This window comes from Paenibacillus sp. FSL R5-0527 (assembly GCF_038008055.1).
GTDB lineage: Bacteria > Bacillota > Bacilli > Paenibacillales > Paenibacillaceae > Fontibacillus > Fontibacillus macerans.
Genome location: NZ_JBBOYI010000001.1, coordinates 7283770 through 7341279, shown reverse-complemented (window position 1 = coordinate 7341279; position 57510 = coordinate 7283770). Strand labels below are relative to the sequence as shown.

At 54.3% G+C, this 57510-nt stretch carries 55 protein-coding genes and 1 riboswitch (1 of these 56 only partly in view); of the genes, 48 read left to right on the top strand and 7 right to left on the bottom strand.

From position 1 onward, the window contains the following. Nucleotides 1-43: 43 nt before the first annotated feature. Both NYE69_RS33085 and NYE69_RS33080 read left to right on the top strand, forming a co-directional pair. Nucleotides 44-388, top strand: coding sequence for a TM2 domain-containing protein (locus NYE69_RS33085; protein ID WP_036619190.1), 345 nt, complete (start codon nt 44-46; stop codon nt 386-388). Then, the gene (locus NYE69_RS33080; protein WP_051985214.1) at nt 388-852 is read left to right on the top strand and encodes a TM2 domain-containing protein; all 465 of its coding nucleotides are present in this window, start codon (nt 388-390) and stop codon (nt 850-852) included. The genes NYE69_RS33085 and NYE69_RS33080 overlap by 1 nt, the downstream gene beginning before the upstream one ends. A 94-nt stretch (nt 853-946) precedes the next feature. Here the strand turns inward: NYE69_RS33080 and NYE69_RS33075 are convergent, their stop codons facing one another. Then, nucleotides 947-1828, bottom strand: a complete 882-nt coding sequence (locus tag NYE69_RS33075; protein WP_036619191.1) for a helix-turn-helix domain-containing protein — start codon at nt 1826-1828, stop codon at nt 947-949. Nucleotides 1829-1993: 165 nt separating this feature from the next. Here NYE69_RS33075 and yiaY point away from each other — a divergent pair, with 165 nt between their 5' ends. The 21 genes from yiaY (at nt 1994) to NYE69_RS32970 (ending at nt 26182) form a co-directional block, all read left to right on the top strand. Then, the gene (gene yiaY / locus NYE69_RS33070; protein WP_036627409.1) at nt 1994-3127 is read left to right on the top strand and encodes an L-threonine dehydrogenase; all 1134 of its coding nucleotides are present in this window, start codon (nt 1994-1996) and stop codon (nt 3125-3127) included. 388 nt (nt 3128-3515) lie between these two features. After that, nucleotides 3516-4583, top strand: coding sequence for a peptide chain release factor 1 (prfA, locus tag NYE69_RS33065; protein WP_036619192.1), 1068 nt, complete (start codon nt 3516-3518; stop codon nt 4581-4583). 4 nt (nt 4584-4587) lie between these two features. Continuing rightward, on the top strand, nt 4588-5469 hold the full coding sequence (gene prmC / locus NYE69_RS33060; protein WP_036619193.1) for a peptide chain release factor N(5)-glutamine methyltransferase: 882 nt from the start codon (nt 4588-4590) through the stop codon (nt 5467-5469). A 140-nt stretch (nt 5470-5609) separates the two neighbouring features. Continuing rightward, on the top strand, nt 5610-5885 hold the full coding sequence (locus NYE69_RS33055; protein ID WP_051985215.1) for a hypothetical protein: 276 nt from the start codon (nt 5610-5612) through the stop codon (nt 5883-5885). A gap of 226 nt (nt 5886-6111) precedes the next feature. Further along, nucleotides 6112-7311, top strand: a complete 1200-nt coding sequence (locus NYE69_RS33050) for an FtsW/RodA/SpoVE family cell cycle protein (protein ID WP_036627411.1) — start codon at nt 6112-6114, stop codon at nt 7309-7311. 562 nt (nt 7312-7873) lie between these two features. After that, nucleotides 7874-8602 carry a stage II sporulation protein R gene (gene spoIIR / locus NYE69_RS33045; RefSeq protein ID WP_036619195.1) on the top strand — a complete coding sequence of 243 codons (729 nt, stop codon included), beginning with the start codon at nt 7874-7876 and terminating at the stop codon, nt 8600-8602. A 315-nt stretch (nt 8603-8917) separates the two neighbouring features. Then, nucleotides 8918-10216 (top strand): L-threonylcarbamoyladenylate synthase, encoded by a 1299-nt coding sequence (locus NYE69_RS33040; RefSeq protein ID WP_371861048.1) that lies wholly within the window; start codon nt 8918-8920, stop codon nt 10214-10216. A gap of 90 nt (nt 10217-10306) precedes the next feature. Continuing rightward, on the top strand, nt 10307-11161 hold the full coding sequence (locus NYE69_RS33035; RefSeq protein ID WP_155621131.1) for a DUF72 domain-containing protein: 855 nt from the start codon (nt 10307-10309) through the stop codon (nt 11159-11161). Between the two features lie 285 nt (nt 11162-11446). Beyond that, a complete protein-coding gene (locus NYE69_RS33030) occupies nt 11447-12007 on the top strand; it encodes a manganese efflux pump MntP (RefSeq protein WP_036627415.1) in 561 nt (186 codons plus the stop codon). 49 nt (nt 12008-12056) lie between these two features. Then, nucleotides 12057-12644, top strand: a complete 588-nt coding sequence (locus NYE69_RS33025; RefSeq protein ID WP_240752163.1) for a low molecular weight protein arginine phosphatase — start codon at nt 12057-12059, stop codon at nt 12642-12644. Between the two features lie 61 nt (nt 12645-12705). Further along, nucleotides 12706-12788: riboswitch (ZMP/ZTP riboswitch) on the top strand. A 156-nt stretch (nt 12789-12944) separates the two neighbouring features. Beyond that, nucleotides 12945-13535, top strand: a complete 591-nt coding sequence (locus tag NYE69_RS33020; protein ID WP_036619200.1) for a TIGR01440 family protein — start codon at nt 12945-12947, stop codon at nt 13533-13535. Nucleotides 13536-13624: 89 nt separating this feature from the next. Further along, on the top strand, nt 13625-14875 hold the full coding sequence (glyA, locus tag NYE69_RS33015) for a serine hydroxymethyltransferase (protein ID WP_036619201.1): 1251 nt from the start codon (nt 13625-13627) through the stop codon (nt 14873-14875). 233 nt (nt 14876-15108) lie between these two features. After that, nucleotides 15109-17217 carry a BglG family transcription antiterminator gene (locus NYE69_RS33010; protein ID WP_340930207.1) on the top strand — a complete coding sequence of 703 codons (2109 nt, stop codon included), beginning with the start codon at nt 15109-15111 and terminating at the stop codon, nt 17215-17217. Further along, nucleotides 17214-17507: a PTS sugar transporter subunit IIB gene (locus NYE69_RS33005; protein WP_124333292.1), complete on the top strand. Its 294-nt coding sequence runs from the start codon at nt 17214-17216 to the stop codon at nt 17505-17507. The genes NYE69_RS33010 and NYE69_RS33005 overlap by 4 nt, the downstream gene beginning before the upstream one ends. Before the next feature lie 43 nt (nt 17508-17550). Then, on the top strand, nt 17551-18819 hold the full coding sequence (locus NYE69_RS33000) for a PTS ascorbate transporter subunit IIC (protein WP_124333293.1): 1269 nt from the start codon (nt 17551-17553) through the stop codon (nt 18817-18819). 164 nt (nt 18820-18983) lie between these two features. After that, nucleotides 18984-20051, top strand: a complete 1068-nt coding sequence (locus NYE69_RS32995; protein ID WP_036619205.1) for an ABC transporter substrate-binding protein — start codon at nt 18984-18986, stop codon at nt 20049-20051. A 19-nt stretch (nt 20052-20070) separates the two neighbouring features. Further along, the gene (locus NYE69_RS32990) at nt 20071-21726 is read left to right on the top strand and encodes an ABC transporter permease (protein WP_036619206.1); all 1656 of its coding nucleotides are present in this window, start codon (nt 20071-20073) and stop codon (nt 21724-21726) included. Nucleotides 21727-21757: 31 nt separating this feature from the next. After that, nucleotides 21758-22819 (top strand): ABC transporter ATP-binding protein, encoded by a 1062-nt coding sequence (locus NYE69_RS32985; protein WP_036619208.1) that lies wholly within the window; start codon nt 21758-21760, stop codon nt 22817-22819. A 49-nt stretch (nt 22820-22868) separates the two neighbouring features. After that, a complete protein-coding gene (locus tag NYE69_RS32980) occupies nt 22869-23891 on the top strand; it encodes an ABC transporter substrate-binding protein (protein ID WP_036619209.1) in 1023 nt (340 codons plus the stop codon). Nucleotides 23892-23999: 108 nt separating this feature from the next. Further along, the gene (locus tag NYE69_RS32975) at nt 24000-24887 is read left to right on the top strand and encodes an ROK family protein (RefSeq protein WP_051985216.1); all 888 of its coding nucleotides are present in this window, start codon (nt 24000-24002) and stop codon (nt 24885-24887) included. Nucleotides 24888-25186: 299 nt separating this feature from the next. After that, nucleotides 25187-26182: an Rpn family recombination-promoting nuclease/putative transposase gene (locus tag NYE69_RS32970; RefSeq protein WP_340930202.1), complete on the top strand. Its 996-nt coding sequence runs from the start codon at nt 25187-25189 to the stop codon at nt 26180-26182. 117 nt (nt 26183-26299) lie between these two features. Here the strand turns inward: NYE69_RS32970 and gtfA are convergent, their stop codons facing one another. The 5 genes from gtfA to NYE69_RS32945 all read right to left on the bottom strand — a co-directional run bounded on the left by gtfA (nt 26300) and on the right by NYE69_RS32945 (nt 32626). After that, entirely contained in the window at nt 26300-27742 is a 1443-nt protein-coding gene (gene gtfA, locus NYE69_RS32965) for a sucrose phosphorylase (protein ID WP_036619212.1), read from the bottom strand. 35 nt (nt 27743-27777) lie between these two features. Continuing rightward, nucleotides 27778-29460, bottom strand: coding sequence for a glycoside hydrolase family 13 protein (locus NYE69_RS32960; RefSeq protein WP_340930200.1), 1683 nt, complete (start codon nt 29458-29460; stop codon nt 27778-27780). A gap of 41 nt (nt 29461-29501) precedes the next feature. Next, on the bottom strand, nt 29502-30335 hold the full coding sequence (locus tag NYE69_RS32955; protein ID WP_371861047.1) for a carbohydrate ABC transporter permease: 834 nt from the start codon (nt 30333-30335) through the stop codon (nt 29502-29504). Further along, nucleotides 30332-31216 (bottom strand): carbohydrate ABC transporter permease, encoded by an 885-nt coding sequence (locus tag NYE69_RS32950; protein WP_036619215.1) that lies wholly within the window; start codon nt 31214-31216, stop codon nt 30332-30334. Before NYE69_RS32950 ends, NYE69_RS32955 begins: the two co-directional genes overlap by 4 nt. 90 nt (nt 31217-31306) lie before the next feature. Beyond that, nucleotides 31307-32626 (bottom strand): ABC transporter substrate-binding protein, encoded by a 1320-nt coding sequence (locus NYE69_RS32945; protein ID WP_036619217.1) that lies wholly within the window; start codon nt 32624-32626, stop codon nt 31307-31309. A 244-nt stretch (nt 32627-32870) separates the two neighbouring features. Between NYE69_RS32945 and NYE69_RS32940 the strand changes: the two genes are divergently transcribed. From NYE69_RS32940 to murA, 15 genes are all read left to right on the top strand, one after another. After that, nucleotides 32871-33863, top strand: coding sequence for a LacI family DNA-binding transcriptional regulator (locus NYE69_RS32940; RefSeq protein WP_036619218.1), 993 nt, complete (start codon nt 32871-32873; stop codon nt 33861-33863). Nucleotides 33864-34333: 470 nt separating this feature from the next. Beyond that, nucleotides 34334-34963 (top strand): uracil phosphoribosyltransferase, encoded by a 630-nt coding sequence (gene upp / locus NYE69_RS32935; RefSeq protein ID WP_036619220.1) that lies wholly within the window; start codon nt 34334-34336, stop codon nt 34961-34963. Nucleotides 34964-35196: 233 nt separating this feature from the next. Next, the gene (gene wecB, locus NYE69_RS32930; protein ID WP_036619221.1) at nt 35197-36351 is read left to right on the top strand and encodes a non-hydrolyzing UDP-N-acetylglucosamine 2-epimerase; all 1155 of its coding nucleotides are present in this window, start codon (nt 35197-35199) and stop codon (nt 36349-36351) included. A 182-nt stretch (nt 36352-36533) separates the two neighbouring features. Further along, the gene (locus NYE69_RS32925; RefSeq protein ID WP_036619222.1) at nt 36534-36770 is read left to right on the top strand and encodes an AtpZ/AtpI family protein; all 237 of its coding nucleotides are present in this window, start codon (nt 36534-36536) and stop codon (nt 36768-36770) included. Continuing rightward, a complete protein-coding gene (locus NYE69_RS32920) occupies nt 36770-37144 on the top strand; it encodes an ATP synthase subunit I (RefSeq protein ID WP_036619223.1) in 375 nt (124 codons plus the stop codon). The genes NYE69_RS32925 and NYE69_RS32920 overlap by 1 nt, the downstream gene beginning before the upstream one ends. Nucleotides 37145-37178: 34 nt before the next feature. Continuing rightward, on the top strand, nt 37179-38000 hold the full coding sequence (gene atpB / locus NYE69_RS32915; protein ID WP_124333300.1) for a F0F1 ATP synthase subunit A: 822 nt from the start codon (nt 37179-37181) through the stop codon (nt 37998-38000). 116 nt (nt 38001-38116) lie between these two features. Then, on the top strand, nt 38117-38344 hold the full coding sequence (atpE, locus tag NYE69_RS32910; protein WP_036619226.1) for a F0F1 ATP synthase subunit C: 228 nt from the start codon (nt 38117-38119) through the stop codon (nt 38342-38344). A 116-nt stretch (nt 38345-38460) separates the two neighbouring features. Beyond that, on the top strand, nt 38461-38949 hold the full coding sequence (gene atpF / locus NYE69_RS32905) for a F0F1 ATP synthase subunit B (RefSeq protein WP_036619228.1): 489 nt from the start codon (nt 38461-38463) through the stop codon (nt 38947-38949). Next, nucleotides 38946-39494, top strand: a complete 549-nt coding sequence (locus tag NYE69_RS32900; RefSeq protein WP_036619230.1) for a F0F1 ATP synthase subunit delta — start codon at nt 38946-38948, stop codon at nt 39492-39494. The genes atpF and NYE69_RS32900 overlap by 4 nt, the downstream gene beginning before the upstream one ends. A gap of 15 nt (nt 39495-39509) precedes the next feature. Next, the gene (gene atpA, locus NYE69_RS32895; RefSeq protein ID WP_036619232.1) at nt 39510-41024 is read left to right on the top strand and encodes a F0F1 ATP synthase subunit alpha; all 1515 of its coding nucleotides are present in this window, start codon (nt 39510-39512) and stop codon (nt 41022-41024) included. Nucleotides 41025-41206: 182 nt separating this feature from the next. Next, nucleotides 41207-42067, top strand: a complete 861-nt coding sequence (atpG, locus tag NYE69_RS32890) for an ATP synthase F1 subunit gamma (RefSeq protein WP_036619234.1) — start codon at nt 41207-41209, stop codon at nt 42065-42067. 35 nt (nt 42068-42102) lie between these two features. After that, nucleotides 42103-43494 carry a F0F1 ATP synthase subunit beta gene (gene atpD, locus NYE69_RS32885; protein ID WP_036619236.1) on the top strand — a complete coding sequence of 464 codons (1392 nt, stop codon included), beginning with the start codon at nt 42103-42105 and terminating at the stop codon, nt 43492-43494. Between the two features lie 62 nt (nt 43495-43556). Next, a complete protein-coding gene (locus NYE69_RS32880; RefSeq protein ID WP_036619238.1) occupies nt 43557-43970 on the top strand; it encodes a F0F1 ATP synthase subunit epsilon in 414 nt (137 codons plus the stop codon). A 369-nt stretch (nt 43971-44339) separates the two neighbouring features. Beyond that, nucleotides 44340-44591 (top strand): DUF1146 family protein, encoded by a 252-nt coding sequence (locus NYE69_RS32875; protein WP_036619240.1) that lies wholly within the window; start codon nt 44340-44342, stop codon nt 44589-44591. Nucleotides 44592-44843: 252 nt separating this feature from the next. After that, on the top strand, nt 44844-46193 hold the full coding sequence (gene murA, locus NYE69_RS32870; protein WP_036619242.1) for a UDP-N-acetylglucosamine 1-carboxyvinyltransferase: 1350 nt from the start codon (nt 44844-44846) through the stop codon (nt 46191-46193). A 351-nt stretch (nt 46194-46544) separates the two neighbouring features. Here the strand turns inward: murA and NYE69_RS32865 are convergent, their stop codons facing one another. Beyond that, nucleotides 46545-47579: a zinc-binding alcohol dehydrogenase family protein gene (locus tag NYE69_RS32865; protein WP_124333301.1), complete on the bottom strand. Its 1035-nt coding sequence runs from the start codon at nt 47577-47579 to the stop codon at nt 46545-46547. A 311-nt stretch (nt 47580-47890) separates the two neighbouring features. Between NYE69_RS32865 and NYE69_RS32860 the strand changes: the two genes are divergently transcribed. The 10 genes from NYE69_RS32860 to NYE69_RS32815 form a co-directional block, all read left to right on the top strand. Further along, a complete protein-coding gene (locus NYE69_RS32860) occupies nt 47891-48265 on the top strand; it encodes a winged helix-turn-helix transcriptional regulator (protein WP_036619246.1) in 375 nt (124 codons plus the stop codon). A gap of 903 nt (nt 48266-49168) precedes the next feature. Next, complete coding sequence (spoIID, locus tag NYE69_RS32855) at nt 49169-50983, top strand: stage II sporulation protein D (protein WP_340930193.1); 1815 nt, start codon at nt 49169-49171, stop codon at nt 50981-50983. A 105-nt stretch (nt 50984-51088) separates the two neighbouring features. Continuing rightward, complete coding sequence (locus NYE69_RS32850; protein ID WP_036619250.1) at nt 51089-51838, top strand: M23 family metallopeptidase; 750 nt, start codon at nt 51089-51091, stop codon at nt 51836-51838. Between the two features lie 303 nt (nt 51839-52141). Beyond that, nucleotides 52142-52426 carry a sporulation transcriptional regulator SpoIIID gene (spoIIID, locus tag NYE69_RS32845; protein WP_124333302.1) on the top strand — a complete coding sequence of 95 codons (285 nt, stop codon included), beginning with the start codon at nt 52142-52144 and terminating at the stop codon, nt 52424-52426. A 240-nt stretch (nt 52427-52666) separates the two neighbouring features. Next, nucleotides 52667-53665 carry a rod shape-determining protein gene (locus NYE69_RS32840; protein ID WP_036619254.1) on the top strand — a complete coding sequence of 333 codons (999 nt, stop codon included), beginning with the start codon at nt 52667-52669 and terminating at the stop codon, nt 53663-53665. Between the two features lie 78 nt (nt 53666-53743). Continuing rightward, nucleotides 53744-54646, top strand: coding sequence for a flagellar hook-basal body protein (locus NYE69_RS32835; RefSeq protein ID WP_036619256.1), 903 nt, complete (start codon nt 53744-53746; stop codon nt 54644-54646). A 28-nt stretch (nt 54647-54674) separates the two neighbouring features. After that, complete coding sequence (locus tag NYE69_RS32830) at nt 54675-55499, top strand: flagellar hook-basal body protein (protein WP_036619258.1); 825 nt, start codon at nt 54675-54677, stop codon at nt 55497-55499. A gap of 12 nt (nt 55500-55511) precedes the next feature. Then, the gene (locus tag NYE69_RS32825; protein WP_036619260.1) at nt 55512-55712 is read left to right on the top strand and encodes a DNA-directed RNA polymerase subunit beta; all 201 of its coding nucleotides are present in this window, start codon (nt 55512-55514) and stop codon (nt 55710-55712) included. Between the two features lie 496 nt (nt 55713-56208). Continuing rightward, nucleotides 56209-56631 (top strand): 3-hydroxyacyl-ACP dehydratase FabZ, encoded by a 423-nt coding sequence (gene fabZ / locus NYE69_RS32820; RefSeq protein WP_036619262.1) that lies wholly within the window; start codon nt 56209-56211, stop codon nt 56629-56631. Between the two features lie 26 nt (nt 56632-56657). Beyond that, nucleotides 56658-57510, top strand: partial view of a phospho-sugar mutase gene (locus NYE69_RS32815; RefSeq protein ID WP_340930189.1) — the start only. Its footprint extends 866 nt past the window's final position; the window shows 853 of its 1719 coding nt (coding positions 1-853); it begins with the start codon at nt 56658-56660; the stop codon falls past the right edge of the window.

Genomic DNA, 57510 nt, shown 5'->3' with positions numbered 1-57510 from the left:
AGCTTTGGCTTTATTTATCGATTAGGAGGAGTTTTTTGTGAGTATGGATTACTTGATGTCCAGAAAAAGCCAGTTGGACACCCGGGAGCTGCTGCTTCTTGAATCGGAAGTGAAAGCCCAGGGGAAAAACATGGTTGTGGCTTATGTCCTGTGGTATTTTCTGGGAATTTTTGGAGGTCATCGTTTCTATATGGGACGGACCGGTTCGGCGGTAGCCCAGTTGATTTTGTCGCTTACGCTTATCGGGATGTTCGTTACGTCCATCTGGTGGATCGTTGACGCGTTCCTCGTGCACACTTGGGTAAAACAACACAATGCGGAAGTGGAAAACCGTTTGATCGACAAAATTTTTTATGACCGCGGCAGATCTCCGGAGTACCCTATCTAATGGCGCTGACGAAAAACGATCTGTCCACGAATGAATTGCTTGTGCTGAACCTGGAAATGAACAAGCGGGAAAAGTCTTTGGTGCTTGCGTATCTCATGCTGCTGGTAGGCCATCTGGGCGTTCACCGTTTTTATCTGAAAAAAATCGCTACGGGAATCGTCCAGCTCTGCCTGTCTGTTCTTGCGTTTGTGTTTTACTTTGTGTTTGCGATCGCGGCGGGCATCGAAAGCGTGGAGTCGCCCGACAGCATGGGATCGCTGGTGTTCCTGATTCCCGTTGTTCTTTTTGGTCTGGCCCTCACCGTATGGGTTATCGTAGACGCTTGCCTGCTTCCGGGGATGGTCCGGGAGTGGAATGCGCGGCTTGAGAACCAGCTGATCGCTCAAATCGCCGCGGCCCGGTCCGCTGGCCGGCCCGGTGATGCGGAACAGCCGCAGCCGAACGGAATTGACCTGACAAAGTGATGGAGCGTAAGCTTGAATCTTATATTGAATAAGCTTGAAGAAGGACGCCGGATGGCGTCTTTCTTTTTTTGTACAAATTTTCCTGCGGCTTTCGTCAGGAAGAACTCGGACCGTGTCCTGTACGCGTTTGCCGATTCAACTGGTACTGCTTCGGGGTGATGCCGTACTTTTTTTTGAACAGGGCGATAAAGTGGGAGATGTTTTCGTAGTTCAAATTGTACGCCACTTCCGTAACCGTTTGCGTTTGCAGCAGCGAGCGCGCCAAAATCATTTTCTGATTGGTGATATATTCATGGGGTGTAAGCCCGGTGATCCGCTTGAACATATGCGTAAAATGGGTGTGCGACATATTGTAATTATCGGCGAGATCTTTGACATGCCGGATGGCCGGCAGATGCTCGCGAATATCCCGGATGGCGCGAAAAACGGGGTGCTTGCTGTCACTGCGCAGGCACTTGGCGCAGATTTGGCGGCGCAGCAAATGATAAGCCATCTCCTGGGCGGCCAGATCGATCAGGAACCGGTTGTCTTCCCGGCCGGATCTTAGATACCGGCGCATCCGGGCGACGGTTTCCGCAACCAAGGCGGCCTCCCCCGGCCGGCACAACACGACCTCTTCCGGCCCGGAATCCTCCGTAAGGTCGAACTCTTCCGCGACCGTATCCTTTACCCGCTCGATCAACACCCCGCTCAGCTCGAAGACCAGCGCTTTGGTCGGGGCTTGAATCGTCATCTCTACGGACGAGCCCGGCGGCAGCAGGATCATCTCTTCGGACCCGTATGCGAACCGGTCGGCCCCGTTGATGCCGACTTCCTTCTTTCCTTCGAGAATCGTGCAAAGCTTCGAGCATTCGTAGGAAGTGTACTTTTCCTCATAAGCCTCGGGCAAGTCATAATATAGAATCCGAATGAACTCGGTTTCAAAGCCGTAATGCAGTTCGTCATAACGATCAAAACGATGCAGGCATTTTTCCATCCCGATCACCCTTTAGCTTAAAATTCCGATTATTTTCCCGCAGAAAGCGTTAGTTTTCATCCGCCGCAGCGCGGTATTTTTAGTTTGACAAGCCTAAGCTGCTTACATTATTGACAAAAATCAAAATCTGACGAGGTGGTTGTTGTGGCCAACAAAACGAAGTTCATGATGCCCCCGATGAGCCTGATGGGCTCAGGCGCCCTTGAGGATCTGGGGAAGGAAATTCACAGATTGGGCTTTGAAAAAGCGCTGATCGTGACCGACGGGCCTTTGGTCAAAATCGGCATGGTTGAGAAAGTAACGCAAATTCTTGAACCGCTCGGGATACAACATGCGGTTTTCAGCGGGACTCAGCCCAACCCGACCGTTTCCAACGTCAAAGACGGCCTTGCCCTGCTTGAACGAGAAAATTGCGATTTCGTCGTTTCGCTTGGCGGCGGATCGCCCCATGATTGCGCCAAAGCGATCGCGCTGGTCGCCGCCAACGGCGGCGAAATCGGGGATTATGAGGGCGTGGATAAATCCGAACGTCCGGCGCTGCCGCTGATTGCGGTCAACACGACGGCGGGAACGGCCAGCGAAATGACGATGTTTTGCATTATTACGGACGAGAAACGCCAGATCAAAATGGCGATCGTCGACAAACATACGACCCCGCTCATTGCCGTCAACGATCCCGACCTGATGATGGCCATGCCGAAATCGCTCACCGCGGCCACCGGCATGGATGCGCTGACCCACGCGATTGAAGCTTACGTATCGAACAGCGCGACGCCGATCACGGATGCTTGCGCTCTGCAGGCCATCGCGCTGATCCGCGACTATCTGCCGCGCGCCTATGACGATGGAAACGATGCGGAAGCGCGCGACCGGATGGCTTATGCCGAATTCCTCGCCGGGATGGCGTTCAACAACGCCGGACTCGGCTATGTGCACGCCATGGCGCACCAGCTTGGCGGCTTCTACGATTTGCCGCACGGCGTGTGCAACGCGGTGCTGCTGCCGCATGTGGAGCGGTTTAACGCCAAGGTATGCGCCGCGCGTCTGAGCGACGTTGCGCGCACGCTCGGTAAACGCGTGGACGGCCTAGGCCCGGAAGCGGGCGCGGATGCCGCTATCCGCGCCATCGAAGAACTGGCCCGGCGCGTCGGCATTCCTTCGGGGCTGCGCGAGCTTGGCGTAAAGCCGGAAGATTTCGACGTTTTGGCCGAAAACGCTCTCAAGGACGCCTGCGGCGCCACCAACCCGGTTCAAGCCACGCATGAAGAAATCAAGGGAATTTTTGCCCAGGCCATGTAAGACCCGATGCTAGATATAAAAAATATGAGTCTTGTTATTTTTTTCACTTGTACTCATTGTACTAATAGTTGCTGCAACCGACAAGAAACGGAAGGACAAAATCCGACCGGATAAACTGATAATTGTTACAGGAAGGATAGCTGCATGTAGCTTATTGGCGGTAGTGGCGGCGCTTACTGCATTAATATTTTGTGAAAAACGAGGACGCTTACACCGGGGAGTTTATCCTGGTAAGCGTCTTTTTTGTGCGACGGAGCGGATATTAAGGTTGGTTATTTTCGTTGTGATATGATATAATAAAAAGTCGTTTATCCATTTTATAGTCTTTGACTAAAGGCGGGATAAGCGGGCTTTTTCAGGAAATTGTGAGATAAGAGAGGTGATTTCCTTGTTGGACCGACTACAATCCCTAGCCGACCGGTACGAGAAGCTGAGCGAGCTGCTCTGCGATCCGGACGTGGCGAATGACGCAAAGCGACTGCGGGATTATTCCAAAGAACAATCGGATTTACAGCCGGCTTATGAGGCGTACACCGAATATAAACAAGTAATCGGCGAGTTGGAAGCGGCCAAGGCGCTGCAAGCCGAGAAGCTGGACGACGAGATGCGCGAAATGGTGAAGATGGAAATCGAGGAGCTGACCGCGCGCCAGCAGGCTTTGGAGGAAAAAATCCGCGTTTTACTGCTGCCCAAGGACCCGAATGACGATAAAAACGTAATCGTAGAAATCCGCGGCGCCGCAGGCGGAGACGAAGCGGCCTTGTTCGCGGCGGATTTGTACCGCATGTACACCCGCTACGCCGATTCTCAGGGCTGGCGCGTCGAATTGATGGATATGAACGAAAGCGACCTCGGCGGCTTTAAAGAGGTCATCTTCATGATCAACGGCCGCGGCGCGTACAGCAAGCTGAAATACGAAAGCGGGGCGCATCGCGTGCAGCGCATCCCCGCTACGGAGTCCGGCGGACGGATCCATACGTCGACCTCGACGGTGGCGGTGCTGCCGGAAGTCGAGGACGTCGACATCGAAATTTTGGATAAAGATATCCGCGTCGACACGTTTTGTTCCAGCGGCGCCGGCGGCCAATCGGTCAACACGACGAAGTCGGCCGTGCGGGTGACGCATATTCCGACGGGCATCGTGGCGACCTGCCAGGACGGCAAATCGCAAAACTCCAACAAAGAAAAGGCGCTGCAGGTGCTGCGCGCCCGCATCTTCGACATGAAGCGGCAGGAAGAGGAAGCGAAATACGCCGGCGAGCGGAAAAGCAAGGTCGGCACCGGGGACCGCAGCGAGCGGATCCGGACATACAACTTCCCGCAAAGCCGGGTCACGGATCATCGCATCGGCTTGACTCTGCACAAGCTGGATCAGGTCATGAACGGCGAGATCGACGAGATCGTGTCCGCGCTGACGATCGCCGAACAGGCGGAATTGATGGAAAAAGGAGAATAATAGATTGAACAGTGAAGGATATCGGTTATCCGGAGCGATCAGCATTTGGGAAGCCCGCAAAGAGGCTTCTTCTTTTTTAGCGGCGGCGGGTGTGCGTGAGCCGGAGTCCAATGCCGAGCTGCTGCTGCGGCATGTGCTTGGCCTGCCCGGGGCGGCGTATTTGGCCGCGCTGCGCGAACCGTTCCCGGCGGACAAACAGGACGCCTGGGAGGAGGTTATCCGCCGCAAAGCGGCGGGCGAGCCGGCGCAGTACATTATCGGGGAACAGGAATTTTACGGCCTGACCTTTCAGGTCGCGCCGGCCGTGCTGATTCCCCGCCCGGAAACGGAGCTGCTCGTCGAGCGCATCGCCGCCGAGGGCGATGCGCTGTGGCCCGGCGGCGCGCCTTACGCCGCCGATATCGGCACCGGCAGCGGGGCGATCGCCGCTGCCCTGGCCCATCTGCGCCCGGCGTGGCGCATCGCGGCGAGCGATATCTCGCCGGACGCTCTCGCGGTGGCGCAGGACAATGTCCGGCGGCTCGGCCTGGCGGTGGAGTTCAAGCGGGGGAACCTGCTTGAACCGTTTGCCGGCGAGCCGCTGGACATCGTGGTGTCGAACCCGCCGTATATTCCGGCGGGGGACATCCCGCACCTTCAGCCCGAGGTGCGGGACTACGAGCCGCGCGGCGCGCTCGACGGCGGTCCGGACGGGCTGGCGCCCTACCGGGCCATGCTGGCGCAGCTCGCGCTGCTGCCGAAGCCGCCTCGCCTGATCGGCTTCGAGCTCGGCCTGGGCCAGGCCGCCGCGGTCGCGGACATGCTCCGCGCGGCGGGCCATTGGCGGGAAATCGTCACGATTCCCGACCTGGCCGGCATCGACCGCCATGTGATCGGGATCGGCTAAGGCGGCCGAGCTGAGACGAACGAAGAAGCCCGGTCCGGCCAGACGAGCTAAAAAGGCGAATCTTCTCCTTCAATCGTCGCTACCACATGTAAAGTAGTTTCATAGATTGTGGTATACCACGAAAAGGAGGGGACTCATTTATGCCAGTCACTTTAACGTTTCCTTATTCGCAAGCGGCCGGAGTCGGCCGGGGGTATTTTGTGGCCGCGGACGCTCCGGGGGCTGCCGGGATCGTTACGGTAGCTAGTACGACCGGCGACGTGGAACTGCGCATCACCCGCTACAACGCTCCCGATTTTGTCGCCACCGTCACTTCCGGTACGACGTTTTCGGTAAGCATCGGCAACATCCAAACGATCGGTATTTTGGCCCTGCAAACCGCAACCGGTACGCTGTCGCTGATTACGAACGTCTAATCTCTTCTCCGCCGCCTGCCGGAGGGCGCCGACGAGCAAATCGCCGGCGCCCTTTCCCGTTTTATGGCGTATCGGCGGCGAGGCGCCGCAGTACTTATGTAGGATTTTATTGGCACACGGGAACATTTGTGCTTTTATGAGGATTCTTTTACAGTATAATAAGGGATAAGAGCTGCTTCAGGTAAATAGACGGTGTTATTAGCCATCAAAGGAAAAGAGGATGAACGTGCTGAGCAAACTCAAAAAGATCGACTACACGATTGTGTTTATTTTGCTGCTGCTGATGGCGATCAGCATCACGGTGCTGTACAGCGCTACCTCGCATACCCAATACCACGGTTACCATCTTCGTATGCTGGCCTATTATGCGCTGGGGTTTGCCGCGTTTTTCGGGTTTGCCGTTCTGGACTACCGCCTGCTTATGAAGTATGCGCCTTATTTATACTTGTTCGGATTCGGGCTGCTCGTCGTCGTAATGTTTATCGGCAACACTTACTATAACGCTACCGGCTGGATCACCATTCCGGTAATCAACCAGAGTTTTCAGCCGGCGGAATTTTTTAAACTGCTCCTGGTTGTTTTTCTCGGTTTCATGCTGCTGCGCAAGCGGAAGCCGCGCCTTTCGTTCTGGCGCGATGTGGTGCCGATCTGTCTGCTGACGTTTATTCCGTTTCTGGCGGTCATGGCGCAAAACGACCTCGGGAACGCGCTCAGCTACGTGGTGATCCTGGCCGGGATGCTGTGGATCGGCAACATTAAATATACGCATGCGCTGATTGCCTTGGCGATTTTTGCCGGTACGGTTTTCGGCGGGATTACCGCCTACAAGACTTACCATGACCAGGTATACAACTTCTTCGTAGAGATCGGCCGGGAGCATTGGATCAACCGGATCGACCCGTGGCTGATGCCGGAAAAAGCGTCGGAAGACGCTTCCTACCATACAAGAAACGCCAAACTGGCCATCGCTTCCGGGGGAATGACCGGGGAAGGGTACATGAAGGGCGAGACCGTGCAATCGGAGCGCGTGCCGCTGACGTATTCGGATTCCATCTTCGTCGTGATCGCCGAGGAGTTCGGTTTTCTCGGCAGTTCGGTGCTGCTTCTGCTTTATTTTGTGCTGATCCACCGGCTGATTCTGATCTCTCTGGAATGCCGCGACACCGGCGGCCCCTATCTGATCGTCGGCATCGTCGCGATGCTGCTGTACCAGATTTTCGAAAATATCGGGATGTTTATCGGACTTATGCCGCTTACGGGTATCACCTTGCCTTTTATCAGCTACGGCGGTACCTCGCTGCTGATCAATATGGCGAGCATCGGAGTGGCGATGAGCATCCGCATCCACGGCCATGAAAAGGAAGAGGAGAACAATATCCCTTCCGACCGGTACGCTTCCTTGAAAGCCAAGAGTAGTTTGGAGTGAACTGATTGTACATCTGAAGAAAATAGCGGGATTTTGGGGATCAGTGCTTGACAAAATAAATTATGGCTTTGGCTCTGAGGTGGCTGGGCTGTCTATAGCGTTTGTGTCTTAGTATCCCTGCATGCTGCTTTGCACGATTATTCCTTTTGTTCAGGGGGAGAGGGTGGGGGCAAATCACGGTCCTTTCATTTTTATTTTTTCTGTGTCTTGCCCCATTTCTCCCGTCAGGTCGCTTCGCTTCCCCTAAACCTCCTTCTCACAAACCTGTCTAACGATCTCGAACATGTCTGCTTTTCCCAAACCTATTTTCTCTCCTGAATTTATCTTCCTCTCTTATTTTCCTCTCTGCTTCCGGATCAAACGGGATAATCGTGCAAAGCGTCCGGACAGCGGATATTGAACTGCTGATATTTCTTGCCACGATCGGTTACCGGCTTGGCTATCAAGCGCTGATTATTAGGTTGAGCCATTATTTTTTCATAGATTAATAGGTTTACATCTCTCTTAACCGGACATACTGGTAGACATCAGCATAAAGGATTCGGTTAAGGGGAGAACGGACATGACTAAAGACAGACCTTATATTCGCAATTTTGCGCTTATGGTTTTCAGTTTGGCGATGCTGCTGATGTCCTGGGAAGGGCAGGCTAACGATACCGCGGCGGCTGCGGGGCTGATCCCGCAGGATTCAATCCGGCTGCGCATTCTGGCGAATTCGGACGGCGCTGGCGACCAGATCGTAAAACGGAAGGTGCGCGATGCCGTCGTGGAGCAAATGAACGGCTGGGCCGCCCGGCTGGATCAGCCGCAAAGCCTGGAAGAAGCGCGGCGCATCATTCGCGACAATTTACCGGCCATCGAGGAGCAGGTAGGGGAAACGCTGAAGGAAAGCGGGAAAAACTACGATTACAAAGTGGAGCTTGGGGTTGTGCCGTTTCCGACGAAAATGTACGGCGGCGCCGTCTACCCGGCGGGCGATTACGAAGCGCTGCGCGTCACGCTCGGCGAGGGCAAGGGCAAAAACTGGTGGTGCGTGCTGTTTCCTCCGCTTTGCTTCATCGACGCCGGCAGCGGGGATGCGCTGGCTGGGGGCGGAAAAACGGCAGCTACGACGGCGGCGGCAGCGGCGAAAGGTGCTTCGGACAAAGCGGGCTTAGCGGCTGCTGCCGGCGGCAGTGTCGGCGCGGACTCGGCAGCCTCGCCCGTAGAGCCGGATCAAGTCGAGGTGCGGTTTTTCTTATGGGACATGCTGACCAAGTTAGGGGGCTGGGTTACGGGTTTGTTTGCCTGAACCATGCACTGATGATAATAGTAAAAAGCGGCCGTGCGGAGCGTATCGTACGGTTTTTTTGCGTCTCTCGGCGTGACCGGGCGATTCTGATCGGATAAAGGCGTAAAACGGGGGGGGGGGGGGGGGGGGTTGAGGAAATCTATTGGATTTTTCCAATGTGAAGTGGGGGGCGATTGGGTTGCGGGGGTTTTGGCGGGGGTGTAAACCGCGAAAGATTCGCCGAAGCCGTAAACATGTAATTCATTGCTGCGTACTATGCTCCGGGACGTGATCGGGTATAATAGAAGAATAACTTGAAGTTAGGACGCGATACGAATGGATAGACAGAAACATGTGGATCGGGCGAGCCGGGAGGGAAGAGCAGATTCCGCCGCCGGACGGACGGCGGAACACCGGACGGTGCCGGCGGACAAGCCCCAATCGGGGACAGCGGCGGCCGGGGAAGTACGGCCAACCCGCTGGTGGAAGGTTGCTTCCACCTGGGCGGCTGCCGATCAACAAATAAAAGCGGCGGGTATAGGTGCTCAAACCGTTGGCGCTGGCCAACCCGCCTCGGTCCCGGCTGCCCAGGCCGCGCGGGACGCCGAGGCTTTGGCTGAAGCGGCCGCGGTGCTGGCCGCCGGGGGGACGGTGGCGTTCCCGACGGAGACGGTGTACGGGCTGGGCGCGGATGCGCGGAACACGAAGGCGGTGGAGGCGATTTTTGCCGCCAAAGGCCGCCCTTCGGACAATCCGCTGATCGTGCACATCGCGTCCATGAGCCAGCTGGAGGGGCTCGTTACGGAGGTAAACGAGACCGCGCGGAAGCTCATGGAGGCGTTTTGGCCCGGGCCGCTGACGCTGGTGCTGCCCGCGGCCCCCGGCGTCGTCTCGCCCCGCGTGACGGCGGGGCTGGATACCGTGGGCGTGCGGATGCCCGCCCACGACGTGGCGCTGCGGCTGATCGCCGCAGCGGGGTGCCCGGTGGCGGGGCCCAGCGCCAACCGGTCGGGCCGCCCGAGCCCCACGTTGGCAAGCCACGTGGGCGAGGACCTGTCCGGCCGGATCGACGGCATCGTCGACGGCGGGCCCACGGGGGTGGGCCTGGAGTCGACGGTGGTGGAAGCCGGCCGTGACGGCACCGTGACCGTGCTCCGCCCGGGCGGGATCACGGCGGAACAAATCGCCCGCGTGACGGGCGCGGGCGTGAAGCTTGACGCCGCCCTGCGCGAGGCGGGCGGCGGTGCGGACAGCCCGGCGCCGCGCGCGCCGGGCATGAAGTACACCCATTATGCGCCGCAAGGGGTAATGCGCATCGTGAGCGGGGCCGCAGACCGCGTGGCGGCCCGCATTCAGGCCGAGCTGGCGGCGGCCTCGGCGCGCGGGGAGAAGACGGGCGTGCTCGCCTTCGACGAGCGTCTCCCGTCCTACCGCGCCGACTGCTCGCTTTCGCTCGGCAGCGAAACCGAGCTCGCGGCGGCGGCGCACCGCCTGTACGCGGCGCTCCGCCGCTTCGACGAATGCGGCGTCACTTATATTCTCGCCGAGTCCTGTCCCGAGGAGGGACTCGGCGCCGCAGTGATGAACCGGCTGCTGAAAGCGGCCGGACACCGCGTCATCGACGCCGGCGAATGAATAAGCCGATGAACGGTAGAAATACCTGCGACTGAGAATGCCCGCGAACGGAAGTCAACTGCCGGCGCATAGGAAAGGCTGGGATGAAGCATGATCAAGATCGGGCTGTCCGGCTGGGGCGATCACGACGATTTATACCCTCCCCGGACGCCGGCCAGGGACAAGCTGGCCTGGTATGCCCGCTACTTTTCCCTGGTGGAGGTGGACAGCGCCTTTTACGCCGTGCTTGGCACGGATGTGTACCGGCGCTGGCTGGCTGAGACGCCGGCGGATATGACCTTTATTCTCAAGGCGTACCAGGGGATGACCGGGCATTCCCGGGGCAAAACGAATTACGGCGGACCGGGCGAAATGTTCCAGGCTTACCTGGATTCGATTCAGCCGGTCGTGGAGGCCGGCCGTCTCACGGCGGTGCTGTTTCAATTTCCGCCCTGGTTCGACTGCAGCCCGGAGCATGTCCGCCAACTGCGCGCCGTTCGCAAGTGGATGGGACGGCTCCCGCTGGCGCTGGAGTTTCGCCATCAAAGCTGGTTTGCGAAGGAGACGCGGGAGCGCACGCTGGCGTTTATGCGGGAAGAGGGCTGGATTCATGTCGTTTGCGACGAGCCCCAGTCCGGTCAGGGTTCGGTGCCGACGGTGCTGGAGCCAACCGCTCCGGACCTGACGCTGGTCCGCTTGCACGGCCGCAATGCTGCCGGTTGGAGCCAAAGCGGATCGCCCCGTTGGCGGGAGCTCCGCAATTTGTACCGCTACTCGCGCGAAGAGTTGTTGGAATGGCGGGACATGCTTTCGGAGCTGTCCGGGAAAGGCACGCGGGAAATCGGCATGATTTTCAACAACAACTCCGGGGGCGATGCCGCGGGAAATGCGCTGGAGATGATGGAGATCCTCGGCCTAAGGGCGCGCGCGCTACCGCCCAGACAGCTGGATCTATTCGATGTATAAAGAGGTAGTTCAAAAAGCTAGCTTTTGAAGATATAAGAAAGAATGGACGTCGGAGCCTCAGCTTCCTTATATCGCAAGAAAAACAACCGCTAAACGCGGTCTGTCTCCCTAGAAATGTACATCGATAGATATTTTCCTTATCACGAAGTAGAACTATGTTTTTGAACCCGCACTATAACTGACAGAATCACAAGCGCCAGGCGCCCGTTCGCCTTGTCCATGTCATGAATTCGGACCTGTCCGCATATGGTTGTACAAAATACACGGACATGGAGGATACCGATGATGACGGAGGTATACGCGCGGCTGGGAGAGCTTTTTACCATTCTGCTGATGGCGGTGGCTCTGGGGATGGATGCATTGTCGCTGGGTATCGGCATCGGAATGAGAGGGGTCCGGTCGCGGGATGCGATCCGCATCGGATCGGCGGTGGCTCTGTTTCACGTACTGATGCCTCTGCTCGGCATATTGGCGGGCAAATACGTCGGTATATTGCTGGGCCATCTCGCCCGGTATGCGGCCGGAGGGCTGCTGTTTGTCTTGGGCGCTCATATGATCTTCAGCTCGGTAAAAGGCGGCGGCGTGCAGTCGATCAGCCATCGGACATGGTTCGGCGTGCTGCTGTTTTCGTTAAGCGTCAGCATCGATTCCTTTTCCGTCGGCGTCTCGCTTGGCATGTTTCATGGCGATTGGATTTTGACGGTGCTGGCCTTCGGTTTTTTCGGCGGTTTGATGTCGCTCGCCGGACTGGTGATGGGCCGCCGGGTGGGAAGGACGATGGGCGAATACGGAGAAGCGGCCGGGGGAGCGATTTTGCTCGCGTTTGGCCTTATGTTCATCTTTTGATAAAATATCATAAACGCGATAAAATATCCGGACGTGGGAGGTGAAAGGCATGCGCATTTTGTTTGTATGTACCGGGAATACATGCCGCAGCCCGATGGCGGAAGGATTGCTGCGCAAGATTGCGCGGGGACGCGGTTTGGACGTGGAGGTACGGTCCGCCGGCGTGGCCGCGATAAAGGGCGCTTCGATGTCCATGCATGCGGAGGCCGTACTGAAGGAGCGGGGCATCACGGATGCGTTCGAGTCGACGCCGCTGCACGCGGAGCTCGCGGAGTGGGCGGACCTCATTCTGACCTTGACGCAAGGCCATAAACGCCAGGTGGTTTACACATTTCCCCATGCCGCGGACAAGATATACACTTTGAAGGAATTCGTCGAAGACGATGAAAAGCTGCTTGCGGATCGCGAAGAGCTGCAGCGTCTCATTGCGGACCGGGAGCTGGGCAAAGCGCTCGGCCAGGGTTGGACGGACGCGGAGGAGCGCCGCTTGAACGAACTGCAGCAGCGAATGCCGGTCTACGATATTTCCGACCCGTTTGGAGGATCGCGGGCGGATTACGACCGGACGGCGGCCGAAATCGGCGCCGCATTGGAAAAACTGGCGGATAAACTGCAGCGCGGAGAGCTGGGGAAATAACGCAGCGAAAACGAAGTTGCATTTGTCGGCCTAATGCTTTATTCTAAGATCAGATAGTTTTTGGTTCCGATGTAACTGGCGACAAAAGTGGATCAAACCACGGTGGAGCATCGGAGTATACGGCCGGTCGCCTGGGCAAAGAGCAAGACGCAGCGGTTGCGTTCTGCTCTTTTTTTGTTGCATGAAGCGTCACGGTTTGCCGCGGAGGCGGATTTGTCGGCACGAATTCCGGTGGTTTTAGGTATAATAAGGACAGACTCTATGGAGGTTCTTCACTTAAGACTGAAGGAGGCCGGATGCATGGAAAAAGGAGAACTCGGAAACATCCGGGACCAGGTGGCGGAAATTGCCGGGGAATTGGCGGCGGCGGCCAAGCTTGGCCCGGGGAAATTGCTGGTGGTCGGCGCCAGCACCAGCGAAGTGGCGGGCCGCAGAATCGGCACCGGCGGAGCGGAAGACATTGCCGCCGCGCTGTTTGACGGGCTCGAGCAGGTTCGCGGCAAATTCGGCTTTGACCTCGCCTTTCAATGCTGCGAGCATTTGAACCGCGCCCTGGTGGTGGAGCGTACGGTTCTGGAGCGGCTTCGCCTGACGGAGGTGGCGGCCGTGCCCGTGCCGAAAGCCGGCGGATCGATGGCGGCGGCCGCTTACCGCCGGTTTGCCGATCCTTGCCTGGCCGAGAGCCTGGAGGCTCACGCCGGGATCGACATCGGCGAGACGCTTATCGGGATGCATCTGCGCCGTGTGGCGGTGCCTTTCCGCCCTTCGCGCCGGATGATCGGCATGGCCCGCGTGACCGCAGCCTGGGCGCGCCCGAAGCTGATCGGCGGAGAGCGGGCGGTCTACGCGCTGCCGCAGGCTGCGGACGGGAACGCCCCGCATTGCCAGTAAAGGCGCGCTGTGATTCGTAATCGGGTATGAGATTTTGATGGGGAACAAGTCATCTGCAATTGTATATTATTCCAAGGAGGAATTTAACAATGGAAAACTTGAGAAAACAAGATCCGGCCGTGCTGGAAGCGATGAACCTGGAACTGAAGCGCCAGCGCAACAATATCGAGCTGATCGCTTCCGAAAATATCGTCAGCGAAGCGGTGATGGAAGCGATGGGTTCGGTGCTCACCAACAAATACGCCGAAGGTTATCCGGGCAAACGTTATTACGGCGGCTGTGAACGCGTCGATATCGTGGAGAACATCGCCCGCGACCGCGCCAAGGAACTGTTCGGCGCCGAGCATGCCAACGTGCAGCCGCACTCCGGCGCCCAGGCCAACATGGCGGTCTATCTGGCCGCGCTTAAACCGGGGGACACCGTGCTGGGGATGAACCTGGCTCACGGCGGCCATTTGACCCACGGCAGCCCGGTCAACGCATCCGGTTTACTGTATAATTTCGTGGCATACGGCGTACAGGAAGACACGTTCCTGATCGATTACGATGAAGTGCGCAAAGCGGCCTTCAAGCACCGTCCGCGGTTGATCGTTGCCGGCGCGAGCGCTTATCCGCGGATCATCGATTTCGAGAAGCTGGCCTCGATCGCGAGTGACGTAGGGGCTTTGTTCATGGTCGATATGGCGCATATTGCCGGCCTTGTTGCGGCGGGACTTCATCCGAATCCGGTACCGCACGCTCATTTTGTGACCACCACGACGCACAAGACGCTGCGCGGTCCGCGCGGCGGCCTGATCCTATGCCGTCAGCCATGGGCGGCCGCGATCGACAAAGCGGTGTTCCCGGGCACGCAAGGCGGACCGCTGATGCACGTGATCGCTTCCAAAGCGGTTGCGCTCGGCGAGGCGCTGCAGCCTTCCTTCAAAACTTATGCGGAAAATGTGGTCAAAAACGCCAAAGTGCTGGCCGAAACGTTGCTGGCCGAAGGCCTGAACATCGTATCCGGCGGTACGGACAACCATTTGATGCTCGTCGATACCCGCAACCTGAACATCACCGGTAAAGACGCTGAGCATGTGCTGGATTCGATCGGCATCACGGTCAACAAAAACGCGATTCCGTTCGACCCGACAAGCCCGTTCGTAACGAGCGGCATCCGGATCGGCACGCCGGCCGTAACCTCGCGGGGCATGGATCAGGAGGCGATGAAGTCGATCGGGCAGATTATCGCGCTTGTCCTGAAGAACCCGAAAGACGAGGCTGCTCTGGCAAAAGCCCGTCAGCAAGTTGTCGAACTAACCGATAAATTCCCGATCTATCCGGAACTCAGCTACGAATAAGCGCATATGGTTTAACGGAGGCCAACCCGTCGATGCGGGTTGGCCTCTTTTGAATCTTGGCCCATGGTACAGGTCTGATACTGGCCCCGCGGTTACGTTTGCGGGGGCCGCATCCTCGCTAACGGATGATGCTCGGCGACTTTTTTCGACGAATGCCCTATATCTCGCCAAGCAAATATGTAATAATAAATTTATGATAGCGCATACAAAATTGCGAACCGCAGGGTGACATTATGATATCAAGCAGACAACAGAGAATGCTCGGACAACTGATGGAGAGCGAGGGAGCCGTCTTTATTCCCCTGCAGAAATTGGCGGATGATTACGGGATCTCCCTGCGAACGGTACGGAGCGATTTGCTGCACCTGGAGGATTGGCTCAGAGAGCGGGGAGTGCGTCTGGAACGGGACCGCTCCGCCGGCGTTCGGCTGCGGCTTGGGCCCGGTCAGTCGGAGCGCCTTGCAGTTCATATGGAGCAGCGGCCCGATTATATGGATGCGGAACAGCGAATCGGCTTGTTGCTCAAACAGCTCTTGCAGGCGGCGGCACTGTCCGTCAAGGAGATCATGGAAGAATTCGGGATTAGCAAAAATACGCTTTTGCAAGACTTGAACGAAATTAAGCAGCGGCTCGGGCGGTGGGGGCTATCCTTGGTCCGTGACCGGGGAGCGCTTTACATCGAAGGGCCGGAGAAGCTGAAGCGAAGAGCTTATTTAAGTTTGCTTCGCGACGAAATTACGGACGACCGGCTGCTTCGGTATATCCTTGATCAGCGGGAGCGGGAAGAACCCCATTTGCGGCTTCAGCCGTGGAAGGAATGGTTCGAGGCCGGAGATGCGGCCATGCTGTTCGATACGATACAACAACTGGAGGAAAAGATGGGCGTTCAGTTTACGGACGCCGGATATTCCACATTGATCCTTCATATGCTGATGGCGATGGAGCGGCTGAAAGAAACGCATTCGATTGAGATGGACCGTGAATCGCTTTCCGAGCTGCAAGGCCATGACGTATATGAACAGATCAAGACGGAAGCGGCGCCGCGGATTGAAAGGCATTTCGGGGTAAAGCTGCCCGCGGCGGAAATCGGCTATATTACCCAGCATATCCTCGGCGCCCAGAAGCAAAGCCTGCCGGCCGAGGAGTTGATGATCGCCGAGCTGGCGGAGCAAATGGTGATCCGCATCGAGCGGGCTTTGGGCCGTCCGCTGCAAATGGCTGAACAGATTGTCCAGGGCTTGGCCATTCATTTGAAGCCGGCCATTTACCGCGCAAAGTTTGGGCTGCAGTCGAAAAATCCGCTGATGCGGCAATTGGAGGCGCAGTACGGCACGCTGCTCAACTTGCTGGAGCGGGTAGTGAACGAGGTGATGGAACCGTGGTCCATCGTCTTCGACCGGGACGAGGTCGGTTATATTATGCTCCATATCGGGAGCGGGCTGATTCCTCCTAAGGCGCCCGTGCGCAAGCGCGTGGCGATTGTATGCGGTTCGGGTCTCGGCACTTCGGCGATGCTGAAGCGGCGGATGGCCGTTATTTTTCCCCAAGTCGATATTGCAGGTACGTATTCGTATAAGGAAGCCGTAAGCATCACGCTAGGAGAAGCGGACGCGATGATTAGCACGATGGAGATCAGCCATCCGCTGCAGGTGCCGTGGGTTAAAGTATCGCCGCTGCTCGATCAGCATGATCAGCAGCGAATTGCCGGCTTTCTGGGCGTTTCTCCTTCGGGCGAACCGGCTGCGGCGGCGGCGGCCGTGCAAGCGGTTAACGATATTTTTCAAGCGGTTGAGCGAAATGCCCATATCCATAACCGGAACCGCTTGCTGGAGGAACTGCTGCATCTGTTTCAGGGCGGAAGCGGGGTGGACAAGGGGACTTATGAGGACTATGCGCTCACTTCGCTGTTGCCGCCGGTCTCCATCCGCCTTGGACTAGCTCCTGTTCCATGGGAGGACGCCGTTCGCGAGGGGAACCGGCTGCTGCTCGAAAGGGGCGTTGCGGACGCCAAATACGGGGATGCCCTGCTCGAAATCATTCGTTCCAACAAGCATCCTTTTATTATACGTTCAGGGGTGGCTTTTCCCCACGTGTACATGCCGGAGTGCGTGACAAGAACGGGCTTCAGTTTGCTGACCTTTCGCGAGGCGCTGGCGTTCGGGCCGTCCGCGCAGCCGGTTTGGCTTGTGATTACTTTGGCGGCCATCGATAAGGAGCGGCATGTGACCGCGCTCGGAACGCTGCTTGATGTCATGAATGATGAGTCATTTATGGCCGATTTGCGGCAAACCGTGGATGCGGAAGGCGTGTGGCGAAAGCTGCGGGAGAAGGAGGGCTTATGAAAAAGATCATCGTTGCTTGCAACAGCGGTCTGGGGACGAGCCTGATGATCCGGCTGAATGTGGAGGCGCTTATGAAGGAGTGGGGAATAAAGGCCCAAATCGAACATACGGACATTACCTCGGTTGATGCCTTTGATGATGCCGATTTGATTATAGGCTCCAGCTACCATATGGAATCGCTGCACATTGGCGGGAATGCGGAGACGATCGGGCTGGAGGACATTACGGACCGCCAATATTTAAAAGTCCGGCTCATGGAAAGCGTTACGGTCCGCAGTTGGCTGGACTAGCGCAACAAACTTACGGAATTTACCACAAGACGGGGGGTTACCCATGAATGCGACGCAAATCATCAGCAAGGGACTGCTCGGGGAACCCGCCCTGCTGCTCGGATTAATCGCGTTTGTCGGATTGCTGCTGCAGAAGCAGCCGTTTCAAAGGCTCATTCACGGTACGATCAAAACGATGCTTGGTTACACACTATTGCAGATCGGAGCTAACGCCGCCGGCTCCTCCTTGTCCAATTTATCGGCGGTCATTCAGAAAGGATTCCAAATAATCGGCATTATTCCGCATAACGAGACGATTACCGCGCTGGCGCAAATCAATTATGGCGAGGAAATCGCGCTCATAATGCTGGCCGGGATGATCGTTCACCTGATGATCGCCCGGTTCACACCGGTGAAATACATTTTTTTGACCGGACATCATATGCTGTTCATGGCTTCTTTGCTGGCGGGGGTCTTGGTGTCGATGTCCATTCCGTTATGGCAGGTGGCGCTTAGCGGCGGCGCGGTTCTGGCTTTGTGCATGTCTTTTGCCCCGCTGATCGCGCAGCCTTATGTTCGGCGGGTAACGGGAAACGATGGTTTTGCGCTCGGGCATTTCAACAGCGCCGGCTATGTTCTAAGCGGGTTTATCGCCTCCTGGTTCAAAAAAGGGACGGAGCCGCCGGAGTCGCCGGGACTGCAAAAGCTGCGGTCCTTTTTTCAGGATCATATGGTCGTGATTACGGTATTTACGTTCGTGTTATTCCTTTTCTCGGGGCTGTTCGTCTCTTCCGGCGGGGTCGCGGAAATGTTCTCCGGCCGGCATATTCTGGTGGTTTCACTGATTCAGGCCACCTGGTTCGCAGGCGGCTGTTACGTTATTTTGGCCGGCGTACGCATGCTGCTGTCCGAAATCGTCCCCGCTTTCAAAGGCATTGCCGACCGGATCGTGCCGGGAGCCATTCCCGCCCTGGATTGTCCGGTATTGTTCAAATTTTCGCCGTTTTCGGCGATGATCGGCTTTTTGCTCAGCTTTGCCGGAGGGCTGGCGGCGATGGCCGTTCTGCTGCAGGTTCAGTACACGGTCATTATTCCCGGGGTTATTCCGCATTTCTTCTCCGGAGGAACGGCTGGCGTCATCGCCTATAGAATCGGAGGGCGCAAGGGATTGATCGTATCCTCTCTATGCCACGGGTTTGCAATCACGATCCTGCCGGTGTTTCTGATTCCGCTGTTGTCGAATCTCGGCTATCTGCGGGCGACGTTTGCCGACAGCGATTTCTCGGTAATCGGCGTGCTGGTCCATGCGTTGTTTGGTTGGTTCAAGGGGTAGCTTCCGACCGTATAAAGAAAGTCCGATTTCGCCTTGGAGAGGCGGGGTCGGGCTTTTTTGGCGTGTCCGTTTTTTTGCCGAAAGAAGTGGCAAAGACTTGGACTCACAGTATTGTAAGCGCAGCCAATATAATTGACTCATAAATAGCGAAGGGGGATTTCAAGATGAGAAAGAAAAAATGGATCAGTTCCGTTGCCGCGTTGACGATGGCCGCCATGCTGTTTTCAGGCTGCGGATCGGCGGGCGGAAACCATGCTGCAGGGGATAAGGCGGGGAAAGACGCTGCGGACAAGCCTCAAGGCAAGCTGACGGTCTATATTGGTTTTCAGGAAGACCATGCGGTAGCCGCCATCAAGAAGTTTACGGAAGACACCGGCATCGAAGCCAGCATGATCCGGATGTCGGCGGGGGAGATCCTGGCCAAGGTTCGGGCCGAAAAAGACAATCCGCAAGCGGACGTTTGGTATGGCGGGCCGGCCGACACGTTCGTGCAAGCGGCAAGCGAGGGGCTGCTGCAGCCTTATCAATCGCCGGTTGCCGAGAAAATCGACGCAAAGTATAAAGACCCGGAAGGCTACTGGACCGGCGTGTACGTAGGCGCTGTCGGTTTTGCCTCCAACAAGGAATTTTTGGAGAAGAAAGGCGTACAGGCCCCGACGAAATGGGCGGACCTGCTTAATCCGGCGTTTAAGGGCGAAATCGTTATGGCGGACCCGGCTTCTTCCGGTACGGCATACACGGCCATGTATTCGGTGTTGAAGGTGATGGGCAGCGAGGAGAAAGGTTTTGAGTACCTCAAAAGCCTGCATCCGCAAATTCAGCAGTATACGACAAGCGGCGCCGCTCCGGGCCGGATGGTCGGCATGGGCGAAGCCGGCGTAGGTATTTTGTTTGCGCATGACATTATCAAGTATCAGGAAGAAGGCTTTGACAGCCTCGTGCTGACGGTCCCACAAGACGGTACGGGGTATGAGACAGGCTCAATCGGCATCATCAAAAACACGAAAAACGAGGAGCTCGCGCAAAAATTCGTCGATTGGGCCTTGTCTCCGGGAGCACAGGAGCTTGGCAAAACGGTGGGCAGCTTCCAAAACCTGACGAACCCGGATGCGGTAGGGCCGGAACAAGCCTTGAACCTGTCCGATATCAGAACGATTGATTATGACGTGGTTGAAGCCGGAAAGGAACGCCAGCGCTTGATCGACAAATGGAGCGCCGAGGTCAAAAAATAACTGTGAGGAGAGAGCTGGAATGAGCGCCATGTTCAAAAGATTCAAGCGCGAGCCGCTCCTGCCGATTCTGATCGTGTTGGTCATGCTCTGCTTAGTCGTTTTTATCGTCTATCCGTTATTCCAGATTCTAAAGTCCAGCTTCGTCGGCTCCGCCGGCGAGGTTGGCATTCAAGGTTATCAGCGGGTACTCTCCGGGGGAGGGTTGCTGCAATCCCTGGTGAATTCCCTGATCCTGGCCGTATTGACGTCGACGCTGTCCACAGCGATCGCCTATGTATTCGCCTATACGTTCGCTTATGTAAAGGTGCCGTTTAAGAAGCTGTTTAACGGAATTGCTATTTTACCGGTCATATCTCCGCCCTTTGTGATCGCGTTATCCGCGATGCTGCTGTTCGGAAAACAGGGCTTGATCACCAAAAATTTGCTGGGCCTCGAAAACGCCAACATATACGGGCTGCATGGCCTGGTGCTGGTGCAGACGCTATCGTTTTTTCCAATCGCGTTTCTGACGCTGTCGGGTCTGCTTCGTTCGATCAGCCCTTCTTTGGAGGAAGCGAGTCAAAATATGGGGGCCAGCCGGTTGAAGACGTTCCTTAGCGTTACTTTGCCGCTCTCGGTTCCTGGGATAGCCAACGCGTTTTTACTAGTGTTTGTCCAATCTCTGGCCGATTTTGGCAATCCGATGACGATCGGAGGGAACTACTCTACCGTTGCCAGGGAAATCTATTTGCAGGCGGTCGGAAGCTATAATTTGCAAGCGGGCGCGGCTCTGGCGATGATTTTGCTTACGGTTACGATTATCGTGTATATTTTGCAAAACTTCTGGGTGGGTAAAAAAAGCTATGTCACGGTAACGGGCAAACCGACGGGACAGCGGAGAATGATTGAGTCCGGGGCCGTTAAACAAGGGTTATTCGCTTTTTGCTTGATCATGTCGCTGGCCGTTATCGCTTTTTATGCTCTGGTACCGGTCGGATCGTTCATCAAGCTGTGGGGGATCAACAACAGCCTGACCCTGGACCATTACAAATACGTATTCTCCATCGGGCAAAAAGCGATCAAGGACACGCTGACGCTGGCTGTCGTCGCCACTCCGGTCGCCGGTCTGCTGGGGATGATCATCGCCTTCCTGATTGTCCGCAAGCGTTTCTTCGGCAAAAAGGCGCTGGAGGTGATCAGCATGCTGTCGATTGCCGTGCCGGGCACGGTCATCGGGATCGGTTATATTCTTGCCTTCAATAAGGCACCGCTGGCGTTGACGGGAACAGGAATGATTATCGTGGCCGCCTTCGTCGTACGTTCCATGCCGGTGGGCATTCGTTCCGGGATCGCCGCCTTGCAGCAAATCGACCCGAGCATCGAAGAGGCCGCGACGAATCTGGGAGCCGGGGGACGTAAAGTGTTCACCAGCGTAGTGTTGCCACTGATCAAGTCCGCTTTCTTCAGCGGCCTCGTCAACAGCTTTGTCAAAAGCATGACCGCGATGAGCGCCGTGATTTTCCTTATTTCGGCCAAATATAATCTCATTACGGCGTCGATTCTGGCGCAGGTCGAGGCGGGCCGGATCGGCGTGGCCAGCGCTTACTGTACGATTCTGATTCTCATCATGATCGTTGCTCTGGCGCTAATCAACTTGCTGGTGAAATGGATGGGCGGCAAAGAGCGATCCGTTTAATTGGCGCCCATTCTTGAAGGAGGTATTGTTTATGGCTAAATCTGTCACTCTTAAAAATATATCGAAGGCCTTCGTGAACGACAAAGGCGAACGGTCGTACGCGGTAACCGGGGTTGATCTGAGCATCGGAGAGGGCGAGTTCGTCACTCTGCTCGGCCCTTCAGGTTGCGGCAAAACGACGACGCTGCGCATGATTGCCGGATTCGAGGAGATTACCGAAGGGCATATTTATTTCGGGAATGAGGCGGTCGACGGGATACCTCCAAACCGGAGGGACTGCACGATGGTGTTCCAATCCTATGCCCTGTTCCCGCATTTGAATGTTTTTGACAATATCGCTTACGGGCTCAAAATTAAGAAGCTGACCAAGTCGGAGATTAGCTCGAAAGTTGAATCCGTATTGGATATAATGAATTTGCGGGATTACCGGGACCGGATGCCGAGCCAATTGTCGGGCGGGCAGCAGCAGCGGGTTGCCCTGGCCAGAGCGCTCGTGATGGAGCCTGGCGTGCTGCTGTTTGACGAGCCGTTGTCCAACCTGGATGCCAAGCTGCGTTTGGTGATGCGGGACGAAATCCGGCGGATTCAGCAGCAGATCGGCATTACGGCCGTTTATGTCACGCATGATCAAAGCGAAGCGATGAGCATGAGCGATAAAGTCATCGTTATGAATAAAGGGAAAATCGAGCAGGTCGGTACGCCGATGGAGATTTACCAGCGCCCCAAAACGAAGTTTGTGGCGGACTTTATCGGAACCGCCAACTTTATGGAGGGGACGGTGAAAGGAACGGAGGCAGGCCGGCTGCTGGTGGAGACGGACGCAGGTTTGCTGCGGATTCGCCGGGACGGTTTTAAGGCGGGAGACCGCGTTACCGTCGTAATCCGCCCGGAAGCCGTATCCTTGTCCAATGAATCGGCGCACCTGGGTGTCGTGCGAAAGAGCGTATTCATGGGCCAAACGCAGGAATACGAAGTGCAGTTTGCCGGCCAGTTGTTCCAAATTACCGAGCATAACCCGATCCAGGAGAAAGTTTACGCGGTCGGAGCCAATGTATCGCTGCAGTTTGCCGAAGACGCACTTCATGTGATTTAACCCAAAACATCACGTTCGGATGACATCAAGCAAGGGGGAGAGGGGCGGCATGAAACGAATAACTTTAGGCATATTGCTGCTGTTCCTTATGATATCGCCGCTTCTGGCCGCTTGCGGCAGGGAGAGTCAAGGTACGTTGACGGTGTATGCGGGACTGTATGAGGATCACGCCATCAAGGCGATCGAGACGTTCCAGAAGCAGACCGGCATTAAAGTGAATTATGTGCGGATGTCGAGCGGGGAAATCCTGGCGCGAATCCGGGGGGAGCGGAACGCGCCCAAAGCGAGCGTTTGGTATGGCGGACCGGCGGATACGTTTATTCAGGCGAAAACCGAGGGCTTGCTGGAACCGTATCTTTCGCAAAATGCCGCATCGATCCCCCGTGAGTATCGCGATCCGAGCGGATATTGGACAGGAATTTACGTCGGTTCCATCGCGTTTGTGTCCAACAAAACCTGGCTGCAGGAGGTAGGGTTGCAAGCTCCTCAATCGTGGAATGACCTGCTGCAGCCGGAGTACCGGGGGATGATTTCGATGGCGGACCCCCGTTCATCGGGAACCGCCTATACGACGCTGGCTACGCTTGTGCAGTTGTTCGGCGAGGATCAGGCGTTTGACTATTTGCGCCGGCTGCACCTGCAAAATGTCGTTTACACCACCTCCGGGAGCGTTCCCGGGCGAACGGTAGGCATGGGGGAGTCAGGCACGGCGGTCATGTTCGCTCATGATGCGCTCAAATATTACAAGGAAGGGTTTCAAAATCTTGTCATTAACTTTCCAACCGAAGGAACCGGCTACGAAATCGGGGCGGTCGGCATCATCAAGGGCGGTCCGAATCAGGAGGAGGCCCGGCAGTTCGTCGATTGGGCGCTGACCAAGCAAGCTCAGGAACTCGGCAAGCAGGTCGGCAATTACCAGCAGTTGACGAATCCCGACGCCGTTGCACCCGAGGAAGCCATTCCTTTGGAGAAACTGAATGCCATTCCATACGACCTCGAATGGGCCGGCAAAAACCGCGAGCGCCTGATCGGCAGGTGGACGGCCGAGGTGTTGGGTTCGGGAAACGGATAGGATCTTCTATTAACGCGGCCGATATCATGGTATAATTTTTTTAGAGACTGATATGGTAACGTTCGTCATACTATCTTATCCGCAAGCTGAAAATGGAGGTTGGCATCATTGAAATTGCTGGGGGCTATTGAAGCCGGAGGAACTAAATTTGTATGCGGTATCGGCCATGAGGACGGCACGATTCTGGACCGGGTCAGCTTTCCGACGACGACGCCGGAAGAGACGATGGGCCGGGTGCACGATTATTTCCGGGATAAGGAGATTGAGGCCATGGGCATCGGCTCGTTTGGACCGATCGATCCGATTCCGGGGAGCCCAACCTATGGTTATATCACGACGACCCCGAAGCCGTACTGGAGCAACTTTGATCTCGTTGGGGCCGTTCTGAAGGCCAAGAACTGCAAGGTAGGCTTTGACACGGACGTAAACGGGGCGGCGCTGGGCGAATTACGCTGGGGTGCGGCCCAAGGACTGGATAATTGCCTTTACATCACGGTCGGAACGGGAATCGGGGCCGGATCCGCTTTAAACGGAGGGCTGATTCACGGCTTGTCCCATCCCGAAATGGGGCATATTCTCGTGCGCCGTCATCCGGACGATAAATATGAAGGCACATGTCCTTACCACGGGGATTGCCTGGAAGGCTTGGCCGCCGGTCCGGCCCTCGTCAAACGCTGGGGAGTCGCCAACGGCGCGGATCTTCCTCCCGACCATCCGGCTTGGGAAATGGAGGCCTATTACTTGGCGCAGGCATTGATGAACTATATTCTCGTGCTTTCTCCGCAAAAGATCATTATGGGCGGCGGAGTCATGAAGCAGAGCCAGCTCTTCCCGCTGATCGCGGACAAGCTGCAGAATTTGCTGAATGGGTACATTCAGCACCCAAGCTTGCGTGAGGGAATCGCCGATTATATCGTTCCGCCGGGGCTTGGCGACAATGCCGGACTGGCCGGCGCTCTGGCTTTGGCCGACGCGGCCTTATCCTCGCCAAGCTGAGGCGTGGTTCAAAAGGCGCTTTTTCCAAGCCTGATCCGTGAATTGGACCGAAAAGCGGCGCGATTTTGAATGTAACGGACACCAGAGGCCTTATTCAGGTGAAAACAGAACATTTCAGCTTGTTTTTGATCAAATAAGGTCCTTCTGGCTTTGCTTCCCATACTGATTGATGAAATAGCTTAAGATATACAAATGAAAATGAAAAAGTGAAGCACACTTGCCGGTGCCCAAGGGGCGCTGTGGCGGTGTGCTTTTTTTTTCGTTGAAAATTGCCCATTGTGGGAGAGGAAGGGTTAATCATGAGTGCTTATGAACTAGCGGTAAGAGAAAAGAAAGCGAAATGGCCGGAAGGCAGGCCGTTTACCCCGCATGACGAAGCGTTCAAGAAGCTGCTGCAAACCTTTTTTGCGGAGTTCATTGAACTGTTTTTTCCTGAACTCGACAAGCTGCTCGATCATCGTCATACGCGTTTTTTAATGCAGGAGCTGCTTGTAGATATCGTTGGCGAGGAGAAGCGGACGCTGGATCTGCTGCTGGAAACGAGATACTTGGAGCTGGACGCCTACATATTGATCCACATTGAGCCGCAATCCTACCAGGAGAACGACTTCCACGAGCGAATGTTCATCTATTTCAGCCGTTTGTTTGAGCGGCATCGGAAGGAATATAAACTCGTTATTCCGATTGCCGTCTTTACGGCGGACGAGGCTAAGGAGGAGAAAAATACGCTGGTGATGAGCACGCCGCAACAGCCGATTTTGCGGTTTGAATTTATGAAGGTGGAGCTAAGGAAGCAACCTTGGCGGCAATTTATCGATTCCGCCAATCCGGTGGCTGCTGCGCTGCTGGCGAAAATGGGCTATACTAAGGGAGAAGAGCGAGAAATACGCCTGGCGTATTTACGGATGATTTTACGGCTGCAAGGAAGGTTGGATGATGCGCGAATGGCCCTGATCATGTCGGTGGCGGATCTGTATTTCAATACCGATCCCGAAGAGGACAAGCAGTTGCTGGAAGAGTTGAAAAAACAATACCCGGAGGTAGGTGAGTCTATTATGGAACTGATGCCCGCGTGGAGTCGTTTGGGATACGAGGAAGGCTTGAAGGAAGGCTTGCAGAAAGGTTTGGGAAAAGGGATTGAGCAAGGCATAGAGAAAGGGATTGAACAAGGTATAGCCGTGGGCATGGAAAAGGCGGCGCTTAATATGCTTCGCGAGGGAATGGAGACATCGCTGGTCGCTAAAGTTACGGGGCTAACCGAAGAGCAGGTGGCGAGGCTGAAAAAGCAATCTTGAATTCAGCCGCTCAGGGCGGATGACCAAATGTTGAGCCAATATGGAAGCGCCTGTCTTTGGGAAGTTTTATCCCTGACAGGCGCCGATTTTTTAAGCATGATCTCTTCGCTTGCAAAACTACATCAATAAGGTCCAGTTTGTCCCTGCGTCTTTGTATCGGATGCTGAATTCCTTGGTGGCCAGGTTGGCTTCCAGCTTCGCTTCGGAGGCGCCGTTTTTCCAAATGATCCGCAAATTGTTGATGTCCGCTTGCTCGGCTTCGACGGTTCCGTCAAACGCCGGGCAGGTGTTTCTAAACTTCAGCAGCCGGAACAACTGTTTCACGACAGGACGCTCCACTTCGCGTTCGATTTCCTCCAGCGTGTAATAATGACGGTTGATGTTCCGCCCCTCTTTGGTGCGCTCCAGCAGCTCAATATCATTTTCGCCGGCAAGCAAACCTACATAATAGATTTGCGGGATGCCCGGGGCGAAGCACTGAATCGCCCGCGCCAACAAGTAGCTCTGGTCATTGTTGCCGAGCGCCGAGTAGTAGGTGCAGTTGATCTGGTAAATATCGAGATTGTTGTAGGCTTCCGTGCTGTAAATCTTTTTGACGTTGGCGCCCTGACTGTACAGGCTCTCCCGGGTCATTTCGCACTCCTCGTCGGACAGCAGGTCCTTAACGTCGACGACCCCGATGCCGTCATGGGTATCCAGCGTCGTAAACTGTTTGCGCGGACAAATGTTAAGCCAATGAACGAGCCGGTGAACCTGGCCGCTGTACAAGGCATGCAGCACCAGCATTGGCAGGGCGAAGTCATACACATAATAGTCCTGCTCGGCGATTTTCAGCTGAATGCTGTAATGCTCGTGAATTTCCGGGAGGACCGTAATGCCGGAAGGGGAAATGATGTCCTTGGAATACCGCAGCATGTCCCAAATATCCGGCTCCACGAAAAAGCAGTTCGTGCCGATTTTTTTGTTGGCGTAAGCAAAGGCGTCAAGCCGGATGATGGAGGCTCCTTTTTGGGCCAGGAACGTCAGATTGTCGCGGATGAACTTTTTCGTGGTGTCGGTCGTTACATCCAGGTCGATCTGCTGCTCGTCGAAGGTGCACCATACCTTTTCCGTGCTTCCGTCCTTAAAGGTTACTTCTACATAAGGGGCACGCGGTTTGCGCTTGTAGATCAAATCCACGTCCTCCGGAGTAGGCTCTCCGCCGGGCCAGAAGTTTTTGTAGCGGATAAACAGATCCTTGTAGGCGGACTCGTCTTTATTCTCCAGAAAATCCTGGAAATACGGCGATTGCCGGGAGATATGATTAATCATGAAATCATACATCATGTAATATTTTTGGCTCATTTGCTCGACATCGGACCAATCGCCGAAGGCCGGATCGACCTTGGTGTAGTCCATGGGCGCAAAACCACGGTCGCCTGAAGAAGGATAGAAAGGCAACAGGTGAACGCCGCCGACGACTCCTTGCAAATGCTTGTCCAGCACCTGGTTCAATTCCTTCAAGTTCGTCCCGAGGCTGTCTGCGTACGTAATCAGCATCGCTTCATTTTTTATCTTCATAAGTTCTCCTTCTCTATCGGAAAAATAAGCGGTCTTTATTTCAACCGGTACACTCTGGCTTCATACGGCTTAAGCCGGAATGACCGGAAATCGTCCTTTCCATCGGCCTCGTAATTGGAGATAAGCAGTTCTGCCCGGGTACGGTTCAAGCCTTCCGGCAGCGTGAACTGAGGCCGTTCCGCGGAAAAATTGCAGATCACGAGCAGTTGGTTTTCTTGCAAGGTTCGTGTGTACGCGTAAATCTGTTCATGGTCGTCCAACAGCAGCTCGTAGCCGCCGTCCACGATCACCGGATTTTCCTTGCGCAGGCGGATCAGTTTTTGATAATAATAGAAAATCGAATTTTGATCCCGCATGGCGGCTTCGACATTGATCTGCCTGTAGTTCGGGTTTACGGCAATCCAGGGCTGACCGGCCGTAAAACCGGCATGTTCCGCGTCCGTCCACTGCATTGGCGTGCGCGCGTTGTCGCGGCTGCGTTCGTGGATCGCCTTCATCATTTCCTCGCGGGTGAGTAGCCCGGCCGCAATGTAATCTCTGTACGTGTTTAAAGTTTCGATATCGCGGTATTCATCCACGGTTTCAAACGCTGCGTTGGTCATTCCGATCTCTTCGCCTTGGTAAATGTAAGGCGTCCCCTTAAGCATATGCAGGCAGGTGGCCAGCATTTTGCCGGATACCTCGCGGTATTCCTCGCTGTCGTTGCCGAAGCGGGAAATCGCCCGCGGCTGGTCATGGTTGCTCCAATACAAGCTGTTCCAACCCTGTTTTTCCAGCCCTTTTTGCCATCTTGTGAAAATCTGCTTCAAATCCGTGAGCTTCCACGGCTGCGGGGACCATTTCCCGAATTTGCCGTTGCCGACATCGACGTGTTCGAAATGGAACACCATGTTGAGCTCCCGGCGCTCCTTGGCCGTGTACAGCTTTGCTTCCTCGACGCCTACGTTCGGCATTTCGCCGACCGTGATCGTGTCGTATTTGGCGAGTACCTCATGGTTCATGTCGCGAAGAAATTCATGAATGCGGGGGCCGTTCGTGAAGTGGGGGCCGCCGTCGCCATATGCCGTATCGCCAACAACGCCGTCCAAAAAACGCTGATCCTTCGATATGAAATTAACGACATCCATTCGGAATCCGTCCACGCCTTTATTCAGCCAGAAGGTCATCAGGTCGTACACTTCCCGGCGCAATTGCGGATTCTCCCAATTTAGATCGGGCTGCTTCTTGCTGAACAGATGCAAATAATATTCTCCCGTCACGGGATCGTATTCCCAGGCGCTTCCGCCGAAGAAAGAGCCCCAATTGTTGGGAGGGCCTCCGTTTTTCCCTGGTCTCCACACGTAATAATCGCGGTAAGGGCTGCTCTTCGAGCTTCGCGACGCGATAAACCAGGAATGCTCGTCCGAGGTATGATTCACGACGAGATCCATCATGATTTTTATATTTCTGGCATGGGCTTCGCTCAGCATTTCGTCGAAATCGCGCATCGTTCCGAATTCATCCATAATGGCGCGGTAATCGCTGATGTCGTAACCGTTATCATCGTTGGGGGATCGGTAAACCGGCGACAGCCAAATCACGTCGACGCCCAGGTTTTGCAAATGGTCCAGGCTTTGCGTAATCCCCTTGATGTCGCCGATCCCGTCCCCGTCGCTGTCTTTAAAGCTGCGCGGATAAATTTGATAGACAACGCTTTGTTTCCACCACTCCTGATTCATGGGTCTCCTGCTCCTTGTTTCGTTTTATTTCTATAGTTTGATTACGATTTGACGGCTCCTTCCACAACGCCCTGGATGATCTGCCGCTGCATCGCCACGTAGAAGATCACGATCGGAATCATCGAAAGAACCAGCGCCGCCATGGCTACTCCGTAATTGGACGTATATTTACCGAAAAAATAGTAGGTGGACAGCGGCAGCGTCCGGTCTTCCGGCGATATGAGAACGAGCGAAGGAAGCAGGAAGTCGTTCCAAATCCAAAGTACGTTAAGTATGGCGATCGTGGTCGTGATCGGTTTCAAAATCGGAAAAATCACGCTGCTGAACAGCTTGATCCGTCCGGCTCCGTCAATCAGCGCCGCTTCGTCCATATCGACCGGGACGCCCTTAATGAAACCGTGGTACATAAAGGTCGACAAGCTGATGCCGAACCCGAGGTAGAAATAAATGAGCCACCATTTGCTGCTGAGCATGTCCAAAGACCCGAACACCGAGACGAACGGAATCATGATCGCTTGGAACGGGATAATCATCGAAGCGATCAGCATCAGCAGGATGATGTGGTTGATTCTCCATTTCCACCTTACCAGGAAGAAGGCGAGGCTGGAGGAAAAGATCAAGATCAGCGCGACGGCGAAAACCGTGATAATCAAGGAATTGACAAAGGCGCTGCCGAATCCCATGGTCTTGTAAGCTTCGGTGTAGTTGGCAAAGCTCCAGTCCGCCGGCGGCGCAAGCGGATTGCGCACGATATCGATCCGCGACTTAAACGAGTTCACGATAATCATAAGCAGCGGAAAAATGAACGCAACCAGCAGCAGTACATTCAATACAAGCGCGGATGCTTTTTTCATTCGGGACGATCCGGTCATCATGCTTCCACCTCCACCTTTTTCATCACGCTGACCTGAACGATGGCGATGATCGCCACCACGGCAAACAGAATAAACGCTTTAGCTTGCCCCGGCCCGAAACGCTGGTACACAAAGGCTTCGTTGTACACGTGCATGGCGATCAATTCCGTCGAGCGGAAGGGGTCGCCTTTCGTCAGCGACAGGTTCGTGTCGTATACCATGAAGCTTCTTTGCAGCGTCAAAAACAAGCTGATCGTAAAAGCGGGTACCATGAGCGGAATTTTGACGTTGAACAACTGGCGGATATAGGACGCTCCGTCCAGGCTGGCCGCTTCGGTCAGCGAAGCCGAAATCCCGTTCAACCCCGCTACGTAAATAAGCATCATGTAGCCGGCGTTTTGCCAAATGCTCACGATGATAAGGGCCCACAGCGCTTTATCCGGATCGCCCAGCCAGGACGAAGACAGAAATCCCCAGTCCAGCTCGCGGCCGGCGTACGTAAATACTCTGGCAAAAATAAACTGCCATACGAACCCCAAAATAATGCCCCCGATGAGATTGGGCGTAAAATATCCGGCGCGGAAAAAGTTCTGCCCTTTAAAACCGCCGGTGACGAGCAGGGCGAGCCCAAACGCGACGACGTTGGTCAGCACGAGCGTGACGACCACGTATTTCAGCGTCGTTCCCATCGATGCCCAGAATGTCGAATCGGTCAGGGCAGCTTGATAGTTGGAAAGTCCCAAAAAATGAAAGGTGTCGGAGGTGCCGTTCCAGTCCGTGAGCGTCGTGAATATTCCCATGCAAAAGGGGACGAGTATGACTGTCGCGAAAGCGAATAAAGGGATAAAGCCGAATGTCATAAAAACTTTCAGTTTGTCGATCCATGTTTTCTCGTTGTACATGAGGAACCTCCCATCTGGCGCCTGAAATGAGCCGGGAGCAAGCGTCCATGCTTATTCCCGGCCGTTTTGCTGGTGATGCTTGCGCCTCGCTTATTTCTTGCCCGCGGAAGCCCAGTAAGCTTGGAACTCCTTGGTCAACCCGGCTCTGTCGATTTCTCCGCCCAGGTATTTTTGCAGACTGGCCGCCATGGCAGGGAAGGCATCAGGCGGATAGTAGGAGTTCATCCATGCCAGCGTGTTCTCGGATTCCGTGTAGGAAAGCACCGATGTGGAGACCGGATCCGTCGGTTTGGTCGTGAAATTGTCGTATGCCGGCAAAAATCCGAACTGATTTACATAGTAGTCCTGACCTTTTTCGCTGGACACCATCCAGTTCAGGAAATCCTTCGAAGCCTGCTGTTCTTCAGGCGTGGATTGGCTGGCATCGACGACCCAATATTCCGGAACGCCGACAGAAATACGGCTGTTGCCGAAATCGCCGGCGTTGTTGCTGACCGGAACCGGCAGGAATCCATACTCCCCTTCAGGATCGATTTCTTTAATTTGGGTATAGGCCCAGTTGCCCATGAACCACATGCCGGCTTGTCCGTCCGCGAGCACGATCGGAGCGTCGTCATAGGTTGCGGAGAGCGGCGCGTCCTTCGCGTAGTTGTATTGTTTGATCAGATCCAGCGTGTCCAGCCAGCCGTTGAAAACCTGGTCTTGGGCCAGGTCCACTTTGCCGCTTTTCAGATCTTCGAGATATTGCAAACGTCCCGCGTGATCCTGGGACTCGTTTGCGGCGAACACGTTCGTGAAATGCGCGCCCAGGGACCAGTCCACCGGGGTGATTTCAACAGCTTTTGCGCCTGTTGCCTCAATCTTGTCGAACAAAGCCTTCAAGTCGTCCTGGGTGCGGATTGTGGAAGGATCAAAGCTGCCGCCTACGGCTGCGTCCAGCACCTTCTTGTTGTACAGGAAGCCGAAGGCTTCGATCGACATCGGCATACCGTATACTTTGTTGTCGACGGTGACATAATCAAGCGTACCGGCATTGGCGTGCTGCACCCATTCCTGATCGGAAAGATCGGCAAGCTTGTCCTTCATTTGATCGAATTCGCTCAGAAAGTGCATGATGTTCGGCGCGTTATTGGAAGCGTACAGGGTGGTGATCCGCTGGTAGCCATTTTGTCCGGCCATCGGAATCAGCGAAACTTTGACCTTGTCCTGCGAACTGTTGTATTCCTGGACCATTTCTTCAAACTGTTTCGAAATTTCCTGTTTGCCGACCAGCACCGAAATTTCGGTTTTCGCCCCGCTGCCGCCGGCGTTGCCGGCTCCGGCGTCGCCTTTGCCCGAATTGCCGCCGCACGCCGCAAGCGCCAGGGACAATAAGCCGACTAACAGCAGTGATGAAAGCGTTCTCTTCATAACTATTAGACCTCCTAGATTTTGAATACAACTCATTTTATAACCGTGCAAAAAATATGTCAAACGTTTTCCTATAAAAAAAATCCCGTAAAATAAGGATATAGTAACTGATAATTTACAAAGTTTTATGGTATCGTTAATCATATGAAAACAGTTGTATGCCAGGATATGGCCGACTATTATGGAAATAGACAATTCCGAGTTGCGGGTTCTTTTCGATAGATAAAGTGAGGGGATGCATGAAATGGCGAGTATCAAAGATGTGGCCAAAGTTGCCGGAGTATCCGTGACGACCGTTTCCAGAGTGATGAACAACCGGGGATATATCAGCAAAGAAACCCGCCGCAAGGTGGAAAAGGCGATGGAGATGATCGATTATCATCCCAACGAGATCGCCAGGGCGCTGCAGAAAAATCAGTCTTATTTTATCGGGATCATCGTTCCCGACTCGAATCACCCGTTTTTCTCCGATTTGATCAAGTATGTTGAAATGAGCGCGAATGAAAAAAACTACAAGCTGCTCGTTTGCAATTCCCTCGAGGACCCGGACAAGGAAGCGAACTACATTAGTATGCTGCGCCAGAACCGGGTGGACGGGATCATCATGTGCAGCCATACGATGGATATCGAAAGTTATAAGAAGGTTCCTTTTCCGATCGTTTCCTTTGACCGTCTCGTATCGCCGAATATCCCCTGCGTAGGCTCCGACAATTACAGAGGCGGGGAACTGGCGACGGAGCATCTGATCGGGCGGGGATGCAAACGGCTCCTGCATATCTCGGGGCCGCTCGGTCTGGATATGCTCTCCAACCGGCGGAGGGACGCCTTCGTGATCACTTGCATGAAGCACGGCATTGCCTACGATATCATTGAAGGCGCACACAACAAGCTCACCTTCGATTATTTCTGGTCGTTTATCGCCGAAAAGCTGCCGCCGGACAAGCTTGGCGAATACGACGGCGTATTTTGCAGCAATGACATCGTGGCATACGCCTTGTACATTTACGCGCAGCAGCACGGTATCCGGGTGCCAGAGGATTTTAAAATCGTCGGCTACGATTACCATAGCTTCACGCGGATGCTGCAAAATCCGAAGCTAACCACCATCATGCAGCCCAGTGACCGGATCGGCGCCATGCTGACAAACACGTTGATCCGAATGATCGAAAATACGGAAGGGGAATTGATCAACAATACGACGGTGGACATCACCCTGATTCAAGGGGAGACTACCTGATTTCCAGCAGATACGACCATTATATAGAAGAGTCATGAGCCGAGGGTTCGCGCCAAACGGTGCGAGCCGGCTAAAAGACGGATTTTGTTGCAGGGCGCCTATGGCGCTTTTTTTTGAAGAAAGACGGTTTGGTGGACCAAGTGCAAAAGTGCAGTTTATTCACCTCAAACTGGCCCGCTTATGCGATACAAATGCAAAAGTGCATCTCATTTGAGCCTTCCGATAAAAAAGTAGCTTTTGACCGGAATTGTACTGCACTTTTGCATTTCGCTACCCATTTGTCTCTGCTTTCCAGCGAAAGTACGCCAATACGCCGTTTTTCTTTGCTCTTTTTTGCCAGTCGATTCCATACCGGCCCCTTCATGGCATTCGAAAAAAGACAGTGATATAATAAACAAGATTTGTGCACATTGGAATTTGGGAAACTTGATGCAAATGGAAACTTAGCAATAGAACCGGAGGGACTAATTATGGCGAAATTGGTGGTATGCGATCACCCTTTAATCCAACACAAACTGACATTTATCCGTGATATGCGAACGAACACGAAGGATTTCCGCGAGCTGGTGGATGAAGTGGCCACATTAATGGCCTATGAAATTACGCGGGATATTCCGCTGGAATCCATCAAGGTGCAAACCCCTGTGGCCGAGGCCGAATCGCGGGTCATTTCCGGCCGGATGCTCGGGCTTATTCCGATTCTCCGCGCGGGGCTGGGCATGCTGGACGGCGTGTTAAAGCTGCTGCCTGCGGCGAAGGTGGGGCATGTCGGACTGTTCCGTGATCCGCAGACGCTGCAGCCGGTGGAATATTACATAAAGCTGCCGACGGATGTACAGGAACGCGAGTTGATCGTCATCGATCCGATGCTGGCGACAGGCGGTTCGGCGATCGCGGCGATCGACGCCCTGAAAAAACGCGGCTGCACGCAAATCAAAATGATGAACCTGATCGCCGCCCCGGAAGGAGTCAAAGCGGTGCATGACGCCCATCCGGACGTCGATATCTACGTTGCCGCCCTGGATGAACGCCTGGATGATCACGGTTATATTATCCCTGGCCTGGGTGACGCCGGCGACCGTCTGTACGGCACGAAGTGATCCAAAGACGACTTTTTGAACTACCTCATTTAAGTATTGTTCAAAAAGTTGGCTTTTCAGCACCAAGAAGGTTGGATGAAGCTAGGGACTGAGTAGCGGAGCGTAGGATGATCCTACGTGAGCAACGGAAGGCCCGGCTGAATTCAAGATTCGATGTCGAATATGCTGCTGTGTACCAACTTCGTGATCAAAAGACAACTTTTTGAATTACCGCTAAAGGAAGGGAATGGGACATGTCTAAGATTAAAGTAATGACCGTCTTCGGCGTAAGGCCGGAAGCGATTAAAATGGCGCCGCTGATTCTGGAATTGCAAAAGCATAGCGACCATATCGACTCTATCGTGTGTGTGACGGCCCAACACCGTGAGATGCTGGACCAGGTGCTGGACGTGTTTAAAATCGTTCCGGACTACGATCTGGATGTGATGAAGCCGAGCCAAAGCCTGAACGAAATCACGATTCGCGTACTGCAAGGTTTGGAAGGGGTGCTGCGCGAGGCGAAGCCGGATATCGTGCTGGTCCACGGCGACACGCTCACGACATTCCTGGCCAGCTATGCAGCTTTCCTGCAACAGATCAAAGTCGGCCATGTCGAAGCAGGCCTGCGCACCTGGAACAAGTTGTCTCCGTATCCGGAAGAAATGAACCGCCAGTTGACTGGAGTGCTTGCGGACCTGCATTTTGCTCCGACGGAGTGGTCCGCTGGAAATTTGCGGAAGGAAAATAAGCCGTCGTCAGCTATATATGTCACAGGCAACACGGTAACAGATGTGTTTCAATATACAGTACAACCTGATTATAAGAACGATGTGCTCGACTGGGCCGCAGGCAAACGGTTGATTTTGATGACGGCTCACCGCCGCGAATCGCAGGGCGAACCGCATCTGAATATTTTCCGCGCCGTGCGGAGAATCGCCGATGAGTTTGAGGATGTGGCCATCGTGTATCCGGTACATCCAAGCCCGGCGGTTAAAGGTCCCGCCCACGAAACTTTGGGAGGGCATCCCCGTATTAAACTTATCGATCCTTTGGATGTGGTGGATCTGCACAATTTTTATCCGCACACCCACCTTATACTTACGGATTCGGGCGGTTTGCAGGAAGAAGCGCCTTCCTTTGGCGTTCCCGTGCTCGTGCTTCGCGACACGACGGAACGTCCGGAAGGAATCGAGGCAGGGACACTGGAACTGGTCGGCACGAACGAGGAGATGGTTTATGAACGGACAAAGGCGCTGCTTTGCGATCAAAAAGCTTACGCCGCCATGAGCCATGCCGCTAATCCATATGGTGATGGGAAAGCATCTACGCGAATTGTCAATGCGATTTATCACTATTTTGGAATAACGGACGAGCGTCCGGAGGATTTTCACAGAAAGTTCACAAATTGACGAAAATTTGTTTTGATCGCAAGCATAAAAAAGTATACAGTATTACTGTACGCTGTATGCGTTTGCCCCAGGATTGCAAGGACAAATTTAGCATTTCACGACTTTAAACCGCTAAAAAACCTCAATTGACAAGAACTGTTCACAGTTAGTAAAATAAATTGGGATTATTAGGGTGAATTGAAATGGAGGATCCGATAAAACCTGGAGGCAACAACAGTGTATGGAAGGTTGCCGCTTTGGTAACGGCCTTAGGGACGAATTTTGCCATATGCACGATCGGCGGTTTCTACTTCGGTTCCTGGTTGGATAAGCTTTGGCTGACGAATGGTGTCGGTATCGGTCTGGGCGTTCTAACAGGAATTGCGGTCGGGATCGTCGGCATCGTAGCGCTGATCAGATCGGTCATGAGGGGGAAATAATGGATGAGCTGTCGAAATTAAGCCGCGCTTTGACAGCCGGGACGCTTGGTTTCTTGGCCCTTTGCTTTTTGGGAGGCGCTTTATTGCCGGGATTGCAAAGCATTATGCTCGGTATGGCGCTGGGTGCGGCGGTAAGCTGGATCAATGCGTATTACCTGGGCCGAAAGGTGCGGCGTCTGGGTGATGCGGCTGCGGCCGGCGAAGCCAAGCGGATCAACATGGGTTTTCTTACCCGGACGGCTACGGCGGTCTTGGCGGTATTCGCCGCCATGAAATATCCGCAGTACCTCAACGTGTATGCGGTTGCCGGGAGTCTGGTTTTTGCGCAACTTTACCTTCTTATTATAGGCATCAAATATTCTCGCAAACCTTGAGTTGTATTCAACCTGAGATTGGGGGTGAGAAAACATGCATGAAGCTCCGATTATTGAATTGGGCGGCCTGCGTTTCGACTTGTCGATCATTTTGATGCTGGTCGTAACTTGCACCATCGTTTTTGTGCTGGCGAAATTGGCTACGCGAAACCTGTCTGTCGAGAATCCCGGAAAATTGCAAAATTTTTTGGAATGGGCGGTTGAATTCGTTCAGAACATGATTTCAAGCACGATGGACTGGAAGAAAGGGAAGCCTTTTTTATCCCTGGCTATGACGATGATTATGTTCATTTTTGTGGCCAATATGCTTGGACTTCCGTTAGGGATCGCCACGGAGTATACCGACCCGGCAAAAGCAACCATTTTCGGACACGAAATTACCTCCGTTGTGAAGGTGCTTGAGGAAGAACACGCGAAGCACCCGGATGAGGAAGCGCACGCCGAAGTGGCCTGGTGGAAATCCCCGACCGCGGACGTAAGCGTGACAATGGGGCTGGCATTGCTGGTATTCCTGATATCCCACGGACTTGGACTTACGAGAAACACGAAAAATTATTTGAAGCACTATATCCAACCGTATCCGTTTTTCCTGCCGATTAACATCATTGAGCAGCTGTCGAAGCTGCTGACGCACGGCGTTCGTCTATTTGCCAATATTTTTGCGGGCGAGGTGTTGATCTCCACGATCATGACTTTGGCGAAGGCCAGCGTCATCGGGATGATCGCTTCTGTACCGCTGCTGATGATTTGGCAGGGCTTCAGTATTTTCGTCGGTGCGATTCAGGCGTTTGTGTTTGTCATTCTGATGATGGTGTATATTTCGCAGAACCTGGAGAGCCATGAAGAAGAGCATTGATAACATGAGATTTACGCTGCAAGGTTTTAAAAATCAGTTTCAAGTTACGGAATGGAGTACTGCTTCATCCTGACTGAACTATACAAATTGAATTTATTTTTAAGGAGGATATACAAATGGGAGCAATGGCATTATTGGCAGCAGCTATCGTAGCAGGTTTGGGCGCGTTTGGCGCAGCGCTGGGTAACGGGATGGTTATCAGCAAAACGGTCGAAGGGATCGCGCGTCAACCGGAAGCGAAATCCACTCTGCAAACGACGATGTTTATCGGCGTTGGTCTGATCGAGGTCCTTCCGATCATCGGCGTGGTCTTGGCCTTCATGTTCTATGGTTTGGCCGGCTAAATGAAAAGGGAAAGAAGAACTGGCGGGGAAGGCCACAGCCGTCCACGCCTTCTTTTTAGCCCAGGCAGAACGATCTCGCTATATGCGGATAGGCTTCGGAAAGGAGTGACTTGAGATTGAGTTTCGTATGGGAAAATACCGTCATCGCACTGATTGCGATCGGAATTCTATACTTCTTGTTAAATAAATATGCTTTTGGCCCGCTGTTTTCCGTGATGGAAAAACGCCGCGAGCTCGTGCAGCAGCAGCTGAACGAAGCCGCGCAAACCCGCGAGCAAGCAAGCGCTTTTGTGGAGGAGCAGAAGGCGGCCCTGCAGCAAGCGCGTAAAGAGGCGTACGACATCATCGAGCAGTCCAAGCAAACGAGCAGCAAGCAAGCGGCTCAAATGCTGGAGCAGGCCAAAGATGAGGCCACTCGTTTGAAGGAAGAGGCGCTGCGCGATATTCAAAACGAGAAAAACCGTGCGGTGGAACAGCTTCGCAACGAAGTGGGAACTGTCTCCGTGAAGATTGCTTCCAAGCTGATCGAAAAAGAGGTCAGCGATACCCAAGTTCAAGGCGAACTGGTTGACAAGTATCTTAAAGAGGTCGGTGGCCGCTCATGAGCCGCGAATCCGTAGCAGCCAAACGGTATGCCAAAGCGTTGTACGAGATCGCGGCGGGGGAAAACCGGACGCTGGAAGTGGAAGAAGAGCTGAAAGCGCTCGTCGGCGCCTTCCGGTCCGGAGCAGAAGTCTCGCATTTTATTTCTTCGCCGAACATCACCGAAAGCCAAAAATGGGAAGTGATATCCCAAGCGATCGAGGGCAAGTTGTCCAAGTCCGTCGTCTCGCTGGCGAAGCTGTTGGTGGAACGGGGAAGAATCGGGATTTTGCCGGAACTGCTGGACGCTTACATCAAAATCTCCAGCGATGCTCTTGGAATCGCCAATGCGGTGGTGTTGACCACGTATCCGCTCAACGAAGAAGAAAAAGGGCAGGTTGCTGCCGAATTCGGCGCGCTCGTGGGCAAAAAAATCCGCGTCGAAAACGAGATCGACAAATCGCTGCTCGGCGGCATGAAGGTCAGAATCGGCGATACATTATACGATGGAAGCTTGGCCGGCAAGTTGGAACGGCTTGAAAAGTCTTTTCGAAGACAAGCACTGTAGATAGGGGTGAAACACTTGAGTATCAGACCTGAAGAGATCAGCACGCTGATTAAAAGTCAGATCGAACAATATAAATCGGAAATCGAAGTGGCCGAGGTCGGCACCGTTATTCAAGTTGGCGACGGTATCGCCCGTGTCCACGGACTTGAAAACGCCATGGCAAACGAGTTGCTTGAGTTTGAAAACGGCGTTTTTGGTCTTGCGCTCAACCTGGAAGAAAGCAATGTCGGTGTCGTTATCCTTGGCCCTTACAGCGAGATCCGCGAAGGCGATCAAGTAAAACGCACCGGGCAGATTATGCAGGTTCCGGTCGGGGAAGCTATGCTGGGACGCGTCGTGAACCCGCTCGGCCAGCCGGTTGACGGCAAAGGGCCGATTGAGACGACGGAATTCCGTCCGGTAGAAAACAATGCGCCGGGCGTTATTGAACGGAAATCGGTACATGAACCGATGCAGACCGGGATCAAGGCAATCGACTCGATGGTACCGATCGGCCGCGGCCAACGCGAGCTCATTATCGGCGACCGTCAAACCGGTAAAACGGCGATCGCCATCGATACGATCATTAACCAAAAAGGCAACGGCGTGAAATGTATTTACGTAGCCATCGGGCAAAAGCAATCCACCGTCGTAAACGTGGTGGAAACGCTGCGCCGTCACGGCGCGTTGGATTACACGATCGTAGTAACGGCTTCCGCTTCGGAACCGTCGCCACTCTTGTACATCGCTCCATATGCCGGCGTTGCCATGGCGGAGTACTTCATGTACAAAGGCGAGCATGTTTTGATTATCTATGACGACTTGTCGAAGCAAGCCGCGGCTTACCGCGAATTGTCCTTGCTGCTTCGCCGTCCTCCGGGCCGCGAGGCGTTCCCTGGCGACGTATTCTATCTGCACTCCCGTCTGCTGGAACGCGCCGCGAAGCTGAGCGACGAGCTCGGCGGCGGCTCGATTACCGCGCTGCCGTTCATCGAAACGCAGGCGTCCGACGTCTCGGCCTATATTCCGACGAACGTTATTTCGATCACGGACGGTCAGATCTTCCTGGAGTCCGACCTGTTCTATTCCGGTCAACGTCCGGCCGTTAACGTCGGTATTTCCGTTTCCCGGGTAGGCGGCTCGGCGCAAATCAAAGCGATGAAGAAGGTTGCGGGCAGCCTGCGCCTTGATCTCGCCCAATATCGCGAGCTTCAGGCGTTCTCCCAATTCGGTTCCGATTTGGATAAATCGACGCAAGCGCGCCTGACGCGCGGTTCGCGGATGATGGAGATCCTCAAGCAGGGCGTAAACCAACCGCTTGCCGTTGAACTGCAGGTTGTCAGCCTTTATACGGCGGTTAAAGGTTATCTGGACGATATCCCGCTGGGCGATGTGCGCCGTTTCGAAACGGAATTCCTGTCCTTCATCCAAAACAATCATGACGATGTATTGCAGTCGATCCGCGATACGAAGGATTTGACCGCAGACAACGAAGAAAAGCTGAAACAAGTGATCGAGCAATTCAAACGCGGATTCGCGACGAAGGCATAAATGAGTTGAAGCATAAACCGGCTTTGGCTTTATGGGCAAACGCCGGTTTGTGGCTGTGTAAAACAACTTTGGCTTCGCCAAAGTTCAAGCACTTGCTTACGAAGCGGTTTTGGCCCCGCCAAAACTTAGACTATGCTTACGAAGTAACTTTGGCTCCGCCAAAGTTTTGAGGTGGTGAAATCATGGCAAAAGGGATGCGCGAAATCAAGCGCCAGATCAAAAGCGTTCAGAACACCCGGCAGATCACGAAAGCGATGGAAATGGTAGCCTCGGCCAAGCTGCGCAAAGCGCAGGAAAGAGCGCAGGCTTCCCGCCCTTATGCGGAAAAGCTGAAAGAGGTCGTTTCCAGCATTGCCGCCGGAACTCAAGGGGTTAGCCATCCGATGCTCGAATCGCGTCCGGTGAAGAAAACGGCGTATATCGTCATTACTTCGGACGGCAGTCTGGTCGGTGGCTACAACGCGAATATTTTGCGGAAAGTAACGGATCTGATCAAGAGCAAGCACACCTCTTCGTCGGAATACGGCATCTTCGTGATCGGACGAAAAGGCAGAGACTATTTCAGACGCCGCAATTATCCGGTCGTTGAAGAAGTGACCGAACTGTCCGATACGCCGAAATTCGCGGACATCAAATCGTTGACGTACGCGGCCGTTCAAGGTTTTGAGACGGAACAGTTCGATGAAATTTACGTTTGCTATAGTCGGTTTATCAATGCGATTACGCAGCTGCCGACGGTCGAGCGTTTGCTTCCGTTCGAGTCCGTGCAAGCGGAAGGTCCAACCAGCAGCTATGAGTATGAGCCTTCGCCAGATGGTGTGCTCGAAGTGCTGCTTCCGAAGTATGCCGAAACGTTGATTTTTGGCGCGCTTCTTGACGGCAAAGCGAGCGAGCTTGGCGCCAAAATGACGGCGATGGGCAGCGCGACGAAAAACGCGACGAAAATGATCAATGAGCTTACCCTGACATACAACCGCGCTCGTCAAGCCGCGATTACCCAAGAAATTACGGAGATTGTCGCAGGGGCGAACGCGCAAAGCTGATAGTTCCGAAAGCATTATCTAGGAGGGAAACGAAGATGAACAAAGGACGCGTTGTCAGCGTAATGGGTCCGGTTGTTGACATCGAATTTCAGCGCGGTCAACTGCCGGAAATCTTCAACGCAATAAAAATTGAGAAACAGGATGGCCAGTCCGCCCTGGTTCTGGAAGCTTCCAATCATCTCGGCGACAACCTGGTGCGTTGTATCGCCATGGCCTCGACGGACGGTCTTGTGCGCGGCACGGAAGCTGTCGATTTAGGGGCGCCGATTTCGGTTCCGGTAGGGGAAGTGACCCTAAGCCGCGTATTTAACGTCCTTGGCGAAACGATCGACAATAAAGGCGAAGCCGCAACGGAATTAAGATATCCGATCCACCGCGAGCCGCCGAAGTTCGAAGAGCTCTCGACGCAAGCGGAAATGCTGGAAACCGGGATTAAGGTTATCGACCTGCTGGCGCCTTATGCGAAAGGCGGCAAAATCGGCCTGTTCGGCGGCGCCGGCGTAGGGAAAACCGTTACGATCCAGGAACTAATCAACAATATCGCGCAAGAACACGGCGGTATTTCCGTGTTTGCCGGTGTAGGGGAACGGACGCGTGAAGGGAACGACCTTTACATGGAAATGACCGAATCCGGCGTAATTTCGAAAACGGCCATGGTATTCGGGCAGATGAACGAACCGCCGGGTGCGCGCTTGCGCGTAGCTCTGACCGGCCTTACGATGGCCGAGTATTTCCGCGATCAGGAAGGCCGCGACGTGCTGCTGTTTATCGACAACATTTTCCGGTTTACGCAAGCCGGTTCGGAAGTATCGGCCCTGCTCGGCCGGATGCCTTCCGCGGTAGGTTATCAGCCTACACTGGCTACGGAAATGGGTCAGCTGCAAGAACGGATCACCTCGACCAAAAAAGGTTCCGTTACTTCGATTCAAGCCATTTACGTGCCTGCGGACGACTACACCGACCCGGCGCCGGCTACGACGTTCGCCCACTTGGATGCGACGACGAACCTCGAGCGGAAAATTTCCGAAAAAGGGATTTTCCCTGCGGTTGACCCGCTGGCTTCCAGCTCGCGGATTTTGACTCCGGAAGTCGTGGGACAGGAACATTACGATGTTGCCCAAGGGGTAAAACAAATTTTGGCTCGTTATAAAGAGCTTCAGGATATCATCGCCATCCTCGGTATGGATGAACTTTCCGATGACGACAAGACGCTGGTGGCCCGCGCCCGGAAAGTCGAACGTTTCCTGTCGCAGCCGTTCCACGTAGCAGAGCAGTTTACCGGCTTCAAGGGCAAATATGTGCCTGTTGCCGAAACGGTCCGCAGCTTCAAGGAAATTCTGGACGGCAAACATGATGATCTTCCGGAAGCCGCGTTCCTCTTCGTTGGTACGATTGAAGAAGCTGTCGAAAAAGCAAAGACGCTGTAAAACCGCGCCGTTAAAGCGGATGCTTCAGAAATGAACTATCCCGCGAACAGGAGGGATAACAAGTGAGCACCTTTTTATTGGAAATCGTCACGCCGGAGCATGTGGTGTTCTCGCAAGAGGTGGACAGTCTGACTGTCCGGGGCAGCGAAGGGGAGCTTGGCATTATGCGCGGCCATATCCCCCTTGTAACGCCGCTCCAGGTGGCACCGATCGTGGCCAAAAAAGGCAAGGAAACCCGTTTGATCGCCGTACACGGCGGATTCATAGAAGTGCAAAGCGACAAAGTGATCGTACTCGCCGAAAGCGCCGAGCTGCCGGAGGAGATCGACGTGGAGCGCGCCATCGCCGCCCGGGAACGGGCCGAACGCAGATTGGCTTCGCGCAGCAACCAGGACCGTATCGATCATCGCCGGGCCGAGCTTGCGCTGCAGCGGGCGGTCACGCGGATCAACGTATCCTCTAAAGCTAAGAAATAGGCCAAAAAGACCGGGCACCCTTAGGTGTCCGGTCTTTTTGGCGATTAGTACGTTTTGCTTATTTGATTTCGCTTAAAATTAGGACTTTCGCAGGAAATCTTGCCGTTTATGAAGAACATACTAGGAGAACATACTAAAAATACGGTTTTTCAGCAAGAGAAATCCTTAAAAAATTGATATTTTGTAACCCTTTGCAGACAAAGAAATGCTGGATTATTCCTTCGCGGGCAAGTATGATATATAAGGTTCTATATTTTTGACCGAAATCAAAAATCGGGAGCATAAGCGAAAAGGACTGCTTTGCAAAGAGGCATTAACCGATTAGGTGCTTGCAGCATAAATATAAAACGTAATGGAGTGGATGTAAGCATGAGCCCGGTCGAGACTGTGTCAACCTCGGTTGGAGTGAATGGCTTGACGGCGATCCTTGTTTTATTGGCCTGTATCGCCATCTCCTGGTGGTCGCTGCAGAACTTGAAGCTGGACCTTGTCATCCGGCATCCGAAAAGCCCGCAAGGAAAGCTGCTGCAGCTGCTGCTCGCCATTGTGCTTGGGCGATTGGTCGCCGACTTTGTAATGGAATATTGGGGTTATACCCAAATGTTGAAGTATATGTTTTGAAACACCCGTGGCAAGAAAATGTCGAATAACATCATTTCATTGTGTCAACAATGGTGAATAAGGACTACGGCTCAAAAGCAAGCCCGAGAACTGGACAAAAGCCAGTTTTCTAGTCAAAATGAGCTTATTCGACAAGATTAGCGCCTTGTACGCCTTAAATGACAGGTGATATGATGGAATTTAGGGTATATACGGGATACCTTCTTCCAATCGGGGAAAAAAAGTGAAAATGAACGCGCGGAGGGAACCATGATGAGCAAATTTATCGTCCGCGGTGGCAATGTATTGGCCGGGAACGTAAAAGTAAGCGGTGCTAAAAATTCAGTGCTACCGATCATTGCAGCGTCTTTATTAGGTGAGGAAGGAATCAGCGTCATTCGCGATGCTCCTCCGCTTGACGATGTAATGACCATCAATAAAGTTTTGGAATCACTTGGAGCGACAGTTACATATGACCGGGAAGTGATCACGGTGAACGCGCAGCACATCGCTTCATGTGAAGCCCCTTATGAATGGGTGCGCAAAATGCGGGCGTCTTTTCTTGTCATGGGTCCTTTGCTGACACGGATGGGTTTCACCCGAATTTCGCTGCCGGGAGGATGCGCAATCGGAACGAGGCCGATTGACCAGCATCTAAAAGGGTTTGAAGCGATGGGAGCGGAAATCAACCTTGGTCACGGCTTTATTGAAGCCAAATCGCAGGGGCGGCTTCGCGGCGCTAAAATATATCTCGACGTGGCCAGCGTCGGAGCGACGGAAAACATCATGATGGCAGCAACGTTGGCGGAAGGGACGACCGTCATCGAAAATGCGGCCAAGGAACCGGAAATCGTCGATCTGGCCAATTACTTGAACGGAATGGGCGCGAAAGTTCGCGGCGCGGGAACCGGCGTCATCCGCATCGAAGGCGTGGAGAAGCTGCACGGCTGCGAGCATACCGTCATTCCCGACCGCATCGAAGCCGGAACCTTTATGATTGCCGCCGCCGTTACGGGCGGAAACGTGTTTGTCGAAGGGGCGATCGCCGATCATTTGGGGCCGGTCATTTCCAAACTGGAAGAGATGGGCGTGATTGTGGAAGTCCAGGAAAACGGCGTCCGCGTCATCGCCGGCAAGCCGCTTAAAGCGGTAGACGTCAAAACCTTGCCGTACCCGGGATTCCCGACCGACATGCAGTCGCAAATGATGGCCCTGCTGCTCGTGTCCCAAGGAACGAGCGTAATTACCGAGACGGTTTTCGAAAACCGGTTTATGCATGTGGACCAATTCCGCTTGATGAATGCGGAGATTAAGGTGGAGGGCCGCAGCGCAATCGTCACCGGCGAGTCCAAGCTGAGCGGAGCCAAAGTTTGCGCGACCGACCTGCGCGCGGGTGCGGCGTTGATTATCGCCGGGCTGGCTGCCGACGGAACGACGGAAGTGAGCGGAACGCATCACATCGACCGGGGTTACGTTCATTTGGCCGAGAAATTGTCCGGACTTGGCGCGGACATTTGGCGGATCTCCGTAGACGAGAAACAGACCTCGCAGGAAGCCGAAAAAGTTCCGGTAACCATCAAGGAGGAAATGCCTGTTTTGAAAATCCAGCCTTCCTGGGCGTAATGAAGCAAGCTTTTTTCCGTGCATGACCGAAATGATGGTTATTATCATAGGAGTGAAAAGAACCATGCTGGTGGCAGCATGGTTTTTTGTTTAAAGATATCAGCATCCTGATAACGGAAGGAAAACTACCGCGAGGGTGAACCGTTGAATAGTTGCAAAACATAAAGTTATTAATACGGATATGTAGCCAAGCGCTTGTATAATTGCAACCCTACAATTATATCTGATTAATCAGCAAGGCTGGCGGACATGTTTGGGTGTAGATGCAGGAAATACATTTAAAATATACAAATCCGTATCTTGGATTAAATCCAGTTGTAACTTTTGCAACTAATCGTCCAAGTACGTTGGTCAACTAAAGTTCTCTAGAACGATTTTGCCGATGGTCCGGCCTGTTTCCACCATGGCGTGAGCTTGGCGCAAGTTGGCGGCATTGATCGGTTCCAGCTTTTCAGCTATCGTTGTACGAATTTTGCCCTTATCCACGAGCCGGGACAACTCGCTTAGCAGCTTATGCTGTTCGATCATGTCTTCCGTTTGAAACATCGGGCGGGTAAACATCAGCTCCCAGACGAACGTTGCGCTTTTATCCTGCAGGAGCGTCAAATTCAGCAGCTCATCGGTTTCCACGATCGAGCAGATTTTTCCTTGCGGGGCGATCGCTTCCGCCATGTTTCCCCAATGCTTTTCCGTGCTATTCAGGCAGAAGATGTAATCCGCGTGCTTAATGCCGATCTTTTGGAACTGCGGAACAAACGCTTCATAATGATTGATAATGTGATCGGCTCCCATTTGTTTGGCCCAATCGGCGGACTCGGGCCGCGAAGCGGTGCCGATGACCGTCAACCCGGCGAGTTTGGCCAACTGCGTGGCGATGGAGCCGACGCCTCCGGCAGCGCCGATAACGAGCAGCGATTTGCCGGCGTTATCGCCAGCGTTTTGGGAGATGCCAAGCCGGTGGAACAGGCCCTCCCAGGCGGTAATCCCGGTCAAAGGCAGAGCCGCCGCCTCGGCAAATCCTAGCGATGCCGGCTTGCGTCCGACGATCCGTTCATCCACAAGGTGGAATTCGCTGTTTCCCCCGGCCCGGACGATGCTCCCGGCATAATACACTTCATCGCCAGGCTGAAACAACGTCGTTTCCGGACCAACTTGCTCCACAATCCCGGCGACATCCCAGCCGATTACGCGCGGCGTTTGTTCGGTACGGTTTTTGGGGGAACGCACCTTAACGTCTACCGGGTTTACGGAGATCGCTTTGACTTTTACCAGCAAATCTTTGCCGCCCGGCACCGGCTTTTCAATTTCCACATCCAGCAGACTTTCCGGATCGTTAATCGGTAAATACTTATAGAACCCTACCGCTTTCATCATTTCTTTAGCCATCTTTATGAACCTCCGTATCTGATTAAATGGATTTTCCCTTAACACTTGTTAATGTAATGCATGTGCTTTAAAATTGTAAGTACGCACAATCATGTTATGTAGTATTCATTTGTATACTATTAATGCGAATTTAATAATGCGAATTCAAAAAGTCGGATTTTAGCCGAGGCGGGCGCACAAACTTGGGAGACAGACCGCGTTAGCGTTGTTTTTCTTGCGATGAAGGAAGCTAAGGCTAGGACATCTGTTTCTTTCTTAATGCCTTCAAAAGATGACTTTTTGAACCGCCTCTATTAAGGAGTTGAATAAGGATGCGCGATCGCAAAAGCGGCTACGGTGCCTGTCCTAATGAAGAAGGCTGCCCGGTCGAATATACGCTGGACGTCATCGGCGGCAAGTGGAAAGGCTTGCTGCTGTATCATTTAATCAACGGACCGATCCGGTTCAATGAATTCCGGCGGATTTGCCCGACAATCACCCAACGGATGCTGACGCTGCAGCTCAGAGAACTGGAGCAGGACGGCATCGTTCACCGCGAGGTTTATCATCAAGTGCCCCCGAAGGTGGAATATTCGTTAACCGAATTCGGCCAGACCCTGGTCCCGATCATTCTAAAAATGAAGGAATGGGGCGAAACCTACAAAAGCCAGAAGCCGCTCCCGAAATCGGCGGAGGTACAGTCCTAGTTTCAGCTTTAAGCTGGGAAGGAAACGGGATGAGCAGTGTGAAATGGATGGGCAAAGGTCAGGCAAGTGAAATAGATAGGCGGACTAGATTAATGATCTAAACAAGTAATTGGAAAAATCATTAAATAAGCTAATCAGATAAGTAAGCTCGATGAGCAGCTTGAAGACGGTATGGTATTCCATGCCGTTTTTTTGTGCCCAAAACAGTCATGAGCTTTGCGCGGAGCGCCGGGGTCAATTCGGCCATCGCCGTGTTTGCCCCATATCCTTAACGGGCATAGTAGGCGGGAAATGGCCAAACCGAGGGCGGGAACACTGGCGTTGCGTAAACTCAAACTCCTGCACAAGACAACTTGTTGTCTTGATACATTTCAGTTTTCCCGCAAAGGCTTAGTGTTCGAAATAAAAGTGGGCTTGCAGGAAATCTAACGGTCGTAGCAGCGGCTATTTTCCGAAAAAAGCCCTTTTCAAAATTTTAACGGATGTGAGAAGCGTTATTTGCCTGAGTTTAAGCAAAATGAGCCGGGTGTCAGTGAAATAAGCGCTATAGCAACCGTTACAATTTGAAATCAACGTTTTTTGAGCGTATAGCGGTTGTGGCAACCGTTAGAATAGTTGTGGCTTAATGCAGCGCTAGTGGGGGAGAGAACTTTTTCGGACCTAGGAGCTGCTTGTATCATCAAATTAACGGAAGTCGCCTTATCGGGATCTTTGCAGTCTGAACCGCAGCTGCTTTTGATTTGTTATGCTTTTTTGTCCTGAAACGAACCTTTCAAAACATCGGAAATTCGGTAGCTTGCCGTCACATTCTAAGTTTTTCGGTTCTAGCAGATTCTGAAAACTCATATCTATGAGTATAGCGATCAAACGATATAACGGGGCAAAAGCTAGGATGCGATCGTTATGGAAGATCGCGGCAGTCAGAATCCGATGGAGGTAACTCAGTTGCTGCAGGAAAAAACGCATTCTTTGAAAATAAACGTCGCGCCAAGGCAGGAGAGGCCGGCGGGCAGTACGGCGGAGGGAAGGCCGCCGGCGGCACGGGCAGACGGCCGTAAGCCGGAGGAGGCGGTTGGCGGGGCGAGGCTGGCGCTGGCGGGGAAAGCCGCTGGCGATGCAACGGCAACGGTGGCAGGGAAAAGCGCGAGTGATGCCAAGCTCGCGGGGGCGACAAAGGCTGCAAGCGGTGCGCAGCTGCAAGCAGTAGGAGGGGGCGAGCGCGGAGCGAGGACGGGGGCGGTGGAAGAAAGTGTTAGCGGTGGGAGACCGCAGATAGCAGTAGAGACCGTACGTGGCGCGAAGCCGGGGACAGCAGAAACCGCAAGCCGGGCAAAAGCGGGTGCGGAGATAGAAACAGCGAGCGGGGCGAAGCCGCGGGTAGCGGGAGGGGCCGTGCGCGGGGCGAAGCCGGGGGCGGCGGAATCCGCCAGCGGGGTGAAGCCGCGTGTGGCGGCAGGCGATCCGCGCGGCGCGGAGCGGTCCGCGGCGGAGGCGCCCGCGCGCGTCGCAGACGCCCGCGCGCGGGCGGGCACGGACCGCGTGCGCGTCAGCGTGCGCACGCGAAAGCCACCCATCCGCCGCCAGGCGGGCGGATGGGGCGGGCGGCGCGCCGCCTGGCAGGCGGCGCTCGCCGCGCTGGCGCTGGCGCTGCTGCTGCCAGCGCTGCACGCCTGGCGCGCGGCGCATGCGCCGGCCGCGCGCACGGACCCGGCGGCGGTGCCGGGCACGCCGCCCGCCGCTGTGCAGGCGCCAGCGCCGCCGGGCGCGGCTGGCGCCAATCCGCCGCAGGCCGGCGAGGCCCCGGCCCCGCTGACGGACACGCCGGTGCGCGTTTACCTGTCGCGCACCGGCGCCGTCGAAACCGTGCCGCTCGAACAATACGTGACCGGCGTCATCGCCGCCGAAATGCCGGCGGACTTTGAGCTGGCGGCGCTCAAAGCGCAGGCGATCGCGGCCCGCACTTTCATCGTCCGCCGCCTGGCCGCCGGCGACACGAGTGGGGTTTCGGCGGAAAACGCCGACGTTACCGATACGGTCGACCATCAGGTCTACCTCTCGCGCTCCGTTTTGAACGCATGGAAAACGGACGGCAAAGCGGAGCAGCTGGCCAAGCTGCAGGAAGCGGTCCGGCAAACGCAGGGAATCGTCATGACCTACCGAGGCCAGCCTATCACCGCCTCCTTTTTTTCCTCCAGCGGAGGATACACGGAAAATTCCGAGGAATACTGGTCTTTGAAAATACCCTATTTGCGCAGTGTTCCAAGCCCTTGGGACGCGAGCGTCAATCCCGGGAATCGGGAAACCGTCCGTTTGCCGGTGGCTGAGCTGTTCGGCAAACTGGGTCAAGAGATGCCGGAGGATGTCAAAGCCGTTTTTGGGAGCGGCGGTACAAACCGGCAGGCACCCGCCTCCCTCAAATCCGCCCCGTTTAAAGTGCTGTCCTGGACGACCGGGAGGCGAGTAAAAGAAGTCCGCGTCGGCGGCAAGGTGTATACCGGACGAGAAGTTAGGGAAAAGCTGGGTCTGCGCTCAAGCCAGTTTACGATGACGCTGGACGCAGGCGAGGTGAAGATCACCACCTACGGGTACGGCCACGGCGTCGGAATGAGCCAGTGGGGGGCCAACGGCATGGCCAAGCAGGGTTTCACGGCCACGCAGATTTTAAAACACTACTATACGGGGATTGCCTTCCAGCAGGCCTCGCATTTTTTAAAGTAGCCGAAAAGGATGCAAACTTGTATTCTAACTTTTTTTGAAATTTTAATATAATCCGAGTATAAAAGAATCCGCCCCGGTAACAATGGTTACTGAGGTGATAACCAAATGAATGAACAAGACCAAAAGAAACAGTCCCGCGAAGAATCTCCTAAAATTGGATTGGGAGAACCGGCAGCTCCGGTATCTTCGTGGAAAAGATTATTGTCGAAGAGATGGGTTTACCCGGCAGCATATGTGGCGGCAGCGGCAATTATACTAACCTTAGTGTGGGTCTACCAGGATGCGAGCAACAAGCCGATGGACTCGACCCCCGCCAGCGTGACCGACTCCGTAAACCTGTCCGGCGATGAAGGAGTGACGGGCCAGGAAGAGACGCAAGGAGGAGAGGCAGCCGAGGTGATCGCTTCCTCCGAAGATCTGGCATGGCCGGTCGCGAATGTGTCCGAGGTATCCGTCGTCAAGCCGTTCTATGAAAAGGACGCTACGGCGGAGCAGCATCAGGCGGCATTGGTGCAGTATAACGATACGTTTACGCCGAACACCGGGATCGACCTGGCGCGCGAAGACGGCAAGCCGTTTGATGTGCAAGCCGCGATGAGCGGGAAAGTGACGCGGGTGGAGGAAGTTCCGCTGCTCGGTTATGTCGTGGAAATTACCCATGCCAACAACCTGAAAACCGTGTACGAAAGCTTGTCGGAAGTAAAAGTGAAGAAAGACGCCGAAGTGAAGCAGGGCGATGTGGTCGGCAGCGCCGGACGCAACGAGATGGAAAAAGATCTCGACAACCACGTACACTTCGCCGTTTATGAAAACGACGAGCTGGTGAATCCGGAAACGGTGCTTCCGAAAAACTAACCAACCCGGCTAAATTAGTATCAACAGAACGCCGAACGATCCGGCCACCCGGATCGCCGGCAATGGCGGAGGGCGAAAGTCCTCCGCTTTTTTATCCGTTAGGCAAGCATTCTTCAGCCCCCCTATAATCTCTCCAAAGAAAGCAATGCCGTTTGCACTTTTCATCCGTTTATCGGCAGCCGTTTGCATGCCCCGAAAATAAATTGGTTCCACGGAAGCTTGTCAGGCTTGGAAACAAAGAATATATAGGCCCGCCACTCATATAATGTACCAAACTATCTCGAAGCAGAGGGAGGCGGGAGCGTGCACGATTACATCAAGGAACGGACGATTAAAATAGGCCGGTGCATCGTTGAGACGCGGCACACGGTTCGAACGATCGCCAAGGAGTTTGGGGTGTCGAAGAGCACGGTGCACAAAGATTTAACGGAACGTCTGCCGGAGATCAATCCGGATTTGGCCGATCAGGTCAAACACATTCTCGAGTACCACAAGTCGATCCGTCACCTGCGGGGTGGAGAAGCGACCAAGATCAAGTATAAGAAAAAAGGGCAGTCTAAACGCGAGGTGATTAGCACGGTAAACTAATGGGTAAATATTAAGATTGCTTTAAGCGGATTAGGATTGAATACATCCCCTAAAGTATGGTATTTTTAACTAAGGTATAAGATCGTGGACTTCTATCCATCATTCCCGAATTTTAACGATTATGATCGGCTTTTGTCGAATCCGACTTCTGAGATGTGGGACTTTTACCATAGGGCTCTGGAAATGGCTGTACCGTCTTTTCCGTGATCCGTTAAAAATACGCTTTGGGGGAGCATCGTAATGATGAGCAAGGATATTGGTATTGATTTAGGCACGGCCAATGTGGCGATTCACGTTAAAGGAAAGGGAGTTGTTCTGGACGAACCTTCCGTCGTGGCGATTGACAGCGAAGGAAAACGCGTTATGGCCGTTGGCGAAGAAGCGAGGCGAATGGTTGGGCGTACGCCGGGCAACATCACTGCGATCCGTCCTTTGAGGGACGGGGTTATCGCCGATTTTGAAATTACGGAAACGATGCTGAAGTATTTTATCGATCGCGTTGGGGGAAGAAGCTGGTACAGCCACCCGCGGATTCTGATCTGCGCGCCGACGAACATCACCTCGGTTGAGCAGAAAGCGATTCGCGAAGCCGCTGAGCGCAGCGGCGCCAAAGAAGTTTTCTTGGAAGAGGAACCGAAGGCGGCAGCCATCGGGGCCGGGATGGATATTTACGAACCGAGCGGCAACATGGTTGTCGACATCGGCGGCGGGACGACGGATGTGGCGGTGCTCTCCATGGGGGACATCGTCACGGCTTCGTCCATTAAAGTCGCGGGGGACAAGTTCGATGCCGCCATTATTAAATATATTAAGTCGAAGTACAAGCTGCTCATCGGCGAACGGACGGCGGAAGATATCAAAATCAAGATCGGAACGGTTTATCCGAACGGACGGTTGGATGAAATGGATATTCGCGGGAGGGACATGGTTTCCGGGCTTCCGCTGACCGTGACGATTAAGGCTAACGAGGTGCAGGAGGCGCTTGCCGATCCGGTTTCGAACATCGTGGCGGCGGCAAAATCGGTGCTGGAGCGCACTCCGCCGGAATTATCCGCCGACATTATCGACCGCGGCGTGATTTTGACCGGCGGTGGCGCTCTGCTGAACGGACTTGACGAACTGCTCGCGGAGGAGCTGCACGTACCGGTGCTGATCGCGGAAGATCCGATGCACTGCGTAGTGAAGGGGACCGGCATCATGCTCGATAATTTGGACAAGGCCCTCAAGAAAAAGATCTGATCCGACGATATTATTAATGTAGGAATGTTATTGCCGCGGGGCAATTGAACATAAAATTGGGCAGATGGAGGGATGGCCATGTTAAGAGGTCTTTATACGGCGGCTTCGGGGATGCTTGCGGAGCAGCGCCGCCACGATACGGTGACGCAAAATATCGCCAATCTCAATACGCCGGGGTACAAACAGGTGAATTCGGTAGCGCACTCTTTTCCGGAGATGCTGATCGCATTGATGGGGGACAAGCGCTCGGGAAGCCCCGCTCCGATCGGAAAGCTGGTGACCGGGGTGTTTGCGGAGGAAAGCTTGCCTGCGTTCGTTCAAGGCGATCTGAAGGAGACGCAAAAAAGCACCGATTTTGCCCTCGTTTCCAGCTTGAGTTTGGACGATCCGGCTACCGGTGAGCCGATTGCTTTCGACGCCTCGGGGAAATACGTCGGGCAGGACGGAACGGTGACTTATCAGCCCCAGGCGTTTTTTGCCGTGGCGGATGAGAACGGCAATGTCCGATACACGAGAGATGGCAATTTTAACGTGAACGCTGCGGGCGAGCTTAGAACTTCGACCGGTTACCGCGTTTTGGACGATCAAGGAAACGCTATTGTTCTGGCCGCCGGAATGTCGGTAGACAGTTTGAAAAGCAGTGCCGCCGGGCAATTGACGACTTATGATAACAATACGGGAACGACGGTTCCGGTTGCCGCCCTCGGCATCGTTGTTGCGGACCGTCCGCAGCAATTGGTCCGTGAAGGGAACGGTGTGTATGTCGCCCAAGATGAAACGGCCGCCGGCATCCGAACTTTTGATCCGGCCGCTGACGGTGCGTCCGTTCGTCAGGGATATCTGGAAGTATCCAATGTGGACGCGGCCCAGTCGATGGTCGACCTGATGGCTGCCCAGCGGGCGTATGAGTCGAATCAGAAAATTATCCAATATTATGATAAGAGTTTGGAAAAAGCGGTAAATGAAATCGGCCGCGTATAACGCGGGCTAGGGAATAGGGAGGTATGGCATGAACAACTCCATGATCAGCGCCATGGTATCGATGGGCGGAATCCAGCAGCGTCTCGATTTGCTTGCCGATAACATCGCGAATGTGAATACCGTGGGGTATAAGCGTAAAGAGGCCTCGTTTGAAGATACATTAACCGAGGTGCAACAGCAAATTCCCAAATTCAATAATTTGACGGGCCGGGCGACGCCGTCCGGGTTCAATTTGGGCTTTGGTTCGAGATTGTCTCATGTGGCGTTGAATTTCCAGCAAGGCTCGATCAAGGAAACCGGGAACGCCACCGATCTGGCGATCGAAGGAAACGCTCTGTTTAGCGTACTGACGCCGGATGGGGTCAAAGCTTATACGCGGGCCGGGGATTTTCACATTCAGCCGAATCCGAATGATGGGGAAAGCTCCTATCTAATGAACAACCAGGGATATGTGGTGCTCAACTCTGACGGAGAACCCATTGAAATCCCGGCCGGAGCCAAACTGGAAATTGACGGTGCGGGCAATATCCGGGCGACGCTTGGGGAAGAGGTGACGGAAGTAGGCCGGATCGCTTTGCTGACGCCGGAGCGGCCGGAGGCGCTGCGTCAACGGGACGGTAATTTGTTCGTATTGGCTGACGGCGTAAATGAAGCCGATGCACTTGTCGATACGCTGACGCTTCCAGTGGGGAAACAGGCAGGAGTCCGGCAGGGAGCGGTGGAACAATCCAACGTGGATTTGACCGATGAGATGGCGGAGATGGTTCAGGTGCAGCGGGCTTATCAACTTTCGGCACGCGCCTTGACGTCCAGCGAGACGATGATGGGTCTGGCCAACAACTTGCGCGGATAGGTGGGGAGTTCCATGACTGAAGAACGTCGCCCTGAACCCAAGCGGGCTGCCTGGATCGTAATCCTGCGCATCGTACTTATCTTATTGTTCCTGCTCGTCGCTTTGGTGGGAGGCGCCGTCGTCGGTTACGTTGTGTTCGGGAAGCAGGACGCATCGGACATCTGGCAATGGGCCACCTGGCGGCATGTGTTTGATCTGGTGTTCGCCCCTTAAGAGGAAGTTCAAAAAGTCATCTTTTGATCACGAAGTAGAACTATGGAGCTTAATCGGCATGAATCTTGAATTCAGCCGGGCCAAGCGAATGCTTCCGAAGCATGTTTCCTACGGAAACATTTCAGTTGCTCACGTACCCCAAACGTACGCTCCGCTCCTGACGTTCCTAGCTTCATCCAACCTTCTCGGTGCTGAAAACCTGACTTTTTGAATATACATTAATATAGTAGAAATTGAGCGGAAATGTCCACAACTCCCTGCAATGGGAGTTTTCTTTTTGCCTGCGGAAAATGTATAATGATGGGGGACCGTATGGCGAAAAAACAGTTCAAAAGGGCTTCATCCGTAAGCGGCGCTGACGCCGTCTGCGGATAAGCCCCTTATCTTAACCTTCGCTTTGCGCAGATGCGAAGGATAACTACAGTTTGACCGAATGCCGGCCGTTTTATTCAGGCGAGGTCATCCGCTATTTCTTTAAAACCGAAAGGAGATACATATGCTGGATATTAAACAGATACAGGAGATCATTCCGCACCGCCCTCCGTTTTTGCTGGTTGACCGGATCGTGGAGCTGGAGGTGGGAAAACGGGCGGTTGGGATCAAAAACGTAACGATCAACGAGCCGTTTTTCACTGGACATTTTCCGGAGTATCCCGTCATGCCCGGCGTACTGATTACGGAAGCGCTCGCCCAGGTAGGGGCGGTAGCGATTTTGCAGGTCGAGGCCAATCGCGGCAAAATCGGCTTCCTGGCCGGTTTGGACAATTTCCGGTTCCGCGGCCAAGTCGTTCCCGGCGATACGCTTCGCTTGGAGGTTGAGATTATCCGCCTGAAAGGCTCGATTGGCAAAGGACACGCGGTGGCCAAGGTCGATGAGAAAGTGGTTGCCGAAGGCGAGATTATGTTCGCATTGCAATAAGGAGAAAACAAGGAGGAGCATGAACCATGACTGAAATCAGCGCATCCATCAAAGCGAAAGTGGAGGGATGGTTGCAGGACCCTTCCGTAGATGAAGCGACCAAGCAGGAGCTGCGCAGTTTAGAGAACGATCCGAAGGAACTGGAGGACCGGTTCTACCGGGATCTCGAATTCGGAACCGGCGGGCTTCGCGGTGTGATCGGCGCCGGCAGCAACCGGATGAACCGCTATACGGTGGCGCGGGCTACGCAAGGCTTCGCAAAATATATTCTGGAAGCGCATGCCGGGAAAGAGGGGAATCCGTCGGTGGTTATTGCCCATGATTGCCGCCATTTTTCGCCGGAATTTGCGCTGGAGGCGGCGCTGGTTTTGGCCGGAAATGGTATCGTCGCCAAGCTGTTTCCGTCGCTCCGTCCTACGCCGCAGCTATCTTTTTCCGTACGGGCTTTGAACGCGACGGGGGGGATTGTCATTACGGCCAGCCATAACCCGCCGGAATACAACGGGTACAAGGTGTACAACGCTTCGGGCGGTCAATTGGTGCCGCATGAAGCGGAACGCGTCATCGCGAACATTCAGGAAGTCAGCGCGTTTGCGCAGGTGAAGCGCCTGACTCGCGAGGAAGCGGAAGCGAAGGGGCTGCTCGTTTGGCTAGGCGAAGCGGAGGATGAGGCGTTTGCGGAGACGGTTGCCCGCACCAGCGTGAACCGGGAGCTGCTTTTGGCGGGAGCGGCCAAAGAGTTGGTCGTCGTCTTTACGCCGCTTCATGGCACAGGTAATGTGCCGGTGCGCCGCGTATTGGAGAAGCTGGGCTTCACGCAGGTGCACATCGTGAAAGAGCAGGAGCAGCCGGACGCGAACTTCTCCACCGTAAAATCGC

Excerpts from the sequence above, each read along its gene's own strand:
- atpE (WP_036619226.1), top strand. The coding sequence starts at position 38,117 with ATGGGAGCAATGGCATTATTGGCAGCAGCTATCGTAGCAGGTTTGGGC.
- NYE69_RS32830 (WP_036619258.1), top strand. The coding sequence starts at position 54,675 with ATGAACAACTCCATGATCAGCGCCATGGTATCGATGGGCGGAATCCAG.
- atpD (WP_036619236.1), top strand. The coding sequence starts at position 42,103 with ATGAACAAAGGACGCGTTGTCAGCGTAATGGGTCCGGTTGTTGACATC.
- NYE69_RS32960 (WP_340930200.1), bottom strand. The coding sequence starts at position 29,460 with ATGAATCAGGAGTGGTGGAAACAAAGCGTTGTCTATCAAATTTATCCG.
- gtfA (WP_036619212.1), bottom strand. The coding sequence starts at position 27,742 with ATGAAGATAAAAAATGAAGCGATGCTGATTACGTACGCAGACAGCCTC.
- NYE69_RS32920 (WP_036619223.1), top strand. The coding sequence starts at position 36,770 with ATGGATGAGCTGTCGAAATTAAGCCGCGCTTTGACAGCCGGGACGCTT.
- NYE69_RS33040 (WP_371861048.1), top strand. The coding sequence starts at position 8,918 with ATGGATAGACAGAAACATGTGGATCGGGCGAGCCGGGAGGGAAGAGCA.
- NYE69_RS33000 (WP_124333293.1), top strand. The coding sequence starts at position 17,551 with ATGAATGCGACGCAAATCATCAGCAAGGGACTGCTCGGGGAACCCGCC.
- NYE69_RS33035 (WP_155621131.1), top strand. The coding sequence starts at position 10,307 with ATGATCAAGATCGGGCTGTCCGGCTGGGGCGATCACGACGATTTATAC.
- NYE69_RS32945 (WP_036619217.1), bottom strand. The coding sequence starts at position 32,626 with ATGAAGAGAACGCTTTCATCACTGCTGTTAGTCGGCTTATTGTCCCTG.
- NYE69_RS33085 (WP_036619190.1), top strand. The coding sequence starts at position 44 with ATGGATTACTTGATGTCCAGAAAAAGCCAGTTGGACACCCGGGAGCTG.
- murA (WP_036619242.1), top strand. The coding sequence starts at position 44,844 with ATGAGCAAATTTATCGTCCGCGGTGGCAATGTATTGGCCGGGAACGTA.
- NYE69_RS32985 (WP_036619208.1), top strand. The coding sequence starts at position 21,758 with ATGGCTAAATCTGTCACTCTTAAAAATATATCGAAGGCCTTCGTGAAC.
- NYE69_RS33030 (WP_036627415.1), top strand. The coding sequence starts at position 11,447 with ATGACGGAGGTATACGCGCGGCTGGGAGAGCTTTTTACCATTCTGCTG.
- NYE69_RS33025 (WP_240752163.1), top strand. The coding sequence starts at position 12,057 with ATGCGCATTTTGTTTGTATGTACCGGGAATACATGCCGCAGCCCGATG.
- atpG (WP_036619234.1), top strand. The coding sequence starts at position 41,207 with ATGGCAAAAGGGATGCGCGAAATCAAGCGCCAGATCAAAAGCGTTCAG.
- fabZ (WP_036619262.1), top strand. The coding sequence starts at position 56,209 with ATGCTGGATATTAAACAGATACAGGAGATCATTCCGCACCGCCCTCCG.
- NYE69_RS33010 (WP_340930207.1), top strand. The coding sequence starts at position 15,109 with ATGATATCAAGCAGACAACAGAGAATGCTCGGACAACTGATGGAGAGC.
- NYE69_RS32835 (WP_036619256.1), top strand. The coding sequence starts at position 53,744 with ATGTTAAGAGGTCTTTATACGGCGGCTTCGGGGATGCTTGCGGAGCAG.
- NYE69_RS32860 (WP_036619246.1), top strand. The coding sequence starts at position 47,891 with ATGCGCGATCGCAAAAGCGGCTACGGTGCCTGTCCTAATGAAGAAGGC.
- upp (WP_036619220.1), top strand. The coding sequence starts at position 34,334 with ATGGCGAAATTGGTGGTATGCGATCACCCTTTAATCCAACACAAACTG.
- NYE69_RS33005 (WP_124333292.1), top strand. The coding sequence starts at position 17,214 with ATGAAAAAGATCATCGTTGCTTGCAACAGCGGTCTGGGGACGAGCCTG.
- NYE69_RS32875 (WP_036619240.1), top strand. The coding sequence starts at position 44,340 with ATGAGCCCGGTCGAGACTGTGTCAACCTCGGTTGGAGTGAATGGCTTG.
- yiaY (WP_036627409.1), top strand. The coding sequence starts at position 1,994 with ATGATGCCCCCGATGAGCCTGATGGGCTCAGGCGCCCTTGAGGATCTG.
- glyA (WP_036619201.1), top strand. The coding sequence starts at position 13,625 with ATGGAAAACTTGAGAAAACAAGATCCGGCCGTGCTGGAAGCGATGAAC.
- NYE69_RS32925 (WP_036619222.1), top strand. The coding sequence starts at position 36,534 with ATGGAGGATCCGATAAAACCTGGAGGCAACAACAGTGTATGGAAGGTT.
- NYE69_RS33055 (WP_051985215.1), top strand. The coding sequence starts at position 5,610 with ATGCCAGTCACTTTAACGTTTCCTTATTCGCAAGCGGCCGGAGTCGGC.
- spoIIR (WP_036619195.1), top strand. The coding sequence starts at position 7,874 with ATGACTAAAGACAGACCTTATATTCGCAATTTTGCGCTTATGGTTTTC.
- wecB (WP_036619221.1), top strand. The coding sequence starts at position 35,197 with ATGTCTAAGATTAAAGTAATGACCGTCTTCGGCGTAAGGCCGGAAGCG.
- NYE69_RS32995 (WP_036619205.1), top strand. The coding sequence starts at position 18,984 with ATGAGAAAGAAAAAATGGATCAGTTCCGTTGCCGCGTTGACGATGGCC.
- NYE69_RS32940 (WP_036619218.1), top strand. The coding sequence starts at position 32,871 with ATGGCGAGTATCAAAGATGTGGCCAAAGTTGCCGGAGTATCCGTGACG.
- NYE69_RS32825 (WP_036619260.1), top strand. The coding sequence starts at position 55,512 with ATGACTGAAGAACGTCGCCCTGAACCCAAGCGGGCTGCCTGGATCGTA.
- NYE69_RS32980 (WP_036619209.1), top strand. The coding sequence starts at position 22,869 with ATGAAACGAATAACTTTAGGCATATTGCTGCTGTTCCTTATGATATCG.
- spoIID (WP_340930193.1), top strand. The coding sequence starts at position 49,169 with ATGGAAGATCGCGGCAGTCAGAATCCGATGGAGGTAACTCAGTTGCTG.
- NYE69_RS33020 (WP_036619200.1), top strand. The coding sequence starts at position 12,945 with ATGGAAAAAGGAGAACTCGGAAACATCCGGGACCAGGTGGCGGAAATT.
- NYE69_RS32865 (WP_124333301.1), bottom strand. The coding sequence starts at position 47,579 with ATGGCTAAAGAAATGATGAAAGCGGTAGGGTTCTATAAGTATTTACCG.
- NYE69_RS33080 (WP_051985214.1), top strand. The coding sequence starts at position 388 with ATGGCGCTGACGAAAAACGATCTGTCCACGAATGAATTGCTTGTGCTG.
- NYE69_RS33075 (WP_036619191.1), bottom strand. The coding sequence starts at position 1,828 with ATGGAAAAATGCCTGCATCGTTTTGATCGTTATGACGAACTGCATTAC.
- atpB (WP_124333300.1), top strand. The coding sequence starts at position 37,179 with ATGCATGAAGCTCCGATTATTGAATTGGGCGGCCTGCGTTTCGACTTG.
- NYE69_RS32955 (WP_371861047.1), bottom strand. The coding sequence starts at position 30,335 with ATGATGACCGGATCGTCCCGAATGAAAAAAGCATCCGCGCTTGTATTG.
- NYE69_RS32970 (WP_340930202.1), top strand. The coding sequence starts at position 25,187 with ATGAGTGCTTATGAACTAGCGGTAAGAGAAAAGAAAGCGAAATGGCCG.
- NYE69_RS32900 (WP_036619230.1), top strand. The coding sequence starts at position 38,946 with ATGAGCCGCGAATCCGTAGCAGCCAAACGGTATGCCAAAGCGTTGTAC.
- NYE69_RS32950 (WP_036619215.1), bottom strand. The coding sequence starts at position 31,216 with ATGTACAACGAGAAAACATGGATCGACAAACTGAAAGTTTTTATGACA.
- NYE69_RS32990 (WP_036619206.1), top strand. The coding sequence starts at position 20,071 with ATGAGCGCCATGTTCAAAAGATTCAAGCGCGAGCCGCTCCTGCCGATT.
- NYE69_RS32840 (WP_036619254.1), top strand. The coding sequence starts at position 52,667 with ATGATGAGCAAGGATATTGGTATTGATTTAGGCACGGCCAATGTGGCG.
- NYE69_RS32850 (WP_036619250.1), top strand. The coding sequence starts at position 51,089 with ATGAATGAACAAGACCAAAAGAAACAGTCCCGCGAAGAATCTCCTAAA.